The sequence below is a fragment of the Alloalcanivorax profundimaris genome (assembly GCF_015265435.1).
GTDB classification, from domain to species: Bacteria; Pseudomonadota; Gammaproteobacteria; order Pseudomonadales; family Alcanivoracaceae; genus Alloalcanivorax; species Alloalcanivorax profundimaris.
The window spans coordinates 1-57,193 of the sequence record NZ_JABJWH010000008.1 but is presented as its reverse complement, the minus strand read 5'-3'; the positions used below and the strand labels follow the sequence as shown (position 1 = coordinate 57,193).

Here is a 57,193-nt window from a genome sequence, read left to right as displayed (position 1 = left end):
TGACTCAGACGTCGCGGGACGTGGCGGGTTCCCGGCGATCGCGCCAGGCGGCGGCGCCGGCTTCCCAGCCTTGCACCCACCATTCCACCAGGGCCTCGTCCAGATACGGACACTGATCCACGCGACCGCCGGCCATGCCCCACATGCAGCCGCGGTTGTAGGCCTTTTCGAATGGATCCGACGTGGGCTCGAACATTTCCCCTCCTTTCCCGGAAAGCGCCGGGCGCGCTGGGAACTCTCAGTTCGAGCCTAGCACCGGAGGGAGCGGCCGCCATGGCCACTCGTTAACATTTTTCAACCCTTTATCCGGCGGTCAGCCCCGGAAGTAGGCATCCAGGTACTGATCGAAGGGCATTTCCGACCGCGCCTCGCATTCGGTCTGCTCGGCCAGGCTGGTTTCCGCCGCCCGGCGAAGCTCCCGGTCCACCGCCGGATCCAGGTTTTCCCCCAGGAAGTGATCCCGGTGCGCCAGGGCCTGGTTCATGGCGAACTGGAAGAAGCCCTGGTCGTGGCTCTCCAGGGTGTCCAGGATGCGGCCGGAGGGGGTGGCGTCCGGGGTGCGGATCTTTTCGCGCTGCACTTCCAGGGCGCGCGCGTAGTCGCCGCCGCCGTGGCAGCGGTCGAACAGCTCGGCGATGGGCGCCATCTGGTCCAGCTTCTCCAGGCCCCATTCGCGCAGGCTCACCGCCTTGCCCCAGTTGTCCAGTTGCACGCTGGTGTCGCGGCCCTGGTAGACCACCCGGCGCAGGTTTTCCTTGCTGGCGTTCAGGTCGCAGCGCTCCAGCCGCGGCGACTCGCGCAGCAGGCAATAGGTGGCGAACAGGTCCAGGAAGCGCATGTCCTGCTGGTTGATGCCCACCGGCTCGAAGGGGTTCAGGTCCAGAGCGCGGATCTCGATGTACTCCACGCCGCGGCGCTGCAGCGCCAGGGTGGGCCGCTCACCCTTGTTGATGGCCCGTTTCGGGCGGATCGACGAGTAATACTCGTTCTCGATCTGCAGGATGTTGGCGTTGAGCTGGCGGTAGTCGCCGTTGGCGTCGCGCACGCCGAGCTCTTCGTAGGCGGGCTCCGGCGTCTTGATGGCGTGGGTCAGGGTGTCCACGTATTCCTGGAGATTGTTGTAGCTGATCGCCAGGGAGGACTGGGCGTTGTTCTGGTAGCCCAGGTCGCTCATGCGCAGGCTGGTGGCGTTGGGCGTGTAGAGGCTGTGGTCGAAGCGTTCCAGCAGGTGATGGTCGCGGCCGGCCAGGAAGGACGCGCACAGCGCCGGCGAGGCGCCGAACAGGTACACCAGCAGCCAGGAATAGCGCTGGAAATTGCGGGTCAGGTCGAAATAGCGCTGGGAGATGTGCTCCTGCAGCGGCCGGTCGTCGCCTTCCAGTTCCCGGTTGATGCGCCAGAACTCCTCCGGGAAGGAGAAGTTGTAGTGGATGCCGGCGATGGTCTGCATCTTGCGGCCGTAGCGGTGGCCCAGGCCGATGCGGTAGACGTGCTTCATGCGGCCCACGTTGGAGCTGCCGTATTCCGCCACCGGCACGTCCCGGTCCTCGCCGATCATGCACGGCATGGAATTCACCCACAGCAGCTCGTCGTCGATGTGCCGGTAGGTGTAGCGGTGCAGTTGCTCAAGAAACTCGATGGGCCGGCGCAGGCAGGTGGTGGGCGGCGTGATGAATTCCAGCAGCGCTTCGGAATAGTCCGTGGTGATGTACGGATGGGTCAGCGCCGAGCCGAGCTCCCGGGGGTGTGGCGTGCGCGCCAGGGTACCCTGCTCGTTGATGCGCAGGCTTTCCTTTTCGATGCCCCGGTGAATGTCCGCCAGGGTGGCGGCGGCGTCCGAGTCCAGCAGGGCCTGGATTCGCTGGCTGAGGGTGTCGGTCATGGGCCTTTCCGGTTGTGGGCGCGATCAGCCTGTATGGTAGGGCCTGTTCGCGGGAATCGCGATCCGCGCGAACAGGCAGGGGGTCAGCCGCGTTTTTTCTGCTGCTCGAAGGCCTTGGCGAACGCCGCGCCCAGGGCGCCCTGGGATTGCGACTGCTGTTGGCCACCGCGCTGCTTGCCGCCGGGGCGCTGGCCGCCCTTGCGGTTGCGAGGTTTGTCCGCCGGCGCGCCGGCGGCCGGCTTGTCCTGGTGGCGGTCGTCCAGGCGCATGGTCAGGCTGATGCGCTTGCGCGGCTTGTCCACGTCCAGCACCTTCACCTTGACGATGTCGCCGGGTTTGACCACGTCGTGGGGGTCCTCGACGAACTTGTCGGCCAGGGCGGACACATGCACCAGGCCGTCCTGGTGCACGCCGATGTCCACGAAGGCGCCGAAGTTGGTCACGTTGGTCACCGCGCCTTCCAGCATCATGCCGGGCTTCAGGTCGTCCAGGGTTTCCACCCCCTCCTTGAACTCGGCGGCCTTGAATTCCGGGCGCGGGTCGCGGCCCGGTTTTTCCAGCTCGCTGAGAATGTCGGTGACCGTGGGCAGGCCGAAGGTATCGTCGGTGAATTCCGCCGGTTTCACGGATTTCAGGAAGGGCGCGTCGCCGATCAGGTCCTTGAGCGGGCGGCCGTGCTTCTCGGCGATCTTCTCCACCACCGGGTAGGCTTCCGGGTGCACGGAGGAGGCGTCCAGCGGGTTCTCGCCGTTCATGATGCGCAGGAAGCCGGCGGCCTGTTCGAAGGTTTTCTCGCCCAGGCGCGGCACCTGCTTGAGGGCGTCCCGGTTATTGAAGGCGCCGTTTTTCTCGCGGAAGCTGACGATGTTGCCGGCGATGGTGGCGTTGAGGCCGGCGATGCGCGCCAGCAGCGGCGCGCTGGCGGTGTTCACGTCCACGCCCACGGCGTTCACGCAGTCCTCCACCACCGCGTCCAGGGAGCGCGACATCTTCACCTGGCTCACGTCATGCTGGTACTGGCCCACGCCGATGGACTTGGGATCGATTTTCACCAGCTCGGCGAGCGGGTCCTGCAGGCGGCGGGCGATGGACACCGCGCCCCGGAAGGATACGTCCAGGTCCGGGAACTCCCGGGCCGCCAGTTCCGAGGCGGAGTACACCGAGGCGCCCGCCTCGGAAACCATGATCTTCTGCATCGCCTGCTTGTCGCGCAGGGCCTTGACCAGCTCGCCGGCCAACTTGTCGGTCTCGCGGCTGGCGGTGCCGTTGCCGATGGCGATCAGGTCCACGCCGTGCTTGGTGGACAGCTTGGCCAGGGTGGCCAGGGACTGGTCCCACTGCTTCTTGGGCTGGTGCGGGAAGATGGTGGTGTGTTCCAGCAGTTTGCCGGTGGCGTCCACCACCACCACCTTGACCCCGGTGCGCAGGCCCGGGTCCAGGCCCATGGTGGCCTTGGGGCCCGCCGGCGACGCCATCAGCAGGCTCTTCAGGTTGCGGGCGAACACCTGGATCGCCTCTTCCTCCGCCAGTTCGCGCACGCGGCCTAGCAGCTCGGTTTCCAGGTGGGTGTTGAGCTTGATCTTCCAGGTCCAGCGCATCACCTCGCCCAGCCAGGCGTCGGCGGCGCGGCCCTGATCCTTCCAGTCCGCCACCTGGGTGACCATGGCCACGCAGGGGTGCGGATCGGCGCTTTCCAGTTCCTCGGGCAGCACCATGGAAACGTGCAGCACGCCTTCGTTGCGGCCGCGGAACAGGGCCAGGGCGCGGTGGCTGGGGATCGCCTTGAGCGCCTCGCCGTGCTCGAAATAATCGCGGAACTTGGCGCCTTCCTCTTCCTTGCCGTCCGCCACCCGCGCCTGAATGTGGGCCTGATCCCACAGCCAGGTGCGCAGCCGGGTGAGCAGCTCGGCGTTCTCGGCGAATTCCTCCATGAGGATCTGCTTGGCACCGTCCAGGGCGTCCTTGGCGGTGGCGATCTTGTGTTCCTCGTTGAGGTAGCCGGCGGCCTCGGTCTCCGGATCCAGGGTCGGGTCCTCGATCAGCGCTCGCGCCAGCGGTTCCAGGCCGGCCTCCCGGGCGATCTGCGCCCGGGTACGGCGTTTCGGCTTGTACGGCAGGTAGAGATCTTCCAGGCGGGTCTTGGTGTCCGCCGCCTTGATCGCCTTTTCCAGCTCCGGGGTCAGCTTGTCCTGCTCGGCGATGCTTTTGAGGATGGTTTCGCGGCGTTCCTCCAGCTCGCGGAGGTAGCGCAGCCGCTCCTCCAGGGTGCGCAGCTGGGTGTCGTCGAGACCGCCGGTCACCTCTTTACGGTAACGGGCGATGAAGGGCACGGTGGCGCCCTCGTCGAGCAGGCCCACGGCGGCCGCCACCTGGCGGGGCTGGGCGTTGAGTTCCTGGGCGATGATCTGTTCGATGCTTTCCATGGTGGTTCCTGGCTTGCGCGTGGGCACGTTGCATGCGGGCGCTTCGATACGAAACGACCGGAATCATAGGGAATGACTCCGGTCGTTCATAGATTGACTTGACGGGGCGGGGTGTGGTTATCCCAGCACTTTACCGATCATCGCCGCCAGTTCCGCCTCCTGGGGCGGTTTGACGATGTAGCCCACGGCGCCCTGGCGTTCGCCCCAGACCTTGTCGGTTTCCTGGTCCTTGGTGGTTACCAGGACCACGGGAATGTGGTTCAGGTCCGCGTCCTTGGCGATCTTGCGGGTGGCCTGGAAGCCGTTCAGCTCCGGCATCACCACGTCCATGAGAATCAGGTCCGGGTTTTCGGCGCGGGCCTGATCGATGCCTTCCATGCCATTGCTGGCGGTGATCGCCTGATGGCCCTGGTTTTCCACCATTTTCACCAGATTGGTCAGCTGGGTCGGGGAATCGTCGACCACGAGTATTTTCGCCATAGTTCGCTCCTGTTCGCCAAGCGGCGCAATGATAACAAGGGCCGGCGCCGCCGTAACTTGATGAAAATCGGCACACAGTGCCAATTTGCGTCACGGCGCGGAGCGCGGCGGCGGTAATCTTTCTATACAATCCAGGCTTGCCTGGCGCGCCCAGGCGCGGTACACCAGCCGGTCGGCAGATCCGAGGAACGTCATGAGCGAACAAGTCGAAAAGATACTGGTGGTGGACGACGACGCGCGCCTGCGCGGTCTGCTGCAACGGTTCCTGGAAGAGCAGGGCTACGCGGTCAAAGCGGTGGCCGACGCCGAGCAAATGGACCGGGCCCTGTCCCGGGAGATCTACTCCCTGATGGTGCTCGACCTGATGCTGCCCGGCGAGGACGGCCTGTCCATCTGCCGCCGCCTGCGCGACGGGGACAACAACCTGCCGATCATCATGCTCACCGCCAAGGGCGACGACGCCGAGCGCATCGAGGGCCTGGACGCCGGCGCCGACGATTACCTGCCCAAGCCGTTCAACCCCAAGGAGCTCAGCGCCCGCATCCGCGCCGTGCTGCGCCGCCACGTGCGCGAGGTGCCCGGCGCGCCCAGCAAGGAGGAGTCGGTGGTCGGGTTCGGTCCCTGGACCCTGGACCTGGGCAACCGCACCCTGGCCCGCGAAGGCGACCCGCAGCCGCTCACCACCGGCGAGTTCGCCGTGCTCAAGGCGCTGGTGCAGAACCAGCGCGAGCCGCTCACCCGCGACAAGCTGATGAGCCTGGCCCGGGGCCGGGAATGGTCCGCCATGGAGCGTTCCATCGACGTGCAGGTGTCGCGGCTGCGCCGCCTGCTCGAGGACGACCCCTCCAAGCCGCGCTACATCCAGACCGTCTGGGGCGTGGGCTATGTGTTCGTCCCGGACTGAGCGCTGAGCCGCCGTGGGCCGGTTCCTGCCAAAAACCGCCTTCACCCGCGCCGCGCTGATCGTCGGCCTGGTGATCGGCCTCAGCCAGGGCGTCACGCTCTGGTTCTTCGCCCGTAACGCCTACCTGCCCGGCATTCGCGAGTACGCGCGCCTCACCGCCCTGCAGGCGGAGCTGGTGTTCCAGCCCGGCGGCGACGCTTCCCTGGGCCGGCGCCTGGGCGAGACCACCGGCATCCTGCCGGGCACGCCGCCGGACGTGCGCACGCCCCAGACCCTGGTGCTCTCCAAGCCGGTGGTGGACCGCTTCCGCCAGGAGCTGTCCGAGCGCTTGGGCGAGCGCGCCACGGTGCGCCTGGAGGAGGACCGCCAGCCGATCCTGTGGGTCACCGCGCCCTCCTTCGAGGGCGGCTGGCTGCGGGTGCCGATGGCGTTCTTCCGCGATTACGACCGCTATTTGCTGCTCGGCTGGGGGGTGACGGTGCCGCTGCTGGCGGTGATCGGCGGGCTGCTGATCGCGCGCAGCCTCAACCGCCCCCTGCGGCGGCTGGCCCGGGTGGCGCTCAAGGTGGGCCGTGGCGAGGCGGTGCCGGTGCTCGACGACCGCATCGGCCCCACCGAGATCCAGGCGGTGAACCGGGCCTTCAACCGCATGACCAGCCAGCTGCAGCAGGCCCAGCGGGACCGGGCCCTGTTGCTGGCCGGGGTGTCCCATGACCTGCGCACGCCGCTGACCCGGCTGCGCCTGTCGGCGGAATTCCTGGACGACGAGGAGATGTCCCAGGGCATCATCGAGGACATCGAGGACATGGACGCCATCCTCGACCAGTTCATCGCCTTCATCCGCGACGGCGCCGACGAGCAGCCCGACTACGAGAACCTCAACAGCCTGATCGACGAAGTGGTGGCCAAGTACCCGGCGGAGCGGTTGCGCATCCGCCAGCAGGATCTGCCGCGCCTGATGCTCAAGCGCCTTACCGTCAAGCGCATGCTCTCCAACCTGATCACCAACGCGCTTAAATACGGCGCGCCGCCGGTGGAGATCGACACCGAGGTGGACGACAACGCCCTGCGGCTCACCGTGCGCGATCACGGCAAGGGGGTGCGCGAGGAAGACATCCCGCTGCTGCTGCAGCCGTTCTCCCGGGGCGAGATGGCGCGCACCCTGTCCGGCAGCGGCCTGGGGCTGGCCATCGTCAAGCGCATCGTCGACATGCACCACGGCGACATGCGCTTGGACAACCACCCGGACGGCGGCCTGCGGGTGCGCATCCGCTTCCCGCTCACCGGGCAGCTGGTGCAGCCGGAGCCGCTCTCCGCCGGGGTGCGCTAGGCGCGCTTCTCCGCGCGGCGGCTGGCCAGGAAAATCAGAATGCCGCCGATCGCCAGGGCGGCCCCCACCAGGCCGGTGCTGGACCAGACCGCGCCCTGATCGATCACCCAGCCGGCCAGCCAGGCGCCCAGGGCGTTGGCCAGGTTGAAGGCGGCGTGGTTGAGCGAGGCGGCCATGGTCTGGGCGTCGCCGGCCACGTCCATGAGCCGGGTCTGGATCGCCGGCCCCAGGGCGATGCTGGTGCCCACCAGCCCCACGAACAGCAGCGCCGGCGTCACCCAGTCGGCGACGAAGAAGAACAGCGTTTGCACCACCAGGCACCAGGTCAGAATCAGCGGAATGGCGCGGATCAGGTTCCAGTCCGCCACCCGCGCCCCCACCAGGGTGCCCAGCAGGGTGCCGACGCCGAAGATCGCCAGTACCAGCGGGCCCAGGGCCTCGGCCATGCCGGCCTGTTCGGTGAGGGTGGGCATCACATAGCTGAACACCGCGAACATGCCGCCGAAGCCGACGCTGGCGATGCCCAGGGTGAACAGCACCTGCTGGTTGGCCAGGGCGCCCAGCTCGCGCAGCGGCGAGGCGTCCCGGTCGGCGGGCACGAACGGCACGAACAGCCACACCATGAGCGCGGTGGTGGCGGCGATCACCCCCACCGAGGCGAACGCCACCGGCCAGCCGAACTGATTGCCGGCCCAGGTGCCCAGGGGCGCGCCCAGCAGAATCGCCACGGTCAGGCCCAGCATCACCCGGGCCACCGCCCGGGCCCGCTGGTTCCAGGGCACCGCCGCCGCGGCCACCAGGGCGGCGACGCCGAAATAGGCGCCGTGGGGCAGGCCGGCGATAAAGCGCAGGCCGACGAAGGACCAGAAGCCCGGCGCCAGGGCGCTGGCCACGTTGCCCAGCGCGAACAGCAGCATCAGGCCGATCAGCAGGGTGCGCTTGGGCACCCGCGCCGCCAGGCAGGAGATCAGCGGCGCACCCACTACCACGCCCAGGGCGTAGCTGCTGATCGCGTAGCCGACCCGCTGCGGGTCCACCGCCAGGTTGTCGGCGATCGGGTTCATCAGCCCCATGATCACGAATTCGGTGGTGCCGATGGCGAAGCCGCCCAGGGCCAGGGCCAGTTCGGCGAGACGGGGGTGCGAAGCGACGGCGGGGGTGTCCGCGTCGGTGGAAGAAGACATGCGCAAGCTCCGGACCGTGGGTAACGGGGAGAAAAAGGAAAGGGGCTGGTAGGCCCGAAAGGCGGCATTGTCCCAGAACGGGGTGAACAAACGAAGTCGGTTTTGTCTATCGCTCGGAAAGGCGAAAGCCGGCGGCGACATCGCCGCGGCCGGCTGGGCATCAGCGCACCGCGTCCGTCGGCACCAGCGGGATGTTCACTCGCGATGGCATGGCCGGGGTGCTGTACACGGTGAGCGCCCCGAGCAGGCCGCGCAGCAGGTCCGGGATCGGGCTCAGGCCGTGGGGCAGGTCACTGGCGCCGACGCTCACGCGCAGCCGGTGGCCGGCGGGGATCACGGCGCTGGTGGGGAACACCTCCACGTCGGCGCGGAACGGCTCCAGCGGCCGGATTTCCTGGCCGCTGCGGGCGGTGAAGGGGTGCCAGGGCTGCACCAGCTTGCCGTTCATGAAGCGCGAGCGTTGCGGGTTGAACCCGCTCATGGAGGCCATCTGGATGCCATTGGTGAGCTCCCTGGACAGGCCGTTGGGGTCCACCACGCTGACGCGCACCACCACATTGGTGTCCAGGCCGGTGGTGGAGGCCCAGATCTGGCCGCCGATGGGGCCGTTGATGACCATGTCCTCCTCCAGCGGCTCGCTGGTGTAGACCGCCTCCAGCAATTCCGACAGGTTGTTCTGCTCGCTGCACGGTGGCGTGATCAGCCCCAGCACGCCGGCGGTCCACTGGCTGGCGCTGGCCGAGCACAGGCCGTTGAGCGGCGTTTGCAACAGCGACGTTTGCGCGCCGTCCGGCCCGGGGGCCTTGCGGTTCAGGCCGCCGAACAGGGGCAGGCCGGGCTGGCCGTGCAGGTAGAACGCCTCGGCCCGGGCTTCCGGGTGCGGCCAGTCCGCGGCGGTGCGATAGCGTTCGTCGCCGGTGTAGTACTGGGTCACCGGCGGGAAGCGTTCGGCGCCGGTGTCCATGCCCTTCAGGTAATGGTCGAACCAGGCCAGGCGGATGTTGGCCAGGGCCGGCACGCCGTCGGCGGGCAGGCCGGCGCCGCCGGAGCCGTCCAGGTGTTCCCAGGGGCCGATCAGCAGCTTGCTGTCGGTGCCGTTGTTCTTCAGTGCTTCGTAGATCAGCGGTTCGCCGCGCTGGAAGATGTCGCGCAGGCCGCCCACCACGAAGGTGGGCGCCTGGATCCGGTCGGCCTGTTCCAGCGGCGAGCGTTGCCGCCAGAAGTCCGTGTTGTACTTATGCTCGTCGCCGAGCACGGCGCCGGCCACCACCGGCACCGGGAACTCGGTGAGCGTGCCGGTGAGGTGGTCGAGCAGGGTTTCCAGGTAGTAGAGCGGCTGGTCGTTGTCCAGCCCCACCGGCGTGGGCACCAGCCCCAGGCCGGTGACCAGGGCCACCCACAGGGGAATGAAGCCGGCGTTGATCTGGCCGCCCTGGAACACGATGTCCCGGTAGGCGTCGCCCATGGGCACGATGGCGAAGATGGCGTCCACGCCGGCGGGGCGCTGGGCGCCGGCGAGCAGCCCGGTGATGCCCATGTAGGAGGCGCCGTTCATGCCCAGGGTGCCGTTGCTCCAGGGCTGGGCGTCGATGTAGTCGAGCAGCTCGCCAATGTCCTCGTGGTCGGTTTCCCCGAACGCCTGCCAGGTGCCTTCCGAGGCGCCGGTGCCGCGCAGGTCGGCGATGATGTAGGCGTAGCCGCGCTTCACCAGGTAGGGATCGGCGGCGCCGATCAGGCCCAGGGCCTGGTTGTAGCCGGTGAAGGTGGCCACCACCGGAAAGGGCCCCGGTGCCGGGTTGCCGTCCTCGTCGGCGGGCAGGGTCACCGAGGCGGACAGGCGGATGCCGTCGCGCAGGGTGATCAACTGCTGGGGCAGGGTGACGGTGTTGGGGTATTCCTCGGGGCGGTCGTAGGGGGTGTCCCAGTCCAGGTTCACCGGCTCGGGCTCCGGTTCCGGCTCGGGCTCCGGTTGGGGGGCCGGGCCGCCGCCGCCGTCGTTGCCGCCGGCATTGGGGGTTTCCGAAGCCGTGCCACCGCCGGAGGCGGAATCACCGCCGCCGCCGCAGGCGGCCAGGGCGAGCAACAGGGAAGCGAGCAGGAAAAACAGGGGCAGGCGCCGGTGCGCCGGTCGGATCAACAGCATAATCGGATCCCCGGATATTGTTGGAGGTAGGGAAAGGGGCCAGACAATCAATCAGGGTAAGCGGGAGAACGGGCGGGTTCTGTTGGCACGATGGTGCATCACGGTGAAGAAAAAAGACGTTTTGATGTCATCGTGTAAAGCGTCGCCCGCCTCCGAACCGCCGGCCCGGGCTGGTATGCTGTGGCGCCGAGGTTCCACGACGCGCCGGGGCGCGTCGACGCAGGAGGAGAAGTTCATGACCGACGACAAACGGCGCCGCTATTCCGCGCCCGTGGTGGATGGCCTGGGCAAGGCGCCCAGCCGCGCCATGCTGCGCGCCACCGGTTTCACCGACGAGGATTTCAAAAAGCCCCAGGTGGGCATCGCGTCCACCTGGAGCCGGGTGACGCCCTGCAACATGCACATCGACGGCCTGGCGGACGAAGCCGGGCGCGGCGCCGACGACGCCGGCGGCAAGAGCCTGATCTTCAACACCATCACCGTGTCCGACGGCATCGCCAACGGCACCGAGGGCATGAAGTATTCGCTGGTGTCCCGGGAAGTGATCGCCGATTCCATCGAAACCGTGGCCGGCTGCGAGGGCTTCGACGGCCTGGTGGCCATCGGTGGCTGCGACAAGAACATGCCCGGTTGCCTGATGGGCCTGGCGCGGCTCAACCGGCCCTCGGTGTTCGTCTACGGCGGCACCATCAAGCCGGGCAAGAACCACACCGATCTGGTGTCCGTGTTCGAAGCGGTGGGCGCCCACGCCAAGGGCGATAAATCACTGATCGAAGTGAAGCAGGTGGAGGAAGAGGCGATCCCCGGCCCCGGTTCCTGCGGCGGCATGTACACCGCCAACACCATGGCCAGCGCCATCGAGGCCCTGGGCATGAGCCTGCCGGGCAGCTCCGCCCAGAACGCCGAGGACAACGACAAGCTGGAGGACTGCCGCGCCGCCGGCGCCGCCGTGCTGGAACTGCTCGACCGGGACCTCAAGCCCCGCGACATCCTCACCCGGGAAGCGTTCGAGAACGCCATCACCGTGGTTATCGCCCTGGGCGGCTCCACCAACGCGGTGCTGCACCTGCTGGCCCTGGCCCACACCGTGGACGTGCCCCTCTCCCTGGCGGATTTCACCCGCATCGGCAAGAAGGTGCCGGTGCTGGCGGACCTGCGCCCCAGCGGCCATTACATGATGAGCGAGCTGGTGGCCATCGGCGGCATTCAGCCGCTGATGAAAACCCTGCTCGATGCCGGCCTGCTGCATGGCGACTGCCTCACCGTCACCGGCCGGACCCTGGCGGAAAACCTGGCCAGCGTGGCCCCCTACCCGGTGGAGCAGGACATCATCCACGCCCTGGACAACCCGATCAAAAAGGACAGCCACCTGCGCATCCTGTACGGCAACCTGGCGCCCACCGGCGCGGTGGCCAAGATCACCGGCAAGGAAGGCACCTTCTTCAAGGGCACCGCCCGGGTGTTCCACTCCGAGGAAGAGGCCACCGACCGCATCATGGACGGCACCGTCACCGCCGGTGACGTGCTGGTGATCCGGTATGAAGGGCCCCGGGGCGGTCCGGGCATGCGGGAAATGCTCACCCCCACCTCGGCGATCATGGGCCGGGGCCTGGGCAACGACGTGGCGCTGATCACCGACGGCCGCTTCTCCGGCGGCAGCCACGGCTTCGTGGTCGGGCACGTGACGCCGGAAGCTCAGGAAGGCGGGCCCATCGCCCTGGTGGAAACCGGCGACGAGATCGTCATCGACGCCGAGGCGGACACCATCACCCTGAACGTGGACGACGCCGAGTTCGAGCGCCGCCGGGCGGCCTGGACCGCGCCGGCGCCCCGTTATACCCGGGGCGTCTTGTCCAAGTACGCCAGGACCGTCAGCTCCGCCTCCCTGGGGGCGATCACCGACGGTTAGGCGTTCACTACTTCGCGGCCCCGCGCCACGGCGGCCCGCACCTGATCCGGGGCGGTGCCGCCGACGTGGTTGCGGGCGCTCACCGAGCCTTCCAGGGTCAGCACCTCGAACACGTCGTCGTCGATCTGGTCGCTGAACTGGCGCAGTTCGGACAGGCTCATCTCGCTCAGGTCCTTCTTTTTGTCCACGCCGTGGGCCACCGCCTTGCCGACGATTTCGTGGGCGTCGCGGAAGGCCACGCCCTTGCGCACCAGGTAGTCGGCCAGGTCGGTGGCGGTGGCGAAGCCGCGCCGGGCCGCTTCGCGCATCACTTCCCGGTTCGGCTCGATGGCCGGGATCATGTCGGCGAAGGCGCGCAGGCAGCCGGCCAGGGTGTCCACGGCGTCGAACAGCGGTTCCTTGTCTTCCTGGTTGTCCTTGTTGTAGGCCAGCGGCTGGCTTTTCATCAGGGTCAGCAGGCTGATCAGGTGGCCGTTGACGCGGCCGGTCTTGCCGCGCACCAGCTCCGGCACGTCCGGGTTCTTTTTCTGCGGCATGATCGAGCTGCCGGTGCAGAAGCGGTCCGGCAGGTCGATGAAGTTGAACTGGGCGCTGGTCCACAGCACCAGCTCCTCGCTGATGCGCGACAGGTGGGTCACGCACAGCGCCGCCAGGGCGCAGAACTCGATGGCGAAGTCCCGGTCGCTGACCGCGTCCAGGGAGTTCTCGCAGACCGCGTCGAAGCCCAGCAGCTCGCGGGTGCGCTCGCGCTGGATCGGGTAGGTGGTGCCGGCCAGGGCGGCGGCGCCCAGGGGCAGGCGGTTGACCCGCTTGCGGCAGTCCAGCAGGCGCTCGCGGTCGCGCTTGAGCATCTCGAACCAGGCCAGCAGATGGTGGCCGAAGGTCACCGGCTGGGCGGTCTGCAGGTGGGTGAAGCCGGGCATGATGGTGGCCGCCTCGCGCTCGGCCTGGTCCAGCAGGCCGGTCATCAGGCGGGCCAGCTCGCCGTCGATCAGGTCGATTTCGTCCCGCAGCCACAGGCGGATGTCGGTGGCCACCTGGTCGTTGCGGGAGCGGCCGGTGTGCAGTTTCTTGCCGGTGATGCCGATCTTGTCGGTGAGCCGCGCCTCGATGTTCATGTGCACGTCTTCCAGGGCCACGGACCACTGGAAGTCGCCGGCCTCGATTTCGGCGCGGATCTCCTTCAGCCCCTGGTGGATGGCGTCGCGTTCGTCATCGGTGAGCACGCCGGCCTCGGCCAGCATGGTGGCGTGGGCCATCGAACCCTGGATATCCTGGCGGTACATGCGCCGGTCGAAGGCCACGCTGGCGGTGAATTCCTGCACGAAGGCATCGGTGGATTCACTGAAGCGGCCGCCCCAGAGTTGGTTTTGTTGCTGATCACTCATCTCGTTGCTCGCGTCCGGCGCTGAAATAGACAGGGCGCGCAGTATAGCACCGCCGGACGGTGGTATCGTAGGCGGCAAAACGATAAGTGATGCCATGAGCGAACCGAGAACCAACGTCTTTCTGCCCAACCTGTGCACCACCCGCGCCGTGCTGGTGGTGGTGGTGGTCTCGGAACTGATGGCCATCGTCATCACCCTGGTGGCGGGCTACTTCGAGCCGTTCGGCATTGAGCGCCTGGCGCTCACCTCCCTGTTCATCCAGTGGGTGGGGCTGACGTCCGCGGCGGTGGTGTGCCACCTGCGCGACCGCCTTAACCGGCTGCCTTCCGCCTGGTCGGCGCTGGCCGTGGTGGGGCTGGTGGTGCTCGATACCCTGGCGTTCAGCCTGCTGGCGCGCTGGCTGCTGGGCTGGGCCGCGGAGGGGGCGGCGGTGCGCCCGCTGTGGCACTGGGACATTCTTTCCAACGTGCTGATCGCCGCCATCGTCGCCGGCTTGATCATGCGCTACTTCTATGTGCAGGAGCAGCTGCGGCTCAAGGAGCGCGCCGAGTTGCGCTCGCGCATCCAGGCTCTGCAGTCGCGTATCCGGCCGCATTTCCTGTTCAACTCCATGAATATCATCGCCACCCTGGTGCGCGTCGACCCGGACGCCGCCGAGCAGGCCGTGGAGGACCTCTCGCGGTTGTTCCGCGCCAGCCTCAAGGATTCCTTGGAGCACCAGGTGTCGCTGGCGGAGGAACTGTCCCTGTGTGAACGCTACGCGCGCATCGAGGCCCTGCGCCTGGGCGACCGGCTGCGCGTGGACTGGCGGGTGGAACTGGATCCCGAAACCGTGCTTCTGCCCCTTTTGACGTTGCAGCCCTTGCTGGAAAATGCGATCTATCACGGTATCCAGCCCCTGGCCGGCGGCGGCGTGGTAACCGTGCACGCCCGCCGCGAGGCTGGCCGGGTGGTGATCGGGGTCCGCAATCCGCATCCCGGATGCGACAGCGGCCACCAGGGCAACCGCATGGCCCTGGACAACATCCGCCATCGGCTGGAGGCGCTCCACGGCGCCGCCGTGCGGGTGGAGTCGCTGGACGAACAACAACACTATGAGGTCCGGATCAGCTATCCGTCGGACTAGAGGGGAAGGCGATGGACGACGTAGCCAAGATGAAAGTGCTGGTGTGCGACGACGAAGCGCTCGCCCGCATGCGTCTCAAGCGTCTGGTGGAAATGGCGCACATGGAGGTCACCGGGGAAGCCGCCAGCGGCCGCGAAGCGGTGGAATGCGCCGGCCGCACGCGCCCCGACGTGTTGCTCATGGATATCCGCATGCCGGACATGGATGGCCTGGAAGCCGCCGGCCACCTGCAGAAAATGGAGCACCCGCCGGCGGTGATCTTCTGCACCGCCTACGATGAACACGCCCTGCAGGCGTTCCGCGTGCACGCGGTGGATTACCTGCTCAAGCCGGTCAGCGCCGACGACCTCAAACACGCCCTGCGCAAGGCCCGGGCCCTGAACCGGGTGCAGGTGGCGGAGATGAGCCACAAGCTGGCGATACACCGCCCGCGCCGGCGCCGTCACCTGAGCGCCCGCACCCACCGGGGGCTGGAGGTGGTGCCCATGGAGGAGGTGCGCTATTTCCAGGCCGACCAGAAATACGTGGCGGTGCACTACGGCGATGGCTATGTGCTCATCGACGAACCGCTCAAGGCGCTGGAAGAGGAATTCGAGGACCTGTTCGTGCGCATTCACCGCAGCACCCTGGCGTCGATGCACTTCATTGAAAGCCTGGAGTGTTCCCGCCAGGGGCGCTTCGAGGTGCACCTGCGCGGCGTGGAGGAGCCGTTGCCGGTGAGCCGGCGCCACATGGCCGGTTTGCGCAAGGCGCTCACCGGCAAGAAAAAATAGCCCCGGCGGCGTTCGGCGAAGCGCCGCCTTTTCCATTACAATCCGGCTTCCATTCGTCGTTCCGGAGCTTCCATGTCCGCCGAGATTCTGCGCATCGCCACCCGTTCCAGCCCCCTTGCCGTCTGGCAGGCGGAGTACGTGCAAAAGCGGCTGGAGGCTCTGCACCCGGGCCTGAGCGTGGAACTGGTGCGGATCAAGACCCAGGGCGACAAGATCCTGGACACGCCGCTGGCCAAGATCGGCGGCAAGGGCCTGTTCGTGAAGGAGCTGGAAGAGGCGATGATGGACGGCCGCGCCGACATCGCCGTGCACTCCATGAAGGACGTGCCCATGGAACTGCCCGAGGGCATGGCCCTGCCGGTGATCTGTGAGCGCGAGGATCCCCGCGACGCCTTCGTCTCCAACCACCACGACGCCCTGATGAGCCTGCCCGAAGGCGCCCGGCTGGGCACCTCCAGCCTGCGCCGCCAGGCCCAGGTGCTGGCCAACCGGCCGGATCTGAAGGTCTCCAGCCTGCGTGGTAATGTGCAGACCCGCCTGGGCAAGCTGGACGACGGCCAGTTCGACGCCATCATCCTGGCGTCCGCCGGCCTCAAGCGCCTGGAGATGCACGAACGCATTCGCTACGACATGCCGCCGGAGGAATCCCTGCCGGCGGTGGGCCAGGGTGCCGTGGGCATCGAATGCCGCGCCGAGGACGAGCGCACCGCCCATCTGCTGGCGCCGCTCAGCGATCCGCTCACCTGGGACCGGGTCACCGCCGAGCGCGCCATGAACCGGCGCCTGGAGGGCGGCTGCCAGGTGCCCATCGCCGGTTTCGCTCTGCTTGAGGACGACGGCCGCCTGTGGCTGCGCGGTCTGGTGGCCAGCGAGGACGGCAAGACGGTGCTGCGCGCCGAGGACCGGGCTCCCCGGGAGCAGGCCGCCGAACTGGGCATCGCCATCGCCGAGTCCCTGCTGGCCCAGGGCGCCGACCGCATTCTCCGGGAACTCTACGACCGGCCATGAGCCGGGTCCTGGTCACCCGTCCCGCCGGCCAGGGCGAGGCGCTGGCGGCGCGGCTGCGGGCCGCCGGCCACGAGCCGCTGCTGGTGCCGGCCCTGCGCATCGAGCCGCTGCCGCTGTCCGGGGATCATCGCCGGCGGCTGCTGGATCTGGATCTGTACCACGCGGTGTTCTTCGTCAGCGCCAACGCCGCCCGGCACGCCCTGGACGCCATGGCCGATCTCTGGCCGCAGTGGCCGGTGGGCCTGCACTGGCTGGCGGTGGGCGAATCCACGGCGGCGGAGATCCGCCGCGCCGGTCTGGCCCCGGAATACCCGCGCAGCGGCTTCAATTCCGAGGCGGTGCTGGCACTGCCGTGTCTGGCGGACGTGGCCGGGAAACGCATTCTGATCTGCCGTGGCGATGGCGGCCGCGACTGGCTGGCCGCGCGCCTGCGCGAACGGGACGCCACCGTGGACGTGATACCGTTTTACCGCCGCCTGCCGGCCCCGGACCGTCACTGTCCCGACGACATTGACACGGTGATGATCACCAGCGTGGAAGGCTGGCGGGCCCTGGCCGGCCGGATTCCGGCGCGCGCCCGGGTGATCGCCGCCGGGGAACGGGTGGCCGCCGCCGTGGCCGCCGACCACGCCGGGCCGGTGGTCACCGCCGCCAGCGCCCACGATACGGATATGCTGGCGGCCCTGCCTGGCTAGACGCGACGGGTTGCTCTCATTATCTTGAGTTGATTGCCGGGAAAGGGAACACACCAATAAAGGGAGACCCCATGACGCACCGCCCCCTCCGCCGCCAACAGGGCCTGAGCCTGTGGCCGCTGCTCATCCTGATCGTGATTCTGGCCGCCCTGGGCGCCGCCGGCTGGTGGGGCTGGCAGCAATGGCGGGTGCTGGAAAACGATCGCCAGAGCCTGGACGGCCGGATCAGTGAACTGCAAGGCGAACTGGACCGCCAGAGCCGCGAGCGGCGCCAGGCGGAGGACGCGTTGCGCGACCAGCAGGAGCGCCTGCAGGCGCGCCTGGCCCGGGATCGCGAGGCCCTGGCGGACGTGCGCCAGGGTGGCCAGACCCTGTGGTTGACCAACGAGGCGGAGGCCCTGGCCAGCCTGGCCGGCCAGCGGTTGCTGCTCACCGGCGACGCCGGCGCCGCCCGTCGCCTGCTCGAGGCCGCCGACCAGACCCTGGCGCGCCTCGACGACCCGGGCGCTCTGCCGGCGCGTCAGGCCCTGGCGGTGGACATGGAGAAACTCAACGGCGCCCTGCAGGTGGACATCCAGGCCATGGTGCTGCGCCTGGGCGCCCTGCAGGCGCTGGTGCCGGAGCTGGCCATGCCGGAGCGGGACGCGCCGCCGGAGGCGCCGGCGCCGGACAAGGATCGGGGCTGGTGGGCCCGGTTGCTCTCGCAGCTGCCGGTGACGGTGCGCCGCCATGAAGGCGAAGTGCCCCTGCCGCTCACCGAAACCCAGGCGGCCACCGTGCGCCTGACCCTGGATGCCAGCCTGCAGCAGGCCCGGCTGGCGTTGATGCAGGGCCGTGAGAAAGCCTACCGCCAGGCCCTGGACAGCGCCCGCGCCACCCTGGATCAGTGGTTCCGCGAGGACCAGGGCCGGGTGCGCCAGATCCGCGCCGCCCTGGATGAACTGGACGGCCAGAAGGTCAACCAGGCGCTGCCGGAGATCGGCGCCGGCCTGGACGCCATCCGCCAGTTCAAGCGTGACCTGCTCAAGCGCGAGGAGGGTGACCAATGAAGAAAGCGCTGCTGCTGATCGTGGCGGCCCTGGTGGCCGCCACCTTGCTGGGGCGCTGGATGGCGGCGGATTCCGGCTACCTGCTGGTGATCCGTGACCACTGGCGCCTGGAAAGCACCCTGGGCTTCGCGGTGCTGGCGCTGATCCTGGGCGCGGTGGCCCTGGTGGTGCTGACCCTGTTTCTTAATCTGTTGTGGAACGCCGCCGAACCGGTGCGCGCCACCCGCCGCTTCCGCCTGCGGGTGGCGCGCCGGCGGCTGCGCAGCGGCTTCATTCTGCTGATGGACGGCGAGCCGGAGAAGGCGGAGCGTCTGCTCAGCGCCGCCGGCCGCGACGGCGACTGGCCCCTGGCGGCCTGGCTGCTGGCCGCGGAATGCGCCCGCCAGCGCGACGACGGCGACGCCCTGGAGGAATACCTGGACGCCGCCGCCCGGTGCCGGCGGGGGGACGCGGTGGCCGGCTTGATGCGTGCCCGCTTCGCCCTGGACGAAGGGCACCCGGACCGGGCCCGGCGGGAACTGCAAGGGCTGGCGGAACGGGCCCCGGGCAACCGGCGGGTGCAGGCGTTGTACGCCGACGTGCTGGAGCGCGAACGGGACTGGGAGGCGCTGTGCGCCCTGCTGCCGCGCCTGCGGCGCGCCCTGGGCGAGCAGCAGGCGGCCCGTCGCGAGCGCCGCGCCTGGCTGGCGCGATTGCAGCACCTGGGCCAGAAGCCCGGCTTCAACGACGCGGAAAGCCGCGCCCGGGAGCTGCGCGAGCTGTGGAAGGCGGTGCCCACCTCACTGAAGCATGACCCGGCCATGGTGGCCCGCTACGCCGGCTTCCTGGCCCAGCTCGGCGAGGGCCGGCGGGCGTTGCAGCTGGTGCGCGAGCAGCTCGACCGGGACTGGGACGACCGGCTGCCGCCGGTGCTGGAGGCGATCGATGATTTGTCGCCGGACGATCTGCTGCAGACCCTGGAGAAGTGGCTGGTGGAACGCCCGGGCAACGCCGCCGTGCTGGTCACCGCCGGCCGGGTGGCGCTGAAGGCGCGGTTGTGGGGGAAGGCGCAGAACTTCTTCGAGGCCGCCGCCAATTCCAGCCAGAGCGCCACCGCCCTGGCGGAGCTGTCGCGGCTGTACCTGGCCCTGGGCGATCGCACCAAGGCCGCCCGGGTGCTGGAACGGCGGGTGGCGGACCTGGACGCGGCGCTGCCGGCCCTGCCGCTGCCGGAGAATGCCACGCAGCATTCCTGAGGCTTCAGCGTGACATCGGGCGTATCGCGACTGAAGCGGCGCGCCGCCCGGTCGCTCCTGCAGTGGGCCTGTCCCATGGCTCCGTAGGAGCGACTTCAGTCGCGATACGCCCGGTCGTCGAGCTCAGTCTCCGCGGGCTTCCGTTTCTCCGGTACCGCCAACCGCCGGCCGATATCCCCGGCCGCTTCCATCCAGGCGGCGTCCAGCCGCAGCACCAGTTCCTCGTAACCGTCCCGCTTCAGCGCCTGTCGCTTGTCGAAGGTGCCGCCGGCGCGGTGGCCGTCCGTGCCCAGGAACCGCCATTCCCCGCTGACCCGGGCATCGCCGTCGGCGGTGCCCTGGAAGCGGCTCACGGTGACCCGCAGTTCGCCCTCGGTGTCCGGCAGCGCCGCCGCCAGCGAGCGTTCCAGCTGTGCCTCCAGGGGCTCCGCCCAGCGGTGTGAGCGGGCGCCGGTGAGGGTGGCGGGGCCGGTTTCCAGCACCAGGCCGGCCTGGTCCAGATAACCGGCCACCTGAAGGCGCAGGTCCAGGGCTTGCTGTTGCGCCGCCAGGCGGGCGGACGGCAGCAGGTAATGCTGTTCACCGGTGGCCGGCGCCTGGGCGCAGGCGGCCAGGGCCAGCAGCGTCAGCAGCAGGAGAGGAAGTCTGATCGCCATCATGGGCTCCGGGCGGTTGTCGGGGTCGGGGGCATCGTGGCTATTCATCACGGGCTCTGGGCAGGGGATCCTCCGGCGGCTCCCGGGAGAAGATCAGGGCGTTGGGTTTTTCCCGCAGGGTGCGCAGCAGCGGTTCGGCGTCGCGCAGCACTTGCTCCAGGCGTTCCAGGGTATCGGAGAGCTGGCGGCCGTCGGCGCCGGACAGGCCGTCCAGGGTCCGTTCCAGGGAGGCCAGGGTGTCGTTGAGCTGCCCCGGCAGTTGCCGGGTGCGCGGGTCGCCGAGCAGGGCCTCCAGGCGGTTGGCGGTGGCGCTGATTTCCTTGAGGGTGGCCTCGGACGCGGCCAGGTTGCGGTCCAGGCCCTCGGCGATCTCCTGCAGCGGCAGGCCGTTGAGGGTCTCCAGCAGGCCACTGATCTGGTTCTCGATCTGTGCCAGGCCATTGGAGGTGGTGGGGAACACCGGCACCTTCTCGAACCGGGTGGCTTCATAGTCGGGCACGTCCTGGTGGAAGTTGAGGTCCACGAACAGGGCGCCGGTGAGCAGGTTGCCGGATTTCAGCGAGGCGCGCAGGCCGTTGCCGAACATGCGCTCCAGGCGTTCGCGCCAGTCGTCCAGCAGCACCTCGCTGCCCTGGGTGATGCGCTGCGGTTCCACCCGGATCAGTACCGGGATGGAGAAACGGCTCAGGGAGTCCGGCTGGTCGCCGGTGAAATTCCACGGCACCTGCTCCACGGTGCCCACGCGCACGCCCCGGTATTCCACCGGCGCGCCCCGGCTCAGGCCGCGCACCGTGTCCTCCACCAGCAGCACGTATTCCAGGTACTGGTCGAACAGGCCGCGCCGGGCCGCCTCCTGGTCGGCGTAGAGGGTGTATTCGTCGCCCTCCTTGGCGGGGCTGCCGGCGGGCATGGTCTGGTCCGGCACGCCAAAGGCGATGCCGCCACCGAGCAGGGTTTCCAGTGATTGCAGATTAACCCGGAAGCCCTGGGAATCGAGTTGAAAGCCGACGCCGGACACGCTCCAGAAGCGGGTGGTGTCGGACACCAGCACGTCGTAGGGCTTCTCGATGAAAATGCGGTGCTCGATGCTGCGGTCCTCGGCGATGAACTCGGTGTCCACCACCCGGCCCACGGTGAGATTGCGGAACGTCACCGGGTCGCCGGTGGTGACGCTGTTGCCCGGTTCGCTGTGCAGGGTGAGATAAAGGCCCTGGGCGCCGGCCTCGGTGACCGGCGGCTGCTCCTCCACGGTGAACTTGCGCTTCTTGTCGTCGCCGTCGCCGGGCAGCAGCTCGATGTAGGCCCCGGAGAGCACCGTGCCCAGGCCGCTGATGCCCTCCCGGCCGATGCGCGGCTTGACCACCCAGAAGCGGGTGTCCTCATTGAGCATGCGTTCGGCGCCGTCCTGCATGCGGGCGGTGACCAGGGTATGCCGCAGGTCCTCGGAGAGGGTCACGGTTTCCACCGTGCCCACCTGCACGCTGCGCGTCTTGATCGGTGTCTTGCCCGCCTCGATGCCCTCCGCGTCCTGCAGTTTGAGGGTGATCAGGGGGCCCTGGCCGGAAAGGTGGTCAAACGCCAGCCACAGGCCGATCAGCAGGGCCGCCAGCGGGATCAGCCAGACCGGCGACAGACGGGGCAGGCGCTCATGAACGGCGCGCGAGGGAGTGGAGCTCATCATCGTCCCGAGGTTGGGCGTCCGGATCCGGGGCCGGCTGCCGGTCCCAGATCAGGCGCGGATCAAAACTGAAAGCGGCCAGCATGGTCAGCACCACCACCGCCGCGAAGGCCAGCCCGCCGGGGCCGGGGTCGATGGACAGCAGGTTCCCCAGCCGCACCAGAGCCACCACGATGGCGACCACGAACACATCGATCATCGACCAGCGGCCGACCCACTCGGTGATTCGGTACAGGCGCATCTGGGCGGTCATGTCCAGGGGCGCGTCGCGGCGCGCCGCCAGGCACAGCCAGGAAAGGGCCATGATCTTGCCAAAGGGTACCAGAACACTGGCGGTGAAGATGATCAGGGCGATCGGCCAGTCACCATGCTGCAGGAACTGCAGCACCCCGGAAATAATGGTGGACGGTTGGGTATGGCCCAGGCTGGTGGTGACCATGATCGGGTACAGATGGGCGGGGAAGCAGCACAGGGTGGCGGCCACCAGCAATGCCCAGGTGCGCTGCAGGCTGCCCGGGTGGCGCCGGTGCAGGCGGCCGCCGCAGCGCACGCAGTGGCGGTGGCCGTCCAGGGCCTGGAGCTGGCCGCACTGCTCGCAGCCCACCAGGCCCTGGGCGGCGGCGGTAAGGCCGGGCCGGGCGCCGGCGGGGACCCTCGGCGGGCCCGCCAGGCGCGCCCAGAGCGCCAGCGGGTGCAAGCGTTGCACGGTGATCAGCAACGCCAGGGCGAAGCCGGTGAAAGCCCAGAAGCCGGGTTTCAGGGACACTTCCGCCATGCCCACGATCTTGATCAGGCTGACCAGGGCGGCGATGGCGAAGACATCCGCCATCATCCACGGCTGCCAGCGGGGCAGGGCGCGCACCAGCGCGGCGGTGCCCGGCAGCGGCCCGGCGGGCCGGCGCAGGCTGGCGTGCACCCACAACAGGGCGGTCAGGAAACAGGCCGGCAGCACCACGATGGTGGCGAACACCACCACCGCCAGTGCCGGGTGGTGAAAGGCCGCCAGCTGAGTGGCGGCGTCCAGCAGCCCCATCTGGTCGCCGACGCCGTTCTTCTCGAAACGGATATAGGGAAACGCCAGGGCCACCGCCAGCAGGATCAGGGCGGTCACCGCCAGGGCCGGGCTGGTCTGGTCATGGAGGGTATGGCGGGCCAGCGGGTGGCGGCAGCGCGGGCAGCGTACCCATTCCCCCGGCGCCGGGTCGGTCACCGACAGCACCAGGTCGCACTGCGGGCAGGGCAACAGGGTGGCGTGGGAGTCGGTGTCCGGGGAACGGGGCGCGTTCATGGGGCGACCGTTGGCTGACGATGGTTCATTGTGCCGGGGGGCGCCGCCCGACGCCAGGGATCCCCGCGCCCGGGGCGGCTTCAACCGCGATGGGGGCTTATCCACCCTCCTGCCGTGGCGCGTAATCGAACACGTCGGAATGGATGTTCTCCGCCGGCACTCCTTCCTCCACCAGGGCGTCGAACACCGCCCAGGCCATGGCCGGGGAGCCGCCCACGTAGAACAGCGGTTCCCGGGGCTCGGCCAGGGCCTCCAGGGCCGCCTCGTGGACCAGGCCCACGGCGTGGCCGGGCTTGCTCATGTCCGACAGGGCGGTAACGGCGTGGAAGTCGCGCAGTTGCTCGCTCCAGCGGGCCGGCAGATCCGGCAGGTAGAGGTCATCCTCGGTGCGCGCCCCCCAGAACAGGCGCACCGGCAGCGGGTAATCCAGCTCGATCAGACGCTCGATCATCGCTTTTACCGGCGCGAAACCGGTGGAGCCGCAGATGAACCACAGTGGCCGGTCCGGGGCGCCGTCGATGAAGCGCTGGCCGTCCGGCAGGGTCACCGCCACCGTGGACTGCTCGTCCAGGTCGGCCATGATGGCGTGGGCGGCGCTGTTGTCGTCGGCGTGGCGCACATGCAGTTCCAGCTCGCGGCCGCCGGGGGCGTTGGCGATGGAGAAGGGGTAAGCGCCGTGGTCCAGCTCCAGGGTCAGGTACTGGCCGGCGTGCCAGCGCACCGTTTTGCCGGCGGGCAGGCGCAGCCACACCCGGGTGACGTCATGGTTGAGCGGTTCTCGCTGGACGATCTGGCACTGCAGTTGGTGCACGGGCAGTTCGCCCGGCGCGGTGGTCTCTGGCACGTCGATCTCGCAATCGCTGATCGGAATGGCCACGCAGTATAGCACCCGGTCCGCCCGGGGTTCGCCGGCGTGGATGAGCGTGTTCTCGCGGGCCCCACCGCCGCGAATCTGGCGCACCGTGCCGGCGACGAGCCGGCCCTGGCAACGTTCGCAGACGCCGTTGCGGCAGGCGTGGGGGAAGCCGAATCCCGCTTCCCGGCCGGCGCTCAAGATGGGGACGCCGTCCGGGCAGATCAAGGCATGGCGGCCGTTGATCAGGATACGGTGGGCCACGGCGGGCTTCAGCCCACCTTGCGGCCGGTGATGATGCTTTTCACGTGTTCCAGGTCGGCCCAGGCCCCTTCGGCGAAGATTTTCTTCACGTCGTCCACCACCGCCTGGTAGCCGTAGCGGGGGTGGGCGTCGTGCACCGCCACCCGGGCGCCCGGGTTGAGGTGCGGCTCGAAGTCCTTGAAGTCCCGGTAGGCCTGCTCGTGGTTGCCGTCGATCCACAGGAAGTCGATCTTCACCGACGGGTCCCACCGGGCGGCGGCTTCCTGGGAGTAACCCTCGATCAGCTCGAACATGCCGTCGAAGCCGTTGCGGCGCAGCCGCTCGGCGACCAGCGCCTTGGTGGGCTTGTTCTCCAGGGGCACCAGGTTATCGGTGAGCTCTTCCTGCTTGCCCAGGTCGGAGTTGAAAGGGTCGATGGCGTGGATATGGCCGCCTTTCTTCTTCAGACCGCGCAGCAGATAGCTGGTGGACAGCCCGCCATAGCAGCCGATCTCGACCACCACGCCGCCGTTCGGCACCTGGCTGGCCCACTGGGTGAGCATGGCCGCCTCGGTGTGGCGGATCATGCCGCCATAGGCGCGTTTGTCGTATTTGCGGCCGCGCAGCAGGCCCATCACGTTGTGATAGACCGGCCGCGAAAAGCCGCTGATCAGTTTCGGGCCCTTCTCGCTCCAGGCTTTTTCCAGAAAGGCATTGGTCGATTCGGTTGCTGACATTCGTTAACCCGCGGTGCCGACGAAAAGGGCAATGATACAGCCCATGCCGAAAAACCACACCAGGGAGCGGGCACTGGCCCAATCGGCGATGTAACACACGCCGTAGAGCACCCGGCTGAGCACGAAGGCCACGGCGATGCCGTCGATGGTGCCCTGGGGCGCGGTTTGCGCCAGCTGGGCGATGATCACCGCCGCGGCGAAGCCCGGCAGAATCTCGAAACTGTTCTGCTGGGCCCAGTGGGCGCGTTTGCGGGCACCGCTCAGGGTGTCCAGGAAGTCCCGGGGGTTGTGGTTCTCGCGCAGGCCGAAGCCGCCCTGGAACTTGGCGAACCCGGTGAAGGCGAACGGGAGCAGGATGGCGACCAGTACACACCAGAAAGCAAGAGTCATGGAAACCTCAGTGAACAGTTAAGAGTTAACAGACCGCCACTTTCCAGCGTGGGGAGCAGAGTTTCAATGACCTTGCTGTAACCCGCCCGGGCGCTCCGGTCCCTCCCGGTTCACTGTTCATTGTTCATTGTTAACTCTTCACCGCCTTTTATCGCCTGCTCCACCAGGGCCAATCGATCCTGCCCCCAGATCAGGGTGTCGCCGCACTGGAAGCTGGGCACGCCCCAGCTGCCGGCGGCCATCATCGCCTCCCGGTTGGCTTCGGCGCGGGCCTGCCACTGGTCGTCGCCCAGCCAGCGGCGGGCCCGGTTCCAGTCCAGGCCGGCGTCCCGGGCCAGCCGCGCCAGGCCGGCGTCGCCGGCCACGTCCACGCCCTGGCTCCAGATGCCGCGGGCGGCGGCGAGCAGCCATTCGCGCAGGCGGCCCTCTTTCTCCGCGAAGGGCCACAGGGCCATGCAGCGTTCCACGCCGAGTCCCACCGGGTCCTGGATCTTGCCGAACGGCACGCCGTGCAGGCGCGCCTCCCGGGCGGCGTCGGTGACGATGTAGAGGCGCTTGGCGCGAGGCACGGTCAGGCCGCGCATCACCATGGGCAGTACCGGGCGTACTTCCAACTCCACGCCATAGTGGTCGGCCAGGGCGTAGGCCCGCTCCAGGGCCAGGTAGGAATAGGGGCTGCGGAACGAGAAATACAACGCCAGGCGGGCGCCCTCCGCTGGCGCCGGGCCGTCCAGGCGGGCGTGCTTGGCGGCGCCGTAGTCCAGCGGCCAGGGGCCGCCGCCCAGGCCCAAGGCCTCCAGGCGCCGGGCCAGATGATCGAGCCGTTCCAGGCTCCAGTACCACTCGCCCTGGTAGTGCAGGGTGGCGGTGAGGTAGTGGCCATCGGCGAGGAATTGGTCGCGGCGTGCTTCCAGGGCCAGCCGGGCCTGGTCCTCCGGTTGCTGGCCGTGGCTCGCCAGCAGCTGGTCCAGGCGCTCGTCGTCGCCGGCCCAGAGCGCCTGCCCAAGGGCGTGGGCTAGGCTCCAAAAGCGTTCATCGCCTTCGTGCTTGAGCAAGCAGCGGGTCACCGCCAGGCTGCGCTCCGGGTCCGGCGGCGTGGCCCCGGTGGGGAAATCCAGGCCGTGCAACTCCGCCAGGGCGGCGGCGTCCCGGGGCGCCAGATCGCGCAGCATCTCCGGCGCCGGGTACAGATTGGCGTCCAGGTACAGCATCACGCGGGGCAGGACGCGCAGGCCGAAGTGGTCGGCGAACGCCGGCAGGGCCTGGGCCATCAGCAGGGAATAGGGGTCGTCGACGCGGAAATGGAAGGTGGCTTCATGGGGACGGCGACGCAGGCGCCGGCGCCATTCCAGAAGCCGGCGGCGCCAGCGTTCCCGGCCCGGGCTGGTGAGCAGCCGGGCCAGGTGGGGCATCAGTCGGCGTTGCAGGCTCATCCGTGACCCTCCCGCCGTTACTCGCCGATCTGGCCGAGATCGCGTACCGCGCCCCGGTCGGCGCTGGTGGCCAGGGCGGCGTAGGCACGCAGGGCCGTGGACACGTTGCGCTGGCGGATCTCCTTGGGCCGCCAGGCCAGCTTGCCCCGCTTTTCCATTTTCTCGCGGCGGTGGGCCAGTTCCTCGTCGCTCACCGCCAGGCCGATGGTCCGGTTGGGGATGTCGATCTCGATGGTGTCGCCTTCCTCCACCAGGGCGATGGCGCCGCCTTCCGCCGCTTCCGGCGAGGCGTGGCCGATCGACAGCCCGGAGGTGCCGCCGGAGAAGCGGCCGTCGGTGAGCAGCGCGCACTGCTTGCCCAGGCCCTTGGATTTCAGGTAGCTGGTGGGGTAGAGCATTTCCTGCATGCCGGGGCCGCCTTTCGGGCCCTCGTAGCGGATCACCACCACGTCGCCGGCCACGATCTGGTCGCCGAGGATGGCGCGCACCGCCGAGTCCTGGGATTCGAACACCCGGGCGCGGCCGCTGAAGGTGAGGATCGACTCGTCCACGCCGGCGGTTTTCACGATGCAGCCGCGCTCGGCGATGTTGCCGTATAGCACGGCGAGGCCGCCGTCCTTGCTGTAGGCGTGCTCGTAATCACGGATGCAGCCTTCGGCGCGGTCCACGTCCAGGCTGTCCCAGCGGGTGTCCTGGCTGAAGGCGGTCTGGGTGGGGATGCCCGCCGGGCCGGCGGTGAACATCCTTTTCACGCCCTCGTCGGAGGTGCGCATGACGTCGTAGTGCTCCAGGGCTTCCGCCACGGTGGCGGAGTGCACCATGGGCAGGCCCCGGTGCAGCAGCCCGGCCCGGTCCAGCTCGCCGAGAATGCCCATCACGCCGCCGGCGCGGTGCACGTCTTCCATATGGTACTTCTGGGTCGCCGGCGCCACCTTGGACAGGCACGGCACCTTGCGGCTGAGTCGGTCGATGTGCGCCATGGTGAAGTCCACGCCGCCTTCCTGGGCGGCGGCCAGCAGGTGCAGCACGGTGTTGGTGGAACCGCCCATGGCGATGTCCAGGCTCATGGCGTTCTCGAACGCCTTGAAGGAGGCGATGTTGCGCGGCAGCACGCTCTCCATGTCCTGCTCGTAATACAGCTTGGCGAGATCGACGATGCGGCGACCGGCTTCCAGGAACAGCTCGCGGCGGTCGGCGTGGGTGGCCAGCAGGGAGCCGTTGCCCGGCAGCGACAGGCCCAGGGCCTCGGTGAGGCAGTTCATGGAATTGGCGGTGAACATGCCCGAGCAGGAGCCACAGGTGGGGCAGGCGGAGCGCTCCACCTCGTTGACGGTGGCGTCGTCCACCTTGTCGTCGGCGGCCATCACCATGGCGTCCACCAGGTCCAGCTTCTGCTCGCCCAGTTTGGTCTTGCCCGCTTCCATGGGGCCGCCGGAGACGAAGATCACCGGGATGTTCAGGCGCATGGCGGCCATCAGCATCCCCGGGGTGATCTTGTCGCAGTTGGAAATGCACACCAGGGCGTCGGCGCAGTGGGCGTTGACCATGTACTCCACGGAGTCGGCGATGATGTCGCGGCTGGGCAGCGAATAGAGCATGCCGTCGTGGCCCATGGCGATGCCGTCGTCCACGGCGATGGTGTTGAATTCCTTGGCGATGCCGCCGGCCCGTTCCACCTCGCCGGCCACCAGTTGCCCCATGTCCTTCAGATGCACATGCCCCGGCACGAACTGGGTGAAGGAGTTGGCGATGGCGATGATCGGCTTGCCGAAATCGTCGTCCTTCATGCCGGTGGCGCGCCACAGGGCGCGGGCGCCGGCCATGTTGCGGCCGTGGGTGGTGGTGCGGGAACGGTACTGGGGCATGGTGGCCTCGCTGCTGCCGGGTGTTCGGGACCGGGCATTGTAGCGCAGCGCGACGGGCAAGGGGGAATATCGCTTATTCCGGTGTGGGCCAGGGCGCACACGCTATCCGGGATGTCCTACATACCAGCCTGTGCGGGAGTGTTAGCGTTCGCCGTGAACGGAACAATAAAGGAGGCAGGACATGGAAAGTCGAATCGAGGAAGCGGAGTATATCCCATTGACATATACGCGGCGAAGGGCGAGCATGGCGGTGTTGATCCGTAATCCGGAGGAAGGCGCCATGGAAAAGACCACTGTATTCAAGAGCAACCGCACCCAGGCGGTGCGCCTGCCCAAGGCGGTCGCCTTTCCCGACGATGTGCGTCAGGTGGACATCATCGCCGTGGGTCGCGCGCGCATCATCGTGCCGGCCGGCGAGGCCTGGGACAGCTGGTTCGACGGTCCCGCCGTGAGCGCGGATTTCATGAACGACCGCGAACAGCCCGACGGGCAGGAGCGCGAGGGGTTCTGATGCTGAAGTACATGCTGGATACCAATATCTGCATCTACACCATCAAGAACCGGCCGGCGACGGTGCGTGAGGCCTTTCGGGAGCGGCAGGGTTCGCTGTGCATCAGCAGCGTGACGTTGATGGAATTGATCTACGGCGCCGAGCGGTCCGCGCGGCGCCGGGACAATCTGGAGGTGGTGGAAGGCTTCGCCGCCCGCCTGGAGGTGCTGGACTACGAAACCGAGGCCGCCGCGCACACCGGCCAGTTGCGCGCCGAGCTGGCCGCGGCGGGCACGCCCATCGGCCCCTGGGACCAGATGATTGCCGGCCACGCCCGTAGCCGGGCGCTGGTGCTGGTCACTCACAACATCCGGGAATTCGAACGGGTGCCGGGTCTGCGCGTCGAGGATTGGATGCCGGCCGGGTAGGACATCCACACGGGCCGGGTTAACCCGTGGCGGAGCGGCCAATCATTGGTTCCTGTCCACCGAGTGGGGCCTATGGATACGGCGGTGTGACCCAGGAGTATCGCTATCACCACCCGGAAAGTTCGGTATAGCGGGCGCCCTCCTGAGCCTTTCCAGGGCAGGCCATTAAAGGTGCTTAACGAACACCTTGGAGCTGCGCTGCCAGTTGTAGAGCGCCTGGCGTTGGGTGGGGAGGGCGTCCACGCCGGCGGCTTCGAAGCCCTGTTCCCGGAACCAGTGGGCGGTGCGGGTGGTGAGCACGAACAGCTTTTGCAGGCTCTGCTCCCGGGCGCGCCGTTCCAGGTAGCGCAGCAGCTGCACGCCGCGCTCGCTGTTGCGGTAGTGGGAGTGCACGGCCACGCAGGCCAGCTCGCCGATCCTTTCCTCCGGGAAGGGGTAGAGGGCGGCGCAGCCGATCACCATGCCGTCCCGTTCGATGATGGCGAAGCGGTGGATTTCGTTTTCCAGCAGCTCCCGGGAGCGGCGCACCAGGGTGCCGTCGTCCTCCAGGGGCGCGAGCAGTTCCAGGATGCCACCGACGTCGTCGATGCGGGCGCCGCGCAGGGTCTCGTAGGTTTCCCGGGTGACCATGGTGCCGCAGCCGTCGCGGGTGAACAGCTCGCGGATCAGGGCGCCGTCCTCGCGGGCGTCGAGCAGGTGGGCCCGGGCCACGCCGTTGCTGGCGGCGTGGCAGGCGGCGGTGAGCTGGCGATCCACCGGGTCGGTGCTGAACCGTTCCTGGGTCAGCAGGCGGCCGGCTTCCTGGGGGGTGAGCTCGCGCAGCAGGTGGCCTTCGTCGTCGTCCACGCGCAGGCCCTCGCCGAGCACGATGAGCTTGTCGGCGGCCAGGGCGATGGCGGTGTTGGAAACCACTTCCTCGGCGTTCAGATTGAACAGTTCGCCGGTGGGCGAGGCGCCCAGGGGCGAGAGCATCACCACGTTGCCGGCGTCCAGCTGGCGGCGGATGGCGTCCACCTGGATGCGCCGCACCTCGCCGGTGTGCTGGTAGTCGAAGCCGTTGCGCACGCCCACCGGCTTGGCGATCACGAAGTTGCCGCTGATCAGCTGGATGGCGGCGTTGTGCATGGGCGAATTGGCCAGGCCCATGGAGAACAGCCCCTCCAGCTTGAGCCGCAAGGCGCCCACCGCCGCAGTCACCTCTTCCAGGGCGGCGGCGTCGGTGATGCGGGTGTGGTTCTCGAAGCGGCTTTCCAGCCCGGCGGCGTCCACGCGCCGGCCGATCTGCGGCCGGGCGCCGTGCACCAGCACCAGCCGCGTGCCCAGGGCATTGAGCATGGCCAGATCGTGCACCAGCGAGGGCAGGCGCGGCGAATCCAGCACCTCGCCGCTGATCAGCACCACGAAGGTGCGGCCACGGTGGGCGTTGATGTACGGCGACGAGTTGCGGAACCAGGCAACCTGGTTATCGGTGTCGGACACGGGACTCTCTGGGCTGGAAGTCATCGGGGAAGTATAGCCAGCGAGGGGGCGCGGCAGCCACCTACGCCCCGAAAAGCCCCTTGAAGAAGTAGAAGAACAGAATCGACAGCAGCGCCCCCGCCGGCAGCGTCACCACCCAGGAGGTGAAGATGGTGCCGATCACGCGCAGGTTCAGCGAGCCGATGCCGCGCGCCATGCCCACGCCGAGCACCGCCCCCACCAGGGTGTGGGTGGTGGAGATCGGCAGGCCGGTGCCGGAGGCCAGCACCACGGTGGTGGCGGCGCCCAGCTCGGCGGCGAAGCCGCGGCTGGGGGTCAGGGCGGTGATCTTGGTGCCCACGGTGGCCATCACCCGGGCGCCGAGAATGGCCAGGCCGAAGACGATGCCCATGGCGCCCACCAGCAGAATCCAGCTGGGCATGGTGGCGGCCTCGCCGATGGCGCCTTCGTTGACGATGACGCTGTTGATCGCCGCCAGCGGGCCCACCGCGTTGGCCACGTCGTTGGAGCCGTGGGCGAAGGCCATGGCGCAGGCGGTGAAGATCATCAGCACCGCGAAGATGCGTTCCACGGAGCTGTAGCGGAAGTCCTTGTCGGCTTCCGGATCGGGCTGGATGCGCGACAGAATGGCGCCGCCCAGCAGCGCCACCGCCACGCCGCCGATCAGCGCCCAGGCCAGGCTGGCGGCGAAGCTCACGTCCAGGCCGATGTGCTTGAGGCCCTTCACCAGGGTCACGGCGGTGAGCACATAGCCGACCAGGAACATGTAGAAGGGCACCACGCGCTTGGCGCGCTGGAAGGGGTCGTCGTGGTTGAGCACCAGGCGGTGCACGCTCTTGATCAGGAAGAAGGAGATGAAGCCGGCCAGCAGCGGCGAGGTGACCCAGCTGGCGACGATGGACCCCACTTTCTCCCAGTGCACCGCGTCCATGCCCACGCCCACGGCGGCGAAGCCGACGATGGCGCCGACGATGGAGTGGGTGGTGGACACCGGCCAGCCGGCCCAGGAGGCCACCACCAGCCAGATGCCCGCCGCCAGCAGGGCGGCCAGCATGCCGTAGATCAGGTAGTGGGGCGTTTCGCTGAACACCCCGGCGTCGACGATGCCCTTGCGCACCGTGGCGGTGACCTCGCCGCCGGCCAGGTAGGCCCCGGCGAATTCGAAGATGATGGCGATCAGCACCGCCTGCTTGACGGTCAGTGCCCCGGCACCCACCGAGGTCCCCATGGCGTTGGCGACGTCGTTGGCGCCCACGCCCCAGGCCATCAGAAAGCCGAAAGCGCCGGCGATGAGCAGCATCAGCATGCTGTGTTCGAGCATCCACTCCATTGAGGAACCCCTGGTCTTGGTGCTGAGTGGTTTTTACCGGGCGAGCAGCAGCTGCAGACGGCCGCCCACCTTCTGGGCCCGGTCGGCCAGATCGCCGATCCAGTCGATGATTTTGTAAAGGAAGATCACGTCCACCGGCGGCAGCTTGTCTTCCAGCTCAAACAGCTGCGAGCGGATGGTGATTTGTTGTTCATCGTTGGCCCGCTCCAGGCGGTCCAGCTCTTCGATGAGATCCTCCACCAGGCGGATTTCACGGCCGCTGAAACCGGTTTCCACCAGTTCGTCCAGCTCGTTGATGGCCTTGCGGGCCTGGGCGGAGGTCTCGATGGCGCCCTGCAGGTAATCGTTCATGGCGGTGGCCAGGGAGGCGGGGATGGTCATCTGCCGGCCGAGCATCAGGCCGGCGATGTCCTTGGCCTTGTTGGCCACCTTGTCCTGCACGCTGACCAGCTCCAGCAGATCGGAGCGGGGCACCGGCAGGAACAGGCTCTTGGGCAGGTTGAGGCGAAACTGCTTCTTCATCTCGTCGGCCTGGTTCTCCAGGTCGGCGACGCGCTGGCGGGCCGCCTTGGCGCGGTCCCAGTCGCCGCTGCTGATGGCGTCGAAGAAGTCACCGAGACCCAGTGCGCATTCATGCACCGTGTCGTAGTGCTGCTGCAGGGGTTTGATGGGGGAGCGGCCGAACAGGCCGGCGATCGAGCTTCCGAAGGACATGGGGATCACCCTGTAACGGAAAGGTCATATTTGTGGGGCGCGAGTATAGAGGGGATGCCGCGACCCGTCCACGGGGCCCCGGCGGCGGGCGCCACCGGGACCGGTTCAGATTCCGACGAATCGGGGATGGCGGCAAGTCCCGGCGCGGACTACAGTGGCGTGAAACCGAAGAACGCAGGGGGGAACACCGTGTCCGTCACCGCCGTGCCCGCGCACCGCCAGGGCCAGGAAGTGGACGTCCGCTGGGTGATGCGCGAGCTGCTCGATGAGCAGCGCGTCAGCCGCGAGGACTTCAATGTCATTTCCACCACCCCGCGGGAGAACAAGGAGCTCAACTGGCATCCGCTGGAAGTGGTGGCCAAGTACCGGCTGGTGGACCAGAGCCACGGTCAGCGGGTGCTGGACGTGGAGTTCCTGTCGCAATGGTTGGCGGAGAAGAGCGGCCTGCCGCTCTACCACATCGACCCGCTCAAGGTGGATGTGGACCGGATCACCCGGGTGATGAGCTACGCCTTCGCCGAGCGCCATGGCATCGTCGCCCTGGAAAGCCTGCGCGACCGGGTGGTGGTGGCCTGCGACCAGCCGTTCAAGCTGGACTGGCGGGAGCACCTGCGCCAGGTGCTTGGCGAGCGGGAGCTGGAGACCGTGTTCGCCAACCCGGAGCAGCTGCGCCGCTACCGCATCGAGTTCTACAACCTGAGCCGCTCCATCGCCGGCGCCGCCCGGGCCGGCGGCCAGGAACTCTCCAACATCACCAACTTCGAGCAACTGCTGGAAGTGGGCAAGGGCCACCACGACGCCGACGACCAGCACATCGTCAACATCGTCGACTGGATCCTGCAGTACGCCTTTTCCCAGCGCGCCAGCGACATTCACCTGGAGCCGCGCCGGGATCAGGGGCGGATGCGCTTTCGCATCGATGGCGTGCTGCACGACGTCTACGAGCTGCCGGCGGCGATCATGGCGGCGGTCACCAGCCGCCTGAAGATCCTCTCCCGGCTCAACGTGGCGGAGAAGCGCAAACCCCAGGATGGCCGGCTCAAGACCAAATCCCCGGACGGCGACGAGGTGGAACTGCGCATCTCCACCCTGCCCACCGCCTTCGGCGAGAAGATGGTGATGCGTATCTTCGACCCGGACGTGCTGGTGCGCAGCTTCGCCCAGCTTGGCTTCAGCCGCGAGGACCACGAGCACTGGCGGGCGATGACCGCCCACACCCACGGCATCGTGTTCGTCACCGGCCCCACCGGCTCCGGCAAGACCACCACCCTGTATTCCACCCTCAAGCAACTGGCCACCAGCGAGGTCAATGTCTGCACCATCGAGGACCCCATCGAGATGGTGGAGCCCAGCTTCAACCAGATGCAGGTGCAGGCCAACATCGAGGTGGACTTCGCCCAGGGCGTGAAGGCCATGCTGCGCCAGGACCCGGACATCATCATGATCGGCGAGATCCGCGACCTGGCCACCGCCGACATGGCGATCCAGGCGGCGCTCACCGGCCACCTGGTGCTGTCCACCCTGCACACCAACGACGCGCCCTCGTCGATCACCCGGCTGGCGGACCTGGGCGTGCCGTCCTATCTGATCTCCGCGACGGTGATCGGCGTCATGGCCCAGCGGCTGGTGCGCACCCTGTGTCCGCACTGCAAGGCGCCGGCGACGCCCGACCCGGACGCCTGGCATGAGTTGGTCCGTCCGTTCAAGATGGCCATGCCGGAGACCGTCCAGCAGCCCGTGGGCTGCCTGGAATGCCGGGGCACCGGCTACCTGGGCCGCATGGGGGTCTACGAGACCATGCCGTTCAACGGCGCCCTCAAGGGCATGGTGGGCCGGGGCGAGGATCTGGAGACCCTGACCCGCCAGGCGGTCAAGAACGGCATGAAGCCATTGCGCATCAGCGGCGCGCGGAAGGTCGCCAGGGGGCTTACCACGATCGAGGAAGTGATGCGGGTGACGCCCTCCCAGGATGTGCTGCTCTGACGGCCGTGGGCCGTCCGATACAGGGTTCAGGATGCAGGGTAAAAAGGCCCTGGTGTTCGGGCGCGGGCAGGGCCTCCGCTCTCGTGCCGCGCCCACCCGCGCCTGTATCCTGAATCCTTCATCCTGTATCGGGTTTATCTTCCCATTGCCCTTTCCCCTCAAGGCCGTGGACAATAGCCCACCATGACCGATCCCGACTATTCGAGCCTGCCCGACGAACTCTCCGTGCTGGTAACCCGGCACTGGCAGCGTTTCCAGGAGGTGGGCCACGCGCTCCCCGACGCCCTGTTGAACGACCTGCCCCGTGTCTGGGCGGGCTCCGACTACGTGGCCGAGCAATTCATCCGCGACCCGCGCCTGGGCGAATGGCTGGCCGCCAGCCCGCTGCGGCGACGGCTGGACCGCGCCGAACTGGGCGAACAGGTGCGCGCGGCGGTGATGGCCTGCGATGACGAGGACGCCCTGAAGGCCGCCCTGCGCCGCCTGCGGCACCGCCACATGGTGCGCCTGATCTGGCGGGATCTGACCGGCCTGGCGGACTACCACGCCACCGTGGCGGACCTGTCCCTGCTCGCCGATACCCTCATCGACACTGCCCTGGAGCGCCTGCACGGCTGGGCCTGCGAGCGCAACGGCACGCCCCGGGACGAGAACGGCGACCCGGTCCGGCTGGTGGTGCTGGCCATGGGCAAGCTGGGCGCCCGGGAGCTCAATCTGTCCTCGGACATCGACCTGATCTTCGCCTACGAGCACGAGGGCGAGATCCCCGGCGAGCGCCGCAATCTGACCCACCACCAGTTCTTCCTGCGCCTGGGCCAGCAGCTGATCAAGGTGCTCGACCAGAACACCGCCGACGGTTTCGTGTTCCGCGTGGATATGCGGCTGCGCCCCTGGGGCAAGAGCGGCGCCCTGGCCATCGGCTTCGACGCCATGGAGCACTACTACGAGAACCAGGGTCGGGAATGGGAACGCTACGCCCTGATCAAGATGCGCCCGGTGGCCGGCGATCTGGACGCCGGCGGGCGGTTGATCGAGCGGCTCAACCCCTTCGTCTACCGGCGCTACATTGATTACGGCGCCTTTGAATCCCTGCGCGAAATGAAGGCCCTGATCGAGCGCGAGGTGAACCGCAAGGGCATGCAGGCGGACGTCAAGCTGGGCGCCGGCGGCATCCGCGAGGTGGAGTTCATCGTCCAGGCGTTCCAGCTGATTCGCGGCGGCCAGCTGCCGGCCCTGCGTGAGCCCAACCTGATCAGAATGCTGCCGCGCCTGGCCGAGGAGGGCATGCTGCCCGAGGACGTGGTCACCGAGCTGAGCGAGGCCTACGTCTTCCTGCGCGACGTGGAGCACCGCCTGCAGGCGGTGGATGACCGCCAGACCCAGCGCCTGCCCGACGATGAGCTGGGCTGGCAGCGCCTCACCTTCGCCATGGATTTCTCCGCCCGCCCGGCCTTCGAGCGCGCCCTGCGCCGCCACCGCGAGCAGGTGCGCTTCCACTTCAGCCAGGTGATCGCCGATCCCCAGGAAGAAACCGAGGTGTCCGAGGGCGACCAGGAATTGCTCGACCTGTGGCTCGGCCAGCTGGACCGGGACGACGCCGTGGCGCGCCTGGCCGGGGTCGGCGTCCAGGAGCCCGAGGAGGTGCTGGCGGCCCTGGAAACCCTGCGTGAGTCCCGGGCGGTGATGAACATGCAGCGCATCGGCCGTGAGCGCCTGGACCGGCTCATGCCGCTGCTGCTGGAGGCCCTGGGCTACCAGGGCCACGGCCAGGTCACCGCCGGACGGCTGGTGGCCTTCATCGAGTCGGTGGCGCGGCGCAGCGCCTACATCGCCCTGCTGGTGGAAAACCCCGGCGCGCTCACCCAGCTGGTCAAGCTGTCCGGCGCCAGTCCCTGGATCGCCGAGCGTCTGGCCCGCCACCCGGTGCTGCTCGACGAACTGCTGGACGTGAGCACTCTGTATTCACCGCCCAACCGCGCCCAGCTCGACGACGAGCTGCGCCAGCAACTGCTGCGCGTGGCCGAGGACGACCTGGAACAGCAAATGGAGGTGCTGCGCAATTTCAAGCAGGCCCATCTGCTGCGGGTGGCCGCCTCCGAGGTCACCGAGGTGCTGCCGCTGATGAAGGTCAGCGACTACCTCACCTGGCTCGCCGAGGCGATTCTCAACCAGGTGGTGCTGCTGGCCTGGGAGCCCCTGGTGGAGCGCCACGGGCGTCCCGAGCGCACCGACGGCCAGCCCTGCAACCCGGATTTCGTGGTGGTGGGCTACGGTAAGCTGGGCGGCATCGAGCTGGGCCACAACTCCGACCTGGATCTGGTATTCCTGCACGACGCCGCCTCCGGCGGCAGCACCGACGGCGACAAGCCGGTCTCCAACGAGCAGTTTTACGCCCGTCTGGGCCAGCGCATCGTGCACATCCTCTCCACCCGCACCATGAGCGGCCAGCTCTACGAGGTGGACACCCGGCTGCGTCCCAGCGGCAGCGCCGGCCTGCTGGTGTCGTCCATGGACGCGTTCCAGAAATACCAGCTCCACGACGCCTGGACCTGGGAGCACCAGGCCCTGGTGCGCGCCCGGGTGGTGGCCGGCTGCGCCCGCGCCCGGGAGCGTTTCGACGCCATCCGCCACGAGGTTCTGTGCCAGGCCCGGGACGCCGATACCCTGCGCCGCGAGGTGCTGGCCATGCGCGAGAAGATGGTCGACCACCTGGCCGCCCGCCAGCCCGGCCGGTTCCATCTCAAGCAGGATCCGGGAGGTATCGTCGATATCGAATTTATGGTGCAATATGGTGTACTTAGATGGGCCTCCTCCCACGGTGAACTGACCCGTTTCACCGACAATGTGCGGCTTCTTGAAACCCTCGCCGCCCTGGAATTGATGCCGGCTCAGGACGCCGGCCTGCTGCGGGAAGCCTACCTGGCCTACCGGTCCGCGGCTCATCGCGCCTCGCTGCGCAAGGAAAAATCCATCGTCGACGACACCCAGTTCCGCGATCTGCGGGAGGGGGTTCGGACGATCTGGGAACAATGGTTTGCGGACGCCTAACCCTATTTGAATGAGGAGAGAGACTGCCATGTCCATGGCTGATAGAGACGGTGTTATCTGGTTGGACGGCGAGCTGGTTCCGTGGCGCGACGCCAAGATCCACGTGCTGACCCACACCCTGCATTACGGCATGGGCGCGTTCGAAGGGGTGCGGGCCTACGAAACCGACCGCGGCCCGGCGATCTTCCGCCTCAAGGAACACACCGACCGGCTGTTCAACAGCGCCAAGATCCTGTCCATGAAGATGCCGTTCAGCAAGCAGGAGATCAACGACGCCCAGACCACGGTGATCCGTGAGAACAAGCTGCCGCACGCCTACCTGCGTCCGCTGGTGTTCTACGGCAGCGAGGCCATGGGCCTGCGCGCCAACGGCCTGTCCGTGCACGTCGCCGTGGCCGGCTGGGAATGGCCCTCCTACATGTCGCCGGAAGCGCTGGAACTGGGCATCAAGGTGCGCACCTCCAGCTACACCCGCCACCACGTCAACATCACCATGTGCAAGGCCAAGTCCTCCGGCAGCTACATGAACTCCATGCTGGCGCTCAACGAAGCCCTGTCCGGCGGCGCCGACGAGGCCCTGCTGCTGGACAACGAAGGCTACGTGGCGGAAGGCTCCGGCGAGAACGTGTTCGTGATCCGCGACGGCGTGCTGCACACTCCGGAACTGACCTCCTGCCTGGACGGCATCACCCGCAAGAGCATCATCGAGCTGGCCGAGGAGCGTGGTTACAAGGTCCGTGAGCGCCGCATCACCCGGGACGAGCTGTACATCGCCGACGAGGCCTTCTTCACCGGCACCGCCGCCGAGGTAACCCCGATCCGTGAGCTGGACGGCCGCATCATCGGCGAGGGCAAGCGTGGGCCGATCACCGAGGAACTGCAGTCGGTGTACTTCGATCTGGTGCGCGGCAAGTCCGACCAGCACCAGGACTGGCTCACCTACGTGTCCTGAACCGAGTGACGGATCCGGCGCGCCCACGCATTCTGGTGGTCGGCCCCTCCTGGGTCGGCGACATGGTGATGGCGCAGACGCTGTTCGCCGAGCTAAAGCGGCAGGGCGACTGCGACATCGACGTGCTGGCGCCGGCCTGGTGCCGGCCCCTGCTGTCGCGCATGCCCGAAGTGCGCCGGCCGCTGGATCTGCCGTTCGGCCATGGTGAGCTGAAGCTACGCCAGCGCCGCGCCGAGGGCCGTGCCCTGCGCGGCCGCTACGACCACGCCTATGTGCTGCCCAACTCCCTGAAGTCCGCCTTGTTGCCGTTCTGGGCCCGGGTGCCCAGGCGCACCGGCTGGCGCGGGGAAATGCGCTACGGCCTGCTCAACGACGTGCGCGTGCTGGACAAGGAACGCTACCCGCTCATGGTGCAGCGTTTCGTGGCCCTGGCCCGGGCCGCCGACGGGCCGGTGCCGGCCCTGGACGAGATCCGCCCTCCGCACCTGGAAGTGGACCCGGACGCCGTGGCCGCCGCCCGCGAACAGCACGATCTGGCCGCCGACCGGCCGGTGCTGGGCCTGTGCCCCGGCGCCGAGTTCGGCCCCGCCAAGCGCTGGCCGGAGTACCACTACGCCGCCGTGGCCCGGGACTGGATCGGCAAGGGCGGCCGGGTGTGGCTGTTCGGCTCCGGCAAGGACCGGCCGGTGGCGGACGCCATCATCGCCGATCTGCCCGAAGAGCAACGGGGCGAGGCGCGCATCCTGGCCGGCGCCACCAGCCTGGAGCAGGCGGTGGATCTGCTCTCCGCCACCGATGCCGTGGTCAGCAACGATTCCGGGCTGATGCACATCGCCGCCGCCCTCAACCGGCCTCTTGTCGCGGTGTATGGCTCCACTTCTCCGGGCTTTACGCCGCCGCTCGGCGAACGGGTGGCCATCGAGCGTCTGGGGCTGGACTGTAGCCCCTGTTTCCAGCGCGAGTGCCCCCTGGGCCACCTGAATTGCCTGCGCCAGCTGGAGCCGGGCAGGGTGATCACCGCTCTGCAGGGGGTGAGCGTTGGAGAGAGCCGACCGTGAAATCGCAAAGTTTCATCGCCAGCGACTGGCGTACCGTTCTGCTGACTCTGGGCCTCAATGATCTGGACGCCTGGTGGACGTTGCCGGATGCCGAGCTGGTGGATGAACCCAACCGTCGCTACGGCGGTGAGATGAGCGTTTATCGGGTGCGGCTGGCCGACGCCGAGGGACATCCGCACAGCCTCTACATCAAGCGTCAATGTGATCAGTTGCGCCGCAGCGTGGTTCACCCGCTGCACGGGGAGCCCACCCTGGTAAAGGAGTTCCGTGCCCTGGTGGATTGCCTGAAGCAGGGCGTCCCGGTTGCCCGGCCGTTGTTCTTTGAGAGCCGCATGGCGGCCGACGGGCACTGCTACACGGTGCTGGTGAGCCTGGGGCTGGACGGCTTCGAGAGCCTGGACCGCCTCGACCTCAAGGCGCTTTCGCGGGTGCGGCGCTGGCGGTTGCTGCAGGACGTGGCGGAGGCTCTGCGGTATATGCACAGCCGTGGCATGGCCCATGGCACCCTGTATCCCAAACATATTTTTGTCGCCTGGCGGCCCAGTCTGGGGCGCTTTGATGTACGCTTCATCGATCTGGAAAAGGCGCGCCATTCCGCCGGTGCCGCCCATCGGTTGCGGGACATGGAGAGTCTGTCTCGCCGCAGTCAGGGCGTGAGCCTGCGCGATCGCCTGCGTTTCTTGCGGGCTTACCTGGGCCGGCCCCGGCTGAAGGCCGACGACCGCAGGCTGCTTCGGCAACTGGCCCCGAAAAAGCGGCAATCGTAGACACAGCATGCATGTTCTTCTGATCAAGACGTCGTCCATGGGCGATGTCATCCACACCTTGCCGGCGCTCACCGATGCCGCCGCCGCCTTGCCGGGCCTGCGGGTGGATTGGGTGGTGGAGGCGCCGTTCGCCGATCTGGCCGGTCGCCACCCGGCGGTGGACCGGGTGCTGCCCAGCCGGCTGCGCGAATGGCGCCGCCACCCGCTGCGCGCCCGCCGCAGCGGTGAGTGGGGTCGCTTCAAGGAAGCCCTGCGGGCGCGCCGCTATGACGCCGTTATCGATGCCCAGGGTTTGATCAAGAGCGCCTTCATCACCCGCCTGGCCCACGGGCCCAAGTATGGCCTGGACCGTATCTCCGCCCGCGAGGGCCTGTCAGCCCGGGTGCTCGACCACCCACTGCCCGTGCCCCGTGGCGGTCACGCCGTGACCCGGGTGCGCACCCTGTTCGCCCTGGCCCTGGGCTACCCGCTCCCGGACGACGACCCCGACTACGGCCTGGTCCGCGAGCACACGCCGCGCCCGCTCACCGAGCCCGGCGCCGACCTGGTGTTCTGCCACGGCACCACCTGGCCCACCAAGCATTACCCGGAGGCCTACTGGCGGGCCCTGGCGGAGAAAGCCGCCGCCGCCGGCCACCGGGTGCACCTGCCCTGGGGCAACGACGCGGAGCACGCCCGGGCGGAACGGCTGGCCCGGGACCTGGACGGCGTCACCGTGCTGCCGCGCCTGTCGCTGTCGGCGCTCACCGACAAGCTGCTCAACTGGGACGCCTTCATCGCCGTGGACACCGGCCTGGCCCATCTGGCCGCCGCCGCTGGCCTGCCCGGCGTGGGCCTGTACGGCCCCACCGACCCGCGTCTCACCGGCGTCTGGGGCCCCCGCGCCCGCTCCCTGGCGGCGGAGTTCCCCTGCGCGCCCTGCGTCCAGGAGAAATGCACCTACCGGGGCAGCCTGGGCCAGGGCGTGGAGCCGCCCTGTTTCTCCAGCCTCAAGCCGCACCGGGTCTGGCAGCGCCTGATCGAGGTGAGCGGGCCATGAAGCTGGCGTTCCTGTTGTTCGAGTACTTCCCCTACGGCGGCTTGCAGCGCGACATGCTGGCCATCGCCGAGGCCGCCGAGACGCGCGGCCACCAGGTGACGGTGTTCACCCGCGCCTGGCACGCCGAACGCCCGGCCTCGCCCCGGGTGGAGACCCTGGAGGTGGGCGCGCGCAGCAATCACGGCCGCGACGCCGCCTTCGTGGCGGCGGTTGGGGACCGGCTGGCCGGCTTCGACCGGGTGGTGGGCTTCAACAAGATGCCCGGCCTGGACTGGTACTACGCCGCCGACGGCTGCCTGGCGGCCCGCTACCGGGGGCCGCGTCGCTGGCTGCCGCGCTACCGCAGCAAGCTGGCCATGGAAGCGGCGGTGTTCGACCCGGCGGCGGGCACCGGCGTGCTTTCCATCTCGCCGCTGCAACGGGCCCTCTACCAACGCCATTACGGCACCCCGGACCACCGTTTCGTGGATCTGCCGCCGGGCATCCGCCGGGACCGCGCCCTGCCGGAGGACCATGCCCTGCGCCGCGCCCGCCTGCGCACCGAGGTGGGCATCGGTGAAACCACGCCCATGCTGCTGTTCGTGGGCTCCGGGTTCCGCACCAAGGGGCTGGACCGGGCGATCCGCGCCCTGGCCCGGCTGCCGGAGGAAACCCGCCTGTTCGTGGTCGGCGACGACAACGCCGGGCCCTACCGGCGCCTGGCCCGGCGCCTCAAGGTGGACGACCGGGTGCGCTTCATGGGCGGCCAGGACAACGTGCCCGACTGGCTGTGGTCGGCGGATTTGCTGCTCCACCCCGCCTACGCCGAGAATACCGGTACGGTGCTGCTGGAAGCCGCCGTGGCCGGCCTGCCGGTGCTGACCACCCGCGCCTGCGGCTACGCCGGCTATATCCGTGACGGTGGCCTGGGCCGGGTGCTGGACGACCCGGGCGACGAGGAACTGGCGGCGGCCGCCACCGACCTGCTGGCGCGCCCCCGGGATCACTGGCGGGAACAGGGCCGGCACTTCGCCGCCGACGCCGACATATATGGCCTGGTGGACCGCGCCGTGGACGCCATCGAACAGGACGCCACCGAACAAAAGGAACCGCGATGACCCTTTACCTGCGCGACGACCTGGCCCGGGCCTGGGACGGCCTGGACCCCTTCGAGCAGGCGGCGCGCCAGCGCGGCGATGTGTTCCGCGCCCGCGAGGGCCGGCGCACGCTGCGTTTCGAGGCCGGCGGCCGGCACTATTTCCTCAAGTACCACGCCGGCATCGGCTGGCAGGAAATCTTCAAGAATCTGAGCCAGGCCAAGCTGCCGATTCTGGGGGCCCTGTCCGAGGTGCGCGCCATTCGCGCCCTGGAAAACGCCGGCGTGGCCACCCTCAGCATCGCCGGCTACGGCCAGCGCGGTGGCAACCCGGCCCGGCGCCAATCGTTCCTGGTCACCGATGAGCTGATGCACACCGTCAGCCTGGAAGAGCTGGGCGAGCGCTGGCGCACCGAACCCGGCCCGGCGCCCTTCAAATGGGCGCTGATCCGCCGCGTCGGCGAGATCGCCAAGGCCATGCACGACGCCGGCGTCAATCATCGGGACTTCTACCTGGGGCACTTCCTGATTGCCCGCTCCGCGGTGGAGCGCCACGACGCCACCGCGCCGCTGCATCTGATCGACCTGCACCGCTCCCAGGTGCGTGCCCGGGTACCTCGCCGCTGGCGGGTCAAGGACATCGGTGGCCTGTACTTCTCCACCGCGCGGCTGGGCCTCACCCGCCGCGACCTGCTGCGCTTCGTGCGCGCCTACACCAACATGCCGTTGCGCGACGCCCTGCCGGACAAGGCCCGGCTGCTGGACGCCAGCCGCCACGAAGGCGAGCGCATCTACCGCCGCTACTTCGAAAAGGAGCCGGGTTTCCCGCTGCCGTTCAGCGAACATCCGGGCAAGGACATATGAGCGGCGCCCCCGGTTTCTCCGTCGTCATTCCGGCCTACAACTACGCCCACGTCATCGAACGGGCGCTGGCCTCCGCCGTGGCCCAGGAGTACGCCCCCTTCGAGGTGATCGTGATCAACGACGGTTCCACCGACGACACCGATCGGGTGCTGGCGGAGCTGGCCGGGCGGCTGCCCGGACCGTTCCGGGTGATCGATCAGGCCAACGCCGGCCTGGCGGCGGTGCGCAACCGGGGCCTCAAGGAGGCGCGCCACGACTGGCTGCTGTTCCTGGACGCCGACGACGAACTGTGCCCCGGCGCCCTGGCGCGGCTGGCCGGGACCATCGCCGCCGCGCCGGCGGCGCGGCTGATCATCGGCGGCCACCTGGCCGACGACGGTCGGCGCCGGGATCGCATCACGCCGCCGCCGGTGAGTGACGACCCTCGGCGCAACTTCCGGGCCTACCTGGACAAGACCCTGACGCTCTCCAACGGCGCCTGCGCCATGCACCGGGACCTGTTCGCGCGCACCGCCTACGACCCGGCCCTGCGCCACACCGAGGACCTGCCGGTGTTCGCCCATGTGCTGGCCAACTACCCGGTGGCGGTGAGCCCGGAACCGGTGGCGGTGATCCACAAGCACCCGGACAGCATGCGCCACGATCTGGACGCCGCCCTGGCGGTGGGCATGGATCTGGAAGCGATGATTTTCGATGACAACGGCCTGCCGGCATGGGCCGCCGGCGACCGGCGCCGCTATCGCGCCCGCCGGGCGATTTCCCTGCTCAAACTGGCCGACCGTCACCGCCGCCCGGACCTGGTGCGCCGCTTTTTCCGTGTCGCCCTGCGCGCCGACTGGCGCCAGGCATTGCATCCGCGCTACCTGCGCCGCTATCTTGCCAGCTTCATCCGAGGGACCGGGGACCGGACTTGAACGGCGACGACAATATTCCCACCTACGACGACTGGCGCGAGCTGGCCGGCCGCGACTGGCGCACGGCCGGGCTGTTCACCGTTTCCGTGGGCAGCCGCCCGCTGCGCGCCGAGGCGATCCTGCGCCACCTGCCCGGGCGGCGCCTGGCGGTGCGCGCCCAGTGGCGCGGCGAAACCGTGTTCGCCAAGCTGTTCTTCGCCGGCCACCAGGACGAAGCGCGCCGGGAAGTGGCCCGCCACCGGGAACTGATCGAAGCCGGCCTGGCGGTGCCGGCGCTGCTTTACGAAGGCTTCGACAGCCATGGCGCCGTGCTGGTCACCGACTGGGTGTCCGGCCAGTCCGGCCAGGCGGCCCTGCGCGGCGAGCAGGGCGTGGCGCTCGGCGAGGACCTGCTGGACAGTTTGTTCAGCCTTTACCAGGCCGGCCTGCGCCAGCTCGATCTGCACCTGGACAACTTCCTGTACGACGGAGAACGCTTCCTGGTCATCGACGCCGGCGAGATGGCGCCCCTGCCCGGCGGCCTGCGCGCCGAGCCGGCGATCCTCGACAACCTGGCGCTGTTCTGTGCCCAGCTGCCCCTGGATCTTCGCGACGCCCTGATGGAGAAGGTCGCCGAGCGCCTGCGCCGCACCGGCATCAGCCCGGCGCCGCTGGCCGCCATGGTGCGACGGCGCAGCAACCGCCGGCTGAGCAGCGCGATGAGAAAGTGGCGCCGGGAATCCTCCGCCATTGGTGTGTGGAGCGAAAACGACGAGGACTGGTTGTACCGCCGCGCCCTGGCCGACGACGAGCGCGATGCCCTCGCCGACGCGCTCCGCGAGCCGGCGTCGTTGCCGAGCATCAAGCAAGGCAGCCGCATCAGCGTGTACGGTGACGACCGCTGGATCATCAAGCATTACCGGGAAACCGGCTGGAAGGCCCGCCTGCGGCGCTGTTTCTTCCGCGGGCGCGGTGACGTGTCCTGGGTGATGGGCTGGACCTGGGCCCTGCTCGGCGTGCCCACGCCGCGCCCGGTGATGCTGCGCCGCTGCCCGGACGGCCAGGCGGTGATCGCCTTCCCGCGCCTGCCCGGCGAGCCGCTCAGCCGGCTCATGGAGGAGCAACGGGAACGGGCCGTGCGGGTGGCCCCCACCGTGCTGTTGTGGCTGGACCGGCTGCACCGCACCGGTTTCTGGCACGGCGACACCAAGGCTCAGAACGTGCTGGTGGACGACGCCGACGCGCCCGCCTTCATCGACCTGGACGGCGCCGGCTTCAGCCCCTGGCGGCGCCGCGCGGCGCGCAAAGGCGCCCGGGAACGCCGCCGCTTCGAGGCTAACTGGTCGCAGTTTTCCGAGCGGTAAGCTCGGCGGCGCGCGCCTCGGGCAGAGACGCGGCGGGCGCCGGAGGGCGGCCCTCGACCAGGGTCATGATGGTTTCCGCCAGGCTCGCCACCGGCTGCTCGCGGTACTCGATATGGTGTCCGGCGAAGGCGGCCAGGGTGGCCGCCCAATCCGCCGCGCCGCCGTCCAGTGACGCCATCGCCGCCTCCAGCCCCTTCTGGTCCGTCACTCGGGGCACGCCGAAGCGTTCGCACTCGAAGTAATCCCGGTGCTGCCCGAGCACGATGACCGGCACGCCGGCAACGGCGCAGTCGATGATGGCGGTGGTATAGCCGCTCCAGACCGCAGCGATCGACGCCATTGCCTCGCTCAGGGATTCCCCCTCCGGCCGCAGGCGGACCGCCGCATTGTCCGCCGCCCAGGTCCGCCAGGGCTGGCCGCTGCCCCGGGGGTGCGGGCGAACCCAGAGCGTCCAGTCCGGGTGAGCCGCCAGCCATTGGCGGGCCAGTTCGCAACTGTGCCGGTAGCCGTCGCTGTCCTCCTCGTCCGGGCCGGCGCCAAGAAACAACAGCGCCTTTGATGGGGCGGTGGCCGGCGTGCGCGGCGCGGGCAGCGGGAAATAGGGGCCCGCGAACAGCACGTCGGTGCGGCCGAACCCGGGCTCGCCACGGCACAGATACTCCAGGGAACTGTTGCCGAACACCGCGTAATAGTCGAAATCGTGAAAGCGCAGCTTGCTGGACTGGTCGCTGAGGATGCCATGGGCCAGATGCAGAACGCGGGTTTCCGGGGGGCGGAAGGCGCGCAGGAAGGTGCTCACCGGCCAGCCGTTGCGTTCGGTGAGGATCACCGGGGCCCGGTACCGCGCCAACAGATCGGCGGCCCGGGCGGCGCTGGTGTACAGCGGCGCCGGGACCGGCCGTGGCGGTGGCCGCAGGTGGCGGCGGCGCAACGCCGCGCGGTCGTCCCCGGCCACGGTTTCCTCGACACGCAATCCGGCCCGGCGCAGGGCCTCCAGCAAGGCGTTCTTGCGGCCCTGGCGGCGGGATTTCTCGGACGGATGAATCAACAGCACGTCACAGTGAGTCGGCGCGCCGTGATCGCGCCGTGCCCGCAACCGTGCCCGCAGGCCGCGCAGGCTCTCGCGCAGCCACCAGACGGCGCGGTCCAGCCGCGACCGGCGATCGGTCAGATGGCGTTGCAGTGCCTTGAAGTGTTCACTCTCGCGCATCCGCGTGCCCGTCTCCCGGCGGTGTGGGTCGGGCCCGCTGGTCTCGCTGCGTGCAGGCGACCAGCAGGGCCATGGGAATCCAAACGCTGGGCCAATTGTACATAAAGGGCGTATAGGGATGGACGCCGTCGAACAGCACCGCGGTGAGGCCGGTGGCCAGCGCCGCCAGGGCCAGATGGGCCCGGTGCTCACCACGCAGGCTACGCAAGGCGGCGGGCAGCCAGATCAGGGTCCACAGCAGCAGCCCGGCGAAGCCCAGGTAATACAGCAGCGACAGGTAATAGTTGTGCGGGTGGCTGTACACATCCGGCTTGCCGTTGTCCGGTCGGATGATGTGGATGTCCGGCATCTCGCCGGCCATGGCATGGCCGAGAACCGGGTGCTCGGTGATGGCGTGCCAGGTTTCGGTCCAGATCGCGAAGCGGTTGCTGGCGCCCCGTTCCATGATGATGTCCGGGCTGATCACGAAGATCGACCCGATGATCACGCCGACCAGCACCAGCGGCACGATCAGCTTTTTCTTCAGGGTGACCAGCGGCAGGATCAGGCAGCCCGCCACCAGGGCCACCAGGGTGGAGCGGCGCTGATTGGCGATCAGGTAGACGACGATCATCAGCGTGGCGGCATAGGGAGCGAGCCGTACCATCAGGCTCCGTGGCAGGCGGGACGCGGCCAGGAAGGCGAAGAACGGCAACGTCACGAAGTACATGCTGGCGTACAACTGGTTGGTGGACAACGTGATGAACCGGTTGATGTGGAACACCTCGAAGTTGCCGTAAAGCTGGCTCGAGAACGGCCGGTCGACAATGAAGTAGTAGCAGTAGAAGTCCACCATCGCCACCAGGGCGCCGAACAGGATACCCAGCAGCAAGGCGCGCCAGAACAGGGTGGCATGGGTACGCAGGATCGCCTGGCTGAAGGCGAACAGCGTGAAGATCTGGAAGAAGGCGCGGGTGAAGCGGGTGAGGTTGGGTTGATCGGCGAAGAAGGTGGAGACCGTGGCGAACACCAGGAACACCAGCAGCCAAAGGTTGCGCTTGAGGAAGCCGAGCACATCGTCCAGATGCACCCGCGCCGCGTAGATGAACGCCGGCACGAAGAACAGGGCGTCGAGTACGTTAAGCAGCCTGGGGCGGCGGTCGAACATCAATAAACCGCCAAAGAACAGGCAGAACGACACCGTCATCCACACCAGCAGCAGTTTTTCTTTTCTAGTCATTCAGGAACTCCATGGGAGTTAGCGGGCTCGGTCGTTCAGTGCCTGTCATGGCCATACTTTTGTTATGTCAGGCGCGGTAGGGGGAGCGCCCGTCCGGTTGGTGCTTGAAGCGCTTGTGCACCCACAGGTACTGCTCCGGGTGCTTGCGCACATAGTGTTCGATGGTGCGGTTGATGCGCGCGGTATCCGCCTCGTCGTCGCCGCCCGGGAAATCCTCCAGGGGCGCGCCGAACTCGATTTCGTAGCGTCCCCCGGGCAGCCGGTAATGAGCGCACGGGATGACCACCGCCTTGCCCATTTTGGCGATGCGGCTGGTGGCGGTGATGGTGGCCGCCGGCACGCCGAAAAAGGGCACGAACACCGCGTGCCGGGTGCCGTAGTCCTGGTCCGGCGCATACCAGACCACTTCGCCCTGGCGCAGCAGTCGCACTGTCTGGCGCAGGTCGTTGCGGTCCACGGAATGGTTCACCCAGGCGCCCCGCCCCTCGGAGATCAGCTTATCCAGCAGGGGGTTGTCGTTGGGACGATAGACCACGCTGAAGCGAAAGAATTTCCCCAGCAGGCGGCTGCCCACATCGATGGAATTGAAGTGCATGCCCAGCAGCAGCACGCCCTGGCCTTCGGCGCGGGCGGCTTCCAGGTGTTCCAGGCCGGTGACGGTGAGGCGCTTGCCCAGGTCGATGCGCTGGTTATGGAAACTGCCGGCCATTTCCAGGATCGCCTCGCCGGTGCTGATCATCACCTGGCGCGCCAGGCGCTCGCGTTCCGCCTCGGAGCGTTCCGGGAAGCACAGCTTCAGGTTGATCAGCGTGACCCGGCGCCGGTCCCGGGCCAGATACCAGGCCAGTCGGCCCAGGCCCCGTCCAGCGGCCAGCAGCAGGTCCCAGGGCAGCTGGCCGATCAGCCAGAACAGTGCCAGCCCCAGGCGTGTGGGCCACAGGCGCGGGTCGGCGGGATGCGCGGAGCGTTGGCGGCGCTTACCCATGCGTTAGCGGAGCGGCGGAAGCCGCGAGTCGCGGTGGCTGAGGCTGGCCAGCATCAGACCCAGAGGCAGCCACAGGCACATCCAGCTGGGGTGGAAAGGCACCAGCAGGTAGGCGCCGGCGCTGAGCATGGTGAGCAGGCCGGGCAGCAGGCTGACCAGGAAGACGGCGCCTTCGCGGTGCTTCTGGTCGCTGTCCGGCAGGTTCCAGGCGGGCACCGCCCAGGCGGCGAGAAACAGGACCAGGCCGATCAGGCCTGTGCTGTGGATCACCGCCAGCAGAATGTTGTTGGGGTGGGGCAGCACGCGCAGGCCCTCGGGAATGCCCTCCAGCAGGGAATCGCCGCCTTCCTGGCTGAAGCCGTTGCCGAAGATCGGGTGGCTGAAATACATCTGAGCCTGGCGCAGCACCTCGAAGTCCAGCGCCAGGTACAGGGCGACGGCGCCGGCCAGGGCCGCCAGCAGGCGCTGGCCGTAGCGCAGCAGCACCCAGCCCAGGGCCATCACCAGCAGCATGATGCCGGTGTGGGGCTGCACCGCCACCAGGAAGGTGAAGCCCACCAGGGCGCCGGCGCCCCGGCGCGCGCCCTTGGGCGTGAAGCCCTCGTCCAGGGCCTGGGCGAGCAGAATGAACGACGGCGCCACCAGCCCCATGGTGCTGATCAGCGGCCCGGGCTGGGGCAGGTTGAAGATCAGGCTGGCGGGCTCGCTGAACAGCGGGCTGTCCAGGGGCTGAATGGTGTAATAGCTGACCATGATCACCGCCAGTACCACCATGGCGGTCATGGCGCCATTGGCCAGGGACAGCTTCAGGGTATTGCGGTAATAAAGGTGCAGCCAGCGCAGCATGCCCACCAGGATCACCACCTGGACCACCGCGCGCACCGTGCGCGAGGCGTTCACGTCCTCGGCCCACAGCATGGTCAACAGGGTCCAGCCCAGAAAGGCGTACAGTGGCGCCAGCCAGGGGTCCAGCAGCAGCTTGCGGTCACCGCTCACCAAAGCGCGGGTGAGCAGCGTCAGGGAGGGCACGAAGAACAGCACGTCGACCACGTTGAGCAGGGCCACCCGGGAGTGGAACAGGAAGGGGCCGGTGAACATCACCGCGAAGGAGACCGTCAGCCACAGTCTCAACCATCTGCCCTGCTGCGCGTTGTGGCGCAATGCCGTCATAGAGTTCCGTCCCGTTCGATATGCAACAACCGGCCGGCGCGGCGCGCCCGCGTCGGCGAGCGGGAAAGTGTACTCAGCCCGGCTGCCCGCATCCACCGCTATGCTACACTTCGCGGCTATCATGAGCCTAGATGGAGTAGGGCGATGCCCAACCTGGAGATCCCTCCGTTCGGCCAGGCGCGGGTCCTGGTGGCCGGCGATGTCATGCTCGACCGCTACTGGCACGGGCCCACCGGCCGCATCTCGCCGGAAGCCCCGGTGCCGGTGGTGCGCGTCACCGACCTGGAGGATCGTCCCGGCGGCGCCGCCAACGTGGCCCTGAACATGGCCGCCCTGGGCGCCCGCGCCGAGCTGGTGGGCGTCACCGGCGACGACGAAGCCGCCGGCATTCTGCAGGAGCGCCTGGCCGCCGCCGACGTGACCTGCGATTTCCAGAAGGTGGCGGGCCTGCCCACCATCACCAAGCTGCGGGTGGTGAGCCGCCAGCAGCAACTGCTGCGGCTGGATTTCGAGGAATCCTTTCTGGATCAGGACCCGGCGCCCTTCGCCGAGCGGGTGGGCGCGCGCCTGGCCGGCTGCGGCGCTCTGGTGCTGTCCGACTACGCCAAGGGCGCCCTGCGTGACTGCCCGGGGCTGATCCGGCTGGCCCGGGAGGCCGGCGTGCCGGTGCTGGTGGACCCCAAGGGCAGCGATTTCGAGCGTTACCGGGGCGCCACCCTGCTGACCCCCAATCTGTCCGAGTTCGAGGCGGTGGTGGGCCCGGTGCCCGATGAGAAGACCCTGGCGGAGAAAGGCCAGACGCTGATGGCGGAGCTGGACCTGGAGGCGTTGCTGGTGACCCGCAGCGAGCGCGGCATGACCCTGCTGCGCGCCGGCCAGCCGGAACGCCACCTGCCCACCCATGCCCGTGAGGTGTTCGACGTCACCGGCGCCGGCGACACGGTGATTTCCACCCTGGCGGTGGCCCTGGCCGCCGGCGCGCCCCTGGAGGACGCCGTGGCCCTGGCCAACATCGCCGCCGGCATCGTGGTCGGCAAGCTGGGCACCGCCGTGGTCAGCGCCCCGGAGCTGCGCCGGGCGGTGCATCAGACCGGCGGCCCGGGGCGCGGCGCCATGACCGAGGAGCAGCTGCTGCTGGCCATCGAGGACGCCCGCGCCCAGGGTGAGACCATCGTGTTCACCAACGGCTGCTTCGACATCATCCACGCCGGCCATGTGGGCTACCTGGATTCCGCCCGCCGTCTGGGCGACCGGCTGGTGCTGGCGGTGAACAGCGACGAATCGGTAAAGCGGCTGAAAGGCCCGGGCCGGCCGATCAACCCGCTGGAGCGGCGCATGGCGGTGCTGGCGGCCCTGGAGGCGGTGGATTACGTGGTGGCGTTCGACACCGACACCCCGGAGCCGCTGCTGGAGAAGATCAAACCGGACGTGCTGGTGAAAGGCGGCGACTACACCGTGGACCAGGTGGTGGGCGCGCCCATCGTGCAGGCCCATGGCGGCCGGGTCGAGGTGCTTGACTTCGCCGAGAACATCTCCACCACCCACATCGTGCAGCGCATACGGGGCGAGTGATCGCCCACTTCGGCGTCTAGCCGCGAATCGCGGCGGCGGGGCCGCCGGTGCCGCTGCCGTTGTTCTGGCTCAGCCAGGCTCGCAGTGGCGCCCAGTCGTTCTCTTCCACGGCTTGATCCAGGGCCGCCTGAAAGCCGGGCTCGGCGTTTTCCAGTGCCCCGCGCAGCGGCCCGTTGGCCTCCGCGGCGAGCTGTTCCAGGGTGGCCGCGGGCTGGGCCGCGTCGATGATCTCGATGCTGCGCGCTGGCAGGTACAGGCCCGCCTCCGGGTCGGTGGCGCCGCGCTGGCTCTCCAGGGTCGCCAGGCGCCGGTCGAGCCGCTCCAGGGCGCATTGCAGCGCCACCGCCCCCACCGGAGCGTCACCGGAAAGCGCCGCCAGATCCCCGGCAAGCTGGTCGGCGGCCAGGCGCAGGTAGGTCCGCCGGCGGGCCGGCGCGTCCACCGCCGGAGGCGCTTCGCCACCGTCCCCGGCGGCGGCCGGGGTGGCGGAGCCGGCCTGGAAATCCGCCGGCTGGCGCGGCGCGTCCGGCACGCCGGACACCAGCAAACGCAGGGGCTGAAAGCCCAGGGCCACCTCGCCGTCGGTGGTGGCGCCCTGCTGCCGGCGCAGGCTGGCGGCGGTCAGTTCCAGGGCCGGATCGTTGACGATGCCGGAATCCGGCCAGGCGGGCAGGCCGTCCACGTAGGCCGGATAGAAGGGCCAGGCGTCCAGGCGCGTCAGGCGGTCCCCGGCGCCGTTCTGGCAGGCGTTCGCGGCCAGCGCCAGCCAGTGCCGGTTAAAGGTCCGGTAGAGCCCTTCCCAGGCCCCCTGGGCGGTGGCCAGGGTGTCGGCGTCCGGCTGCTCGAGCAGGGCGTCCAGGGCTTCCTCCCAGGCGCGTTGCCGCTCGGTGAGGGCACCGGCGCCGTCGGCGTCGCTCAGTGATATCGCGTCCGCGCCGGCGCCGTCCGGGGCCGCGTCTTCCGGCGCGGCGGGGGCCGGGCTCTCCTGCTGGGGCGCGTCGCAGGCCGCCAGGGCCAGCGCCAGGGCCAGGACCGGCAGCCGTTTCACGAGGCCGCTCCGGCGTCGGCCTGGTCGCGCAGCGACAGGATCGGCCAGCCGCGCTCCCGGGCGGCCCGCGCCAGGGTCGGGTCCGGGTCCACCGCCACTGGGTTGTCCACCTTGCCAAGCAGCGGCAGGTCGTTGTGGGAGTCGCTGTAGAACCAGCTGCCCGCCAGGCTCTCGCCGTGGTCGCCCAGCCAGTGGGCGAGGCGCTCCACCTTGCCTTCCCGGTAGCTGGGCACGCCGGCCACCCGGCCGGTGTAAAGGCCGTCGCCGTCGCGCTCCGCGCGGGTGGCGATCAGGTGCGGCACGCCCAGCCGCTCGGCGATGGGCGCGGTGATGAAGTCGTTGGTGGCGGTGATGATCATCAGGGTATCGCCGCGCGCGCGGTGCTCGGCCACCAGGGCCTCGGCGCGGGGCAGCCAGAGGGCGTCGATGACCTCCTTCAGGAAGGCCTGGCGCAGGGCGTCCAGCTCGTCCAGCGGACGGCCCTTGAGTTCCGAGAGCACGAACTCCTGGTAAGCGAAGATGTCCAGACTGCCGTCCAGGTAATCCTGGTAGAAGCGGTCGTTGGCGGCCTGGTAGCGCTCGCCGTCCACCTCGCCACGGCGGACCAGGAAGTCCCCCCACTGATGGTCGGAATCGCCGGCGATCAGCGTGTTGTCGAGGTCGAAAATGGCCAGTGTCATGCAAGGGGCTCCCGGTATTCGCGTGCGCGCCGTAGCTTACCAGAGGCGCCCGGGGAAGGCAGTCGATTGATTGGCGCCGGGCCGACAAGGTTTAATGGCAATATTGCGCGCCTGTACGGCTGGGTTCGGCGGTTTCTCGCCAGCCCCGTGCCGCGCCATGGGATTGAAGGCAATGACAGGCATCATCGACGAGAAAGGATATCGGCTCAACGTTGGCATCGTGATCGCCGGCCCGGATGGCCGGGTGTTCTGGGGCCGCCGCATCGGCAACCGGGACGCCTGGCAGTTTCCCCAGGGCGGCATGATGCCCGGCGAAAGCCCCGAGGACACCCTGTTCAGGGAGCTGGAAGAGGAAACCGGCCTGCTGCGTGAGCACGTCAGCGTGCTCGCCACCACGGAGGGATGGCTGACCTACCGTCTGCCACGCCGCTTCCTGCGTCCGCCGCGTAACCGCCCGGTGTGCATCGGCCAGCGCCAGAAGTGGTTCCTGCTGCGCCTGGACGCCGAGGACGAGGCCATCGACCTGGGGCGCTCGCCGGCGCCGGAGTTCCAGGACTGGCGCTGGGTCAATTACTGGTACCCGATCCGCAAGGTGGTGCACTTCAAACGCGGCGTCTACGCCCGGGCGCTCAGGGAACTGGCACCGGCCTTGCGTGGCCGTCGCTAGCGACCCCGGACATCGAAAGGAGAACAACGCCCATGCTCGACACCCTGCGGCGCATCGTACAGGAAGTGAACAACGCGCCGGACATCCGCTCCGCCCTGGACCTGATGGCCCAGCGGGTGCGCGATGCCATGGGCACCGAGGTGTGTTCCATCTACCTGCGGGACAACACCGAGGAACGTTACGTGCTGATGGCCTCCGAGGGCCTCAAGCGCGAGGCGGTGGGCCGGGTCAGCCTGGGGTTCTCCGAGGGGCTGGTGGGGCAGGTGGGGCTGCGCGAGGAGCCCATCAACCTGGAGGACGCCTTCGCCCACCCCAAATTCCATTACCTGGCCGAGACCGGCGAGGACCCCTTCCACGCCTTCCTGGGCGTGCCGGTGATGCACCACGGCGAGGTGCTCGGCATCCTGGTGGTGCAGCAGCGCGACGCGCGCCGCTTCGATCAGAGCGAGGAAGCCTTCCTGGTCACCATCTCCGCCCAGCTGTCGGCGGTGATCGCCCACGCCCACGCGTCCGGGGTGCTGTTCGACCAGTTGGACGCCCACGAGGACCTGCCCAGCTTCCACGATGGCCAGCCTGGAGCCTCCGGCGCCGCCATCGGCACCGGCGTGCTGCTGTTCCCGGAGGCGGACCTGTCCGCGGTGCCGGACCGGGAACCGGAGGACATCAGCGCCGAAATCGCCCTGCTCGACGAGGCCCTGGTGCGGGTGCGCCAGGAAATCCGCGACCTGGCGGAGCGGGCCAAGACCAGCCTGGGCGCCGAGGAGCAGGCCCTGTTCGACGTTTACCTGCGCATGCTCGACCGCCACGCCCTGCCCGCCGAGGTGGTGGCGCGCATTCGCGAGGGCCACTGGGTGCAGGGTGCCCTGCGCATGGTGGTGGACGCCCACGTGCACAATTTCGAGATGATGGACGATCCCTACCTGCGGGAACGGGCCGCCGACGTGCGCGACCTGGGCCGGCGGGTGCTCGGGCAGCTGCAAAGCCGCAGCCGCCGGCGCATCACCTTCCCGGAGCACTGCATCCTGCTGGGCGACGACGTGTCCGCGCCGATGCTCATGGAGCTGCCCCAGGAGAACATCGTCGGCATCGCCACCACGCGCGGCTCGCGCAACTCGCACATGGCCATCGTCGCCCGCGCCATGGGCATTCCCACCGTGGTGGGCGCCCAGAACCTGCCGCTCAAGAAGCTGGACGGCAAGGAGCTGATCGTCGATGGTTTCCGCGGGCGGGTGATCGCCAACGCCTCCGCGGAGCTCAAGGAGCAGTTCCAGGACATCATCGCCGAGGAACGCCACCTGCTGGCGGGCCTGGAAAAACTTCGCGACCTGCCGGCGGAAACCGAGGACGGCCAGCGCATCCGCCTGCAGGTGAACACCGGCCTGATGACCGACATCAACCGCTCCATCGAGCGCGGCGCCGAAGGCGTGGGCCTGTACCGCACCGAGATTCCCTTCATGGTGCGCGACCGCTTCCCCTCGGAGGAAGAGCAGCGTCTGATTTACCGCGAGCAGCTGTCCGCCTTCGCTCCGCACCCGGTCACCATGCGCACCCTGGACGTGGGCGGCGACAAGGCGCTCAGCTACTTCCCCATCGAGGAGGAAAACCCCTTCCTCGGCTGGCGCGGCATCCGCCTTACCCTGGACCACCCGGAAATCTTCATCGTGCAGGTGCGCGCCATGCTGAAGGCCGCCGAGGGGCTGGATAACCTGCGCATCATGCTGCCCATGATCACCAGCGTGATCGAGGCCGAGGAGGCCCAGCATCTGATTCATCGCGCCTGGCTGGAAGTGCGCGAGGAAGGGGTGGACGTGGCCATGCCGCCGGTGGGCGTGATGATCGAGGTGCCCGCCTCGGTGTACCAGGCCCGGGCCCTGGCCCAGCGGGTGGATTTTCTGTCCGTGGGCACCAACGACCTGACCCAGTACCTGCTGGCGGTGGACCGTAATAACCGCCAGGTGTCCGACCTCTATAACTCCTGCCATCCGGCGGTGTTGCACGCCCTGCTGCACGTGGTCGAGCAGGCTCACGAAGAGGGCAAGCCGGTGTCGGTGTGCGGCGAAATGGCCGGCGATCCGAGCACCGCCCTGCTGCTGCTGGCCATGGGCTACGACACCCTGTCCATGAACGCCTCCAACCTGCTGCGGGTGAAGGCGGCGGTGCGCCAGGTGAACATGGGCTTCCTGCGCCGGCTGCTCAACGAGGTGCTGGCCATGGACAACGGCGAGGTGATCGCTTCCTACCTGGATCTGCAGCTCACCAAGGTGGGTCTGGGCGACCTGATCCGCCACCGCAAGGCCGCCTGAAAGAACCGCCGCCAAATTGCCCGGTAGGAGCGACTGGGCGGCACCCCGCTTCAGTCGCGATACGGCGACCGATGGTGGCACGCTCGATCGCGGCTAAAGCCGCTCCTTGTATGTTCGATCTGGAGATTTAGGTAAGGTTTAGCCCGGTTACCGGGGAGGCCGTTCGCTCCTGGAAGCAGCGCA

The 57,193-nt window shown here is 68.6% G+C and carries 48 protein-coding genes; 24 read left to right on the top strand and 24 right to left on the bottom strand.

Features of this window, described 5'->3' with window-relative positions:
* Positions 1-4 precede the first annotated feature (4 nt).
* The 4 genes from rmf to HMJ39_RS05260 all read right to left on the bottom strand — a co-directional run bounded on the left by rmf (position 5) and on the right by HMJ39_RS05260 (position 4,785).
* Positions 5-196, bottom strand: a complete 192-nt coding sequence (rmf, locus tag HMJ39_RS05275; RefSeq protein ID WP_161386091.1) for a ribosome modulation factor — start codon at positions 194-196, stop codon at positions 5-7.
* A 117-nt stretch (positions 197-313) separates the two neighbouring features.
* A complete protein-coding gene (gshA, locus tag HMJ39_RS05270) occupies positions 314-1,882 on the bottom strand; it encodes a glutamate--cysteine ligase (protein WP_194296535.1) in 1,569 nt (522 codons plus the stop codon).
* 83 nt (positions 1,883-1,965) lie between these two features.
* Positions 1,966-4,305 carry a Tex family protein gene (locus HMJ39_RS05265; RefSeq protein WP_194296534.1) on the bottom strand — a complete coding sequence of 780 codons (2,340 nt, stop codon included), beginning with the start codon at positions 4,303-4,305 and terminating at the stop codon, positions 1,966-1,968.
* Between the two features lie 117 nt (positions 4,306-4,422).
* Positions 4,423-4,785 (bottom strand): response regulator, encoded by a 363-nt coding sequence (locus HMJ39_RS05260; protein WP_161386094.1) that lies wholly within the window; start codon positions 4,783-4,785, stop codon positions 4,423-4,425.
* Between the two features lie 193 nt (positions 4,786-4,978).
* Between HMJ39_RS05260 and ompR the strand changes: the two genes are divergently transcribed.
* Positions 4,979-5,689, top strand: coding sequence for an osmolarity response regulator transcription factor OmpR (gene ompR, locus HMJ39_RS05255; protein ID WP_161386095.1), 711 nt, complete (start codon positions 4,979-4,981; stop codon positions 5,687-5,689).
* 13 nt (positions 5,690-5,702) lie between these two features.
* The gene (locus tag HMJ39_RS05250; RefSeq protein WP_194296533.1) at positions 5,703-7,019 is read left to right on the top strand and encodes an ATP-binding protein; all 1,317 of its coding nucleotides are present in this window, start codon (positions 5,703-5,705) and stop codon (positions 7,017-7,019) included.
* Here HMJ39_RS05250 and HMJ39_RS05245 read toward each other — a convergent pair.
* Complete coding sequence (locus HMJ39_RS05245; RefSeq protein ID WP_161386098.1) at positions 7,016-8,203, bottom strand: MFS transporter; 1,188 nt, start codon at positions 8,201-8,203, stop codon at positions 7,016-7,018. The two genes, HMJ39_RS05250 and HMJ39_RS05245, sit on opposite strands and share 4 nt — an antisense overlap.
* Before the next feature lie 160 nt (positions 8,204-8,363).
* The gene (locus tag HMJ39_RS05240) at positions 8,364-10,346 is read right to left on the bottom strand and encodes a CocE/NonD family hydrolase (RefSeq protein WP_194296532.1); all 1,983 of its coding nucleotides are present in this window, start codon (positions 10,344-10,346) and stop codon (positions 8,364-8,366) included.
* A 235-nt stretch (positions 10,347-10,581) separates the two neighbouring features.
* Here HMJ39_RS05240 and ilvD (HMJ39_RS05235) point away from each other — a divergent pair, with 235 nt between their 5' ends.
* Entirely contained in the window at positions 10,582-12,255 is a 1,674-nt protein-coding gene (gene ilvD / locus HMJ39_RS05235) for a dihydroxy-acid dehydratase (protein ID WP_194296531.1), read from the top strand.
* On the opposite strand, the gene argH is transcribed toward ilvD (HMJ39_RS05235), so the two are convergent.
* Positions 12,252-13,643, bottom strand: a complete 1,392-nt coding sequence (gene argH, locus HMJ39_RS05230) for an argininosuccinate lyase (protein ID WP_194296530.1) — start codon at positions 13,641-13,643, stop codon at positions 12,252-12,254. The genes ilvD (HMJ39_RS05235) and argH overlap by 4 nt on opposite strands.
* A gap of 94 nt (positions 13,644-13,737) precedes the next feature.
* On the opposite strand from argH, the gene HMJ39_RS05225 reads away from it, so the two are divergent.
* The 6 genes from HMJ39_RS05225 (at position 13,738) to HMJ39_RS05200 (ending at position 19,529) form a co-directional block, all read left to right on the top strand.
* Positions 13,738-14,769 (top strand): sensor histidine kinase, encoded by a 1,032-nt coding sequence (locus tag HMJ39_RS05225; RefSeq protein WP_194296529.1) that lies wholly within the window; start codon positions 13,738-13,740, stop codon positions 14,767-14,769.
* A gap of 11 nt (positions 14,770-14,780) precedes the next feature.
* A complete protein-coding gene (locus tag HMJ39_RS05220) occupies positions 14,781-15,542 on the top strand; it encodes a LytR/AlgR family response regulator transcription factor (RefSeq protein ID WP_323370847.1) in 762 nt (253 codons plus the stop codon).
* A gap of 72 nt (positions 15,543-15,614) precedes the next feature.
* Positions 15,615-16,550, top strand: coding sequence for a hydroxymethylbilane synthase (gene hemC / locus HMJ39_RS05215; protein WP_194296528.1), 936 nt, complete (start codon positions 15,615-15,617; stop codon positions 16,548-16,550).
* On the top strand, positions 16,547-17,245 hold the full coding sequence (locus tag HMJ39_RS05210) for a uroporphyrinogen-III synthase (protein ID WP_194296527.1): 699 nt from the start codon (positions 16,547-16,549) through the stop codon (positions 17,243-17,245). Before hemC ends, HMJ39_RS05210 begins: the two co-directional genes overlap by 4 nt.
* A gap of 71 nt (positions 17,246-17,316) precedes the next feature.
* Positions 17,317-18,294, top strand: a complete 978-nt coding sequence (locus HMJ39_RS05205) for a uroporphyrinogen-III C-methyltransferase (RefSeq protein WP_194296526.1) — start codon at positions 17,317-17,319, stop codon at positions 18,292-18,294.
* Positions 18,291-19,529, top strand: coding sequence for a heme biosynthesis HemY N-terminal domain-containing protein (locus tag HMJ39_RS05200; RefSeq protein WP_194296525.1), 1,239 nt, complete (start codon positions 18,291-18,293; stop codon positions 19,527-19,529). The genes HMJ39_RS05205 and HMJ39_RS05200 overlap by 4 nt, the downstream gene beginning before the upstream one ends.
* Positions 19,530-19,624: 95 nt before the next feature.
* On the opposite strand, the gene HMJ39_RS05195 is transcribed toward HMJ39_RS05200, so the two are convergent.
* From HMJ39_RS05195 to ilvD (HMJ39_RS05160), 8 genes are all read right to left on the bottom strand, one after another.
* A complete protein-coding gene (locus tag HMJ39_RS05195) occupies positions 19,625-20,233 on the bottom strand; it encodes a PqiC family protein (protein WP_194296524.1) in 609 nt (202 codons plus the stop codon).
* Positions 20,226-21,863 carry an intermembrane transport protein PqiB gene (gene pqiB, locus HMJ39_RS05190; RefSeq protein WP_161384688.1) on the bottom strand — a complete coding sequence of 546 codons (1,638 nt, stop codon included), beginning with the start codon at positions 21,861-21,863 and terminating at the stop codon, positions 20,226-20,228. The genes HMJ39_RS05195 and pqiB overlap by 8 nt, the downstream gene beginning before the upstream one ends.
* Positions 21,832-23,151, bottom strand: a complete 1,320-nt coding sequence (locus HMJ39_RS05185; RefSeq protein ID WP_161384686.1) for a paraquat-inducible protein A — start codon at positions 23,149-23,151, stop codon at positions 21,832-21,834. The genes pqiB and HMJ39_RS05185 overlap by 32 nt, the downstream gene beginning before the upstream one ends.
* Before the next feature lie 97 nt (positions 23,152-23,248).
* A complete protein-coding gene (locus HMJ39_RS05180) occupies positions 23,249-24,268 on the bottom strand; it encodes a 2Fe-2S iron-sulfur cluster-binding protein (protein WP_194296523.1) in 1,020 nt (339 codons plus the stop codon).
* An 8-nt stretch (positions 24,269-24,276) separates the two neighbouring features.
* A complete protein-coding gene (locus HMJ39_RS05175) occupies positions 24,277-24,984 on the bottom strand; it encodes a class I SAM-dependent methyltransferase (RefSeq protein ID WP_194296522.1) in 708 nt (235 codons plus the stop codon).
* A 3-nt stretch (positions 24,985-24,987) separates the two neighbouring features.
* Complete coding sequence (locus HMJ39_RS05170) at positions 24,988-25,374, bottom strand: MAPEG family protein (RefSeq protein ID WP_161384681.1); 387 nt, start codon at positions 25,372-25,374, stop codon at positions 24,988-24,990.
* A gap of 110 nt (positions 25,375-25,484) precedes the next feature.
* Positions 25,485-26,807, bottom strand: coding sequence for a DsbA family protein (locus tag HMJ39_RS05165; protein WP_194296521.1), 1,323 nt, complete (start codon positions 26,805-26,807; stop codon positions 25,485-25,487).
* A gap of 17 nt (positions 26,808-26,824) precedes the next feature.
* Complete coding sequence (ilvD, locus tag HMJ39_RS05160; RefSeq protein ID WP_194296554.1) at positions 26,825-28,672, bottom strand: dihydroxy-acid dehydratase; 1,848 nt, start codon at positions 28,670-28,672, stop codon at positions 26,825-26,827.
* Positions 28,673-28,916: 244 nt separating this feature from the next.
* Here ilvD (HMJ39_RS05160) and vapB point away from each other — a divergent pair, with 244 nt between their 5' ends.
* Both vapB and vapC read left to right on the top strand, forming a co-directional pair.
* Positions 28,917-29,183 carry a type II toxin-antitoxin system VapB family antitoxin gene (gene vapB / locus HMJ39_RS05155; RefSeq protein WP_456061960.1) on the top strand — a complete coding sequence of 89 codons (267 nt, stop codon included), beginning with the start codon at positions 28,917-28,919 and terminating at the stop codon, positions 29,181-29,183.
* On the top strand, positions 29,183-29,590 hold the full coding sequence (gene vapC, locus HMJ39_RS05150) for a type II toxin-antitoxin system tRNA(fMet)-specific endonuclease VapC (protein ID WP_194296520.1): 408 nt from the start codon (positions 29,183-29,185) through the stop codon (positions 29,588-29,590). The genes vapB and vapC overlap by 1 nt, the downstream gene beginning before the upstream one ends.
* A gap of 165 nt (positions 29,591-29,755) precedes the next feature.
* Here the strand turns inward: vapC and argA are convergent, their stop codons facing one another.
* From argA to HMJ39_RS05135, 3 genes are read right to left on the bottom strand one after another with little or no spacing between them, the layout of a single operon-like run.
* Positions 29,756-31,093, bottom strand: a complete 1,338-nt coding sequence (gene argA / locus HMJ39_RS05145) for an amino-acid N-acetyltransferase (RefSeq protein ID WP_194296519.1) — start codon at positions 31,091-31,093, stop codon at positions 29,756-29,758.
* 37 nt (positions 31,094-31,130) lie between these two features.
* The gene (locus HMJ39_RS05140; protein ID WP_161384675.1) at positions 31,131-32,399 is read right to left on the bottom strand and encodes an inorganic phosphate transporter; all 1,269 of its coding nucleotides are present in this window, start codon (positions 32,397-32,399) and stop codon (positions 31,131-31,133) included.
* Between the two features lie 33 nt (positions 32,400-32,432).
* On the bottom strand, positions 32,433-33,113 hold the full coding sequence (locus tag HMJ39_RS05135) for a TIGR00153 family protein (protein WP_161384674.1): 681 nt from the start codon (positions 33,111-33,113) through the stop codon (positions 32,433-32,435).
* A gap of 249 nt (positions 33,114-33,362) precedes the next feature.
* Here HMJ39_RS05135 and HMJ39_RS05130 point away from each other — a divergent pair, with 249 nt between their 5' ends.
* The 10 genes from HMJ39_RS05130 (at position 33,363) to HMJ39_RS19030 (ending at position 46,156) form a co-directional block, all read left to right on the top strand.
* On the top strand, positions 33,363-35,096 hold the full coding sequence (locus tag HMJ39_RS05130; RefSeq protein WP_194296552.1) for a GspE/PulE family protein: 1,734 nt from the start codon (positions 33,363-33,365) through the stop codon (positions 35,094-35,096).
* A gap of 183 nt (positions 35,097-35,279) precedes the next feature.
* Positions 35,280-38,144: a bifunctional [glutamate--ammonia ligase]-adenylyl-L-tyrosine phosphorylase/[glutamate--ammonia-ligase] adenylyltransferase gene (gene glnE / locus HMJ39_RS05125; protein ID WP_194296518.1), complete on the top strand. Its 2,865-nt coding sequence runs from the start codon at positions 35,280-35,282 to the stop codon at positions 38,142-38,144.
* Between the two features lie 28 nt (positions 38,145-38,172).
* The gene (locus HMJ39_RS05120) at positions 38,173-39,096 is read left to right on the top strand and encodes a branched-chain amino acid transaminase (protein WP_194296517.1); all 924 of its coding nucleotides are present in this window, start codon (positions 38,173-38,175) and stop codon (positions 39,094-39,096) included.
* Positions 39,097-39,101: 5 nt separating this feature from the next.
* Complete coding sequence (waaF, locus tag HMJ39_RS05115) at positions 39,102-40,154, top strand: lipopolysaccharide heptosyltransferase II (protein WP_256244570.1); 1,053 nt, start codon at positions 39,102-39,104, stop codon at positions 40,152-40,154.
* A complete protein-coding gene (locus tag HMJ39_RS05110) occupies positions 40,151-40,921 on the top strand; it encodes a lipopolysaccharide kinase InaA family protein (RefSeq protein WP_194296516.1) in 771 nt (256 codons plus the stop codon). Before waaF ends, HMJ39_RS05110 begins: the two co-directional genes overlap by 4 nt.
* Before the next feature lie 7 nt (positions 40,922-40,928).
* Positions 40,929-41,960 (top strand): lipopolysaccharide heptosyltransferase I, encoded by a 1,032-nt coding sequence (gene waaC, locus HMJ39_RS05105; RefSeq protein ID WP_194296515.1) that lies wholly within the window; start codon positions 40,929-40,931, stop codon positions 41,958-41,960.
* Entirely contained in the window at positions 41,957-43,057 is a 1,101-nt protein-coding gene (locus HMJ39_RS05100; protein WP_194296514.1) for a glycosyltransferase family 4 protein, read from the top strand. The genes waaC and HMJ39_RS05100 overlap by 4 nt, the downstream gene beginning before the upstream one ends.
* On the top strand, positions 43,054-43,899 hold the full coding sequence (gene rfaP / locus HMJ39_RS05095; protein ID WP_194296513.1) for a lipopolysaccharide core heptose(I) kinase RfaP: 846 nt from the start codon (positions 43,054-43,056) through the stop codon (positions 43,897-43,899). Before HMJ39_RS05100 ends, rfaP begins: the two co-directional genes overlap by 4 nt.
* Positions 43,896-44,813 carry a glycosyltransferase family 2 protein gene (locus HMJ39_RS05090; RefSeq protein WP_194296512.1) on the top strand — a complete coding sequence of 306 codons (918 nt, stop codon included), beginning with the start codon at positions 43,896-43,898 and terminating at the stop codon, positions 44,811-44,813. Before rfaP ends, HMJ39_RS05090 begins: the two co-directional genes overlap by 4 nt.
* Positions 44,810-46,156 carry a protein kinase family protein gene (locus HMJ39_RS19030; RefSeq protein ID WP_194296511.1) on the top strand — a complete coding sequence of 449 codons (1,347 nt, stop codon included), beginning with the start codon at positions 44,810-44,812 and terminating at the stop codon, positions 46,154-46,156. Before HMJ39_RS05090 ends, HMJ39_RS19030 begins: the two co-directional genes overlap by 4 nt.
* Here the strand turns inward: HMJ39_RS19030 and HMJ39_RS05080 are convergent.
* The 4 genes from HMJ39_RS05080 to HMJ39_RS05065 form a co-directional block, all read right to left on the bottom strand.
* Entirely contained in the window at positions 46,128-47,366 is a 1,239-nt protein-coding gene (locus HMJ39_RS05080) for a glycosyltransferase family protein (RefSeq protein ID WP_194296510.1), read from the bottom strand. The two genes, HMJ39_RS19030 and HMJ39_RS05080, sit on opposite strands and share 29 nt — an antisense overlap.
* Complete coding sequence (locus tag HMJ39_RS05075) at positions 47,353-48,585, bottom strand: O-antigen ligase family protein (RefSeq protein WP_194296509.1); 1,233 nt, start codon at positions 48,583-48,585, stop codon at positions 47,353-47,355. The genes HMJ39_RS05080 and HMJ39_RS05075 overlap by 14 nt, the downstream gene beginning before the upstream one ends.
* 67 nt (positions 48,586-48,652) lie before the next feature.
* Complete coding sequence (gene lpxL / locus HMJ39_RS05070; protein WP_194296508.1) at positions 48,653-49,570, bottom strand: LpxL/LpxP family Kdo(2)-lipid IV(A) lauroyl/palmitoleoyl acyltransferase; 918 nt, start codon at positions 49,568-49,570, stop codon at positions 48,653-48,655.
* Between the two features lie 3 nt (positions 49,571-49,573).
* Positions 49,574-50,740, bottom strand: a complete 1,167-nt coding sequence (locus tag HMJ39_RS05065) for a hypothetical protein (protein ID WP_194296507.1) — start codon at positions 50,738-50,740, stop codon at positions 49,574-49,576.
* A 144-nt stretch (positions 50,741-50,884) separates the two neighbouring features.
* Between HMJ39_RS05065 and hldE the strand changes: the two genes are divergently transcribed.
* Positions 50,885-52,312: a bifunctional D-glycero-beta-D-manno-heptose-7-phosphate kinase/D-glycero-beta-D-manno-heptose 1-phosphate adenylyltransferase HldE gene (hldE, locus tag HMJ39_RS05060; protein WP_194296506.1), complete on the top strand. Its 1,428-nt coding sequence runs from the start codon at positions 50,885-50,887 to the stop codon at positions 52,310-52,312.
* Between the two features lie 16 nt (positions 52,313-52,328).
* Here the strand turns inward: hldE and HMJ39_RS05055 are convergent, their stop codons facing one another.
* Entirely contained in the window at positions 52,329-53,360 is a 1,032-nt protein-coding gene (locus HMJ39_RS05055; RefSeq protein WP_194296505.1) for an imelysin family protein, read from the bottom strand.
* Positions 53,357-54,040: a histidinol-phosphatase gene (locus HMJ39_RS05050; protein ID WP_194296504.1), complete on the bottom strand. Its 684-nt coding sequence runs from the start codon at positions 54,038-54,040 to the stop codon at positions 53,357-53,359. Before HMJ39_RS05050 ends, HMJ39_RS05055 begins: the two co-directional genes overlap by 4 nt.
* Before the next feature lie 172 nt (positions 54,041-54,212).
* Between HMJ39_RS05050 and HMJ39_RS05045 the strand changes: the two genes are divergently transcribed.
* The gene (locus HMJ39_RS05045; protein ID WP_161384650.1) at positions 54,213-54,707 is read left to right on the top strand and encodes an RNA pyrophosphohydrolase; all 495 of its coding nucleotides are present in this window, start codon (positions 54,213-54,215) and stop codon (positions 54,705-54,707) included.
* Positions 54,708-54,739: 32 nt separating this feature from the next.
* Entirely contained in the window at positions 54,740-57,010 is a 2,271-nt protein-coding gene (gene ptsP / locus HMJ39_RS05040; RefSeq protein WP_161384649.1) for a phosphoenolpyruvate--protein phosphotransferase, read from the top strand.
* The last annotated feature ends 183 nt before the right edge of the window (positions 57,011-57,193 follow it).

Coding starts and splice junctions, on each gene's coding strand:
- ptsP (WP_161384649.1), top strand. CDS start 54,740: ATGCTCGACACCCTGCGGCGCATCGTACAGGAAGTGAACAACGCGCCG.
- HMJ39_RS05135 (WP_161384674.1), bottom strand. CDS start 33,113: ATGTCCTTCGGAAGCTCGATCGCCGGCCTGTTCGGCCGCTCCCCCATC.
- HMJ39_RS05075 (WP_194296509.1), bottom strand. CDS start 48,585: ATGACTAGAAAAGAAAAACTGCTGCTGGTGTGGATGACGGTGTCGTTC.
- HMJ39_RS05120 (WP_194296517.1), top strand. CDS start 38,173: ATGTCCATGGCTGATAGAGACGGTGTTATCTGGTTGGACGGCGAGCTG.
- rfaP (WP_194296513.1), top strand. CDS start 43,054: ATGACCCTTTACCTGCGCGACGACCTGGCCCGGGCCTGGGACGGCCTG.
- HMJ39_RS05200 (WP_194296525.1), top strand. CDS start 18,291: ATGAAGAAAGCGCTGCTGCTGATCGTGGCGGCCCTGGTGGCCGCCACC.
- HMJ39_RS05240 (WP_194296532.1), bottom strand. CDS start 10,346: ATGCTGTTGATCCGACCGGCGCACCGGCGCCTGCCCCTGTTTTTCCTG.
- HMJ39_RS05185 (WP_161384686.1), bottom strand. CDS start 23,151: ATGAACGCGCCCCGTTCCCCGGACACCGACTCCCACGCCACCCTGTTG.
- lpxL (WP_194296508.1), bottom strand. CDS start 49,570: ATGGGTAAGCGCCGCCAACGCTCCGCGCATCCCGCCGACCCGCGCCTG.
- HMJ39_RS05260 (WP_161386094.1), bottom strand. CDS start 4,785: ATGGCGAAAATACTCGTGGTCGACGATTCCCCGACCCAGCTGACCAAT.
- HMJ39_RS05225 (WP_194296529.1), top strand. CDS start 13,738: ATGAGCGAACCGAGAACCAACGTCTTTCTGCCCAACCTGTGCACCACC.
- HMJ39_RS05100 (WP_194296514.1), top strand. CDS start 41,957: ATGAAGCTGGCGTTCCTGTTGTTCGAGTACTTCCCCTACGGCGGCTTG.
- HMJ39_RS05080 (WP_194296510.1), bottom strand. CDS start 47,366: ATGCGCGAGAGTGAACACTTCAAGGCACTGCAACGCCATCTGACCGAT.
- HMJ39_RS05090 (WP_194296512.1), top strand. CDS start 43,896: ATGAGCGGCGCCCCCGGTTTCTCCGTCGTCATTCCGGCCTACAACTAC.
- HMJ39_RS05265 (WP_194296534.1), bottom strand. CDS start 4,305: ATGGAAAGCATCGAACAGATCATCGCCCAGGAACTCAACGCCCAGCCC.
- HMJ39_RS05195 (WP_194296524.1), bottom strand. CDS start 20,233: ATGAATAGCCACGATGCCCCCGACCCCGACAACCGCCCGGAGCCCATG.
- HMJ39_RS05045 (WP_161384650.1), top strand. CDS start 54,213: ATGACAGGCATCATCGACGAGAAAGGATATCGGCTCAACGTTGGCATC.
- vapB (WP_456061960.1), top strand. CDS start 28,917: ATGGCGGTGTTGATCCGTAATCCGGAGGAAGGCGCCATGGAAAAGACC.
- HMJ39_RS05245 (WP_161386098.1), bottom strand. CDS start 8,203: ATGTCTTCTTCCACCGACGCGGACACCCCCGCCGTCGCTTCGCACCCC.
- pqiB (WP_161384688.1), bottom strand. CDS start 21,863: ATGAGCTCCACTCCCTCGCGCGCCGTTCATGAGCGCCTGCCCCGTCTG.
- rmf (WP_161386091.1), bottom strand. CDS start 196: ATGTTCGAGCCCACGTCGGATCCATTCGAAAAGGCCTACAACCGCGGC.
- HMJ39_RS05175 (WP_194296522.1), bottom strand. CDS start 24,984: ATGTCAGCAACCGAATCGACCAATGCCTTTCTGGAAAAAGCCTGGAGC.
- ilvD (WP_194296554.1), bottom strand. CDS start 28,672: ATGCCCCAGTACCGTTCCCGCACCACCACCCACGGCCGCAACATGGCC.
- HMJ39_RS05165 (WP_194296521.1), bottom strand. CDS start 26,807: ATGAGCCTGCAACGCCGACTGATGCCCCACCTGGCCCGGCTGCTCACC.
- glnE (WP_194296518.1), top strand. CDS start 35,280: ATGACCGATCCCGACTATTCGAGCCTGCCCGACGAACTCTCCGTGCTG.
- HMJ39_RS05220 (WP_323370847.1), top strand. CDS start 14,781: ATGGACGACGTAGCCAAGATGAAAGTGCTGGTGTGCGACGACGAAGCG.
- HMJ39_RS05170 (WP_161384681.1), bottom strand. CDS start 25,374: ATGACTCTTGCTTTCTGGTGTGTACTGGTCGCCATCCTGCTCCCGTTC.
- argA (WP_194296519.1), bottom strand. CDS start 31,093: ATGACTTCCAGCCCAGAGAGTCCCGTGTCCGACACCGATAACCAGGTT.
- HMJ39_RS05130 (WP_194296552.1), top strand. CDS start 33,363: ATGCGCGAGCTGCTCGATGAGCAGCGCGTCAGCCGCGAGGACTTCAAT.
- HMJ39_RS05140 (WP_161384675.1), bottom strand. CDS start 32,399: ATGGAGTGGATGCTCGAACACAGCATGCTGATGCTGCTCATCGCCGGC.
- HMJ39_RS05205 (WP_194296526.1), top strand. CDS start 17,317: ATGACGCACCGCCCCCTCCGCCGCCAACAGGGCCTGAGCCTGTGGCCG.
- hemC (WP_194296528.1), top strand. CDS start 15,615: ATGTCCGCCGAGATTCTGCGCATCGCCACCCGTTCCAGCCCCCTTGCC.
- ilvD (WP_194296531.1), top strand. CDS start 10,582: ATGACCGACGACAAACGGCGCCGCTATTCCGCGCCCGTGGTGGATGGC.
- waaC (WP_194296515.1), top strand. CDS start 40,929: ATGCATGTTCTTCTGATCAAGACGTCGTCCATGGGCGATGTCATCCAC.
- HMJ39_RS05050 (WP_194296504.1), bottom strand. CDS start 54,040: ATGACACTGGCCATTTTCGACCTCGACAACACGCTGATCGCCGGCGAT.
- hldE (WP_194296506.1), top strand. CDS start 50,885: ATGCCCAACCTGGAGATCCCTCCGTTCGGCCAGGCGCGGGTCCTGGTG.
- HMJ39_RS05210 (WP_194296527.1), top strand. CDS start 16,547: ATGAGCCGGGTCCTGGTCACCCGTCCCGCCGGCCAGGGCGAGGCGCTG.
- ompR (WP_161386095.1), top strand. CDS start 4,979: ATGAGCGAACAAGTCGAAAAGATACTGGTGGTGGACGACGACGCGCGC.
- gshA (WP_194296535.1), bottom strand. CDS start 1,882: ATGACCGACACCCTCAGCCAGCGAATCCAGGCCCTGCTGGACTCGGAC.
- HMJ39_RS05065 (WP_194296507.1), bottom strand. CDS start 50,740: ATGACGGCATTGCGCCACAACGCGCAGCAGGGCAGATGGTTGAGACTG.
- vapC (WP_194296520.1), top strand. CDS start 29,183: ATGCTGAAGTACATGCTGGATACCAATATCTGCATCTACACCATCAAG.
- argH (WP_194296530.1), bottom strand. CDS start 13,643: ATGAGTGATCAGCAACAAAACCAACTCTGGGGCGGCCGCTTCAGTGAA.